Annotated in this window: 46 protein-coding genes (1 of these 46 running past the window's edge); 28 read left to right on the forward strand and 18 right to left on the reverse strand. The window is 60.1% G+C overall.

From position 1 onward, the window contains the following. The 4 genes from KYK83_RS15090 to KYK83_RS15105 form a co-directional block, all read right to left on the reverse strand. A partial coding sequence (locus KYK83_RS15090; protein WP_222828881.1) for a hypothetical protein occupies window positions 1-228 on the reverse strand: 228 nt, incomplete at its 3' end. Window positions 229-349: 121 nt separating this feature from the next. After that, window positions 350-2209 (reverse strand): CHC2 zinc finger domain-containing protein, encoded by a 1860-nt coding sequence (locus tag KYK83_RS15095; RefSeq protein ID WP_222828882.1) that lies wholly within the window; start codon window positions 2207-2209, stop codon window positions 350-352. Next, window positions 2199-2561, reverse strand: a complete 363-nt coding sequence (locus KYK83_RS15100) for a hypothetical protein (RefSeq protein ID WP_222828883.1) — start codon at window positions 2559-2561, stop codon at window positions 2199-2201. Before KYK83_RS15100 ends, KYK83_RS15095 begins: the two co-directional genes overlap by 11 nt. A gap of 432 nt (window positions 2562-2993) precedes the next feature. Next, window positions 2994-3608 (reverse strand): S24 family peptidase, encoded by a 615-nt coding sequence (locus KYK83_RS15105; RefSeq protein ID WP_222828884.1) that lies wholly within the window; start codon window positions 3606-3608, stop codon window positions 2994-2996. 141 nt (window positions 3609-3749) lie between these two features. Between KYK83_RS15105 and KYK83_RS15110 the strand changes: the two genes are divergently transcribed. Further along, window positions 3750-4850 carry an IS110 family RNA-guided transposase gene (locus KYK83_RS15110; protein ID WP_346729476.1) on the forward strand — a complete coding sequence of 367 codons (1101 nt, stop codon included), beginning with the start codon at window positions 3750-3752 and terminating at the stop codon, window positions 4848-4850. Window positions 4851-5274: 424 nt separating this feature from the next. On the opposite strand, the gene KYK83_RS15115 is transcribed toward KYK83_RS15110, so the two are convergent. Continuing rightward, window positions 5275-6072 (reverse strand): TIGR02391 family protein, encoded by a 798-nt coding sequence (locus KYK83_RS15115; protein ID WP_222828886.1) that lies wholly within the window; start codon window positions 6070-6072, stop codon window positions 5275-5277. A gap of 167 nt (window positions 6073-6239) precedes the next feature. Between KYK83_RS15115 and KYK83_RS15120 the strand changes: the two genes are divergently transcribed. Genes KYK83_RS15120 through qatD form a run of 4 tightly spaced genes read left to right on the forward strand, consistent with a single transcriptional unit; the run spans window position 6240 to window position 10978 of the window. Beyond that, window positions 6240-8111, forward strand: a complete 1872-nt coding sequence (locus KYK83_RS15120) for a KAP family P-loop NTPase fold protein (protein WP_222828887.1) — start codon at window positions 6240-6242, stop codon at window positions 8109-8111. A gap of 22 nt (window positions 8112-8133) precedes the next feature. Continuing rightward, window positions 8134-8949 carry a Qat anti-phage system associated protein QatB gene (gene qatB, locus KYK83_RS15125; protein WP_222828888.1) on the forward strand — a complete coding sequence of 272 codons (816 nt, stop codon included), beginning with the start codon at window positions 8134-8136 and terminating at the stop codon, window positions 8947-8949. Next, window positions 8946-10235, forward strand: a complete 1290-nt coding sequence (gene qatC, locus KYK83_RS15130) for a Qat anti-phage system QueC-like protein QatC (protein ID WP_222828889.1) — start codon at window positions 8946-8948, stop codon at window positions 10233-10235. The genes qatB and qatC overlap by 4 nt, the downstream gene beginning before the upstream one ends. After that, complete coding sequence (gene qatD / locus KYK83_RS15135) at window positions 10232-10978, forward strand: Qat anti-phage system TatD family nuclease QatD (RefSeq protein WP_222828890.1); 747 nt, start codon at window positions 10232-10234, stop codon at window positions 10976-10978. The genes qatC and qatD overlap by 4 nt, the downstream gene beginning before the upstream one ends. 12 nt (window positions 10979-10990) lie before the next feature. On the opposite strand, the gene KYK83_RS15140 is transcribed toward qatD, so the two are convergent. Together KYK83_RS15140 and KYK83_RS15145 are read right to left on the reverse strand one after the other, a co-directional pair. Continuing rightward, a complete protein-coding gene (locus KYK83_RS15140) occupies window positions 10991-11533 on the reverse strand; it encodes a hypothetical protein (protein ID WP_222828891.1) in 543 nt (180 codons plus the stop codon). Window positions 11534-11572: 39 nt separating this feature from the next. Beyond that, window positions 11573-13024 carry a T6SS phospholipase effector Tle1-like catalytic domain-containing protein gene (locus tag KYK83_RS15145; RefSeq protein WP_222828892.1) on the reverse strand — a complete coding sequence of 484 codons (1452 nt, stop codon included), beginning with the start codon at window positions 13022-13024 and terminating at the stop codon, window positions 11573-11575. A gap of 432 nt (window positions 13025-13456) precedes the next feature. On the opposite strand from KYK83_RS15145, the gene KYK83_RS15150 reads away from it, so the two are divergent. Continuing rightward, complete coding sequence (locus KYK83_RS15150; RefSeq protein WP_222828893.1) at window positions 13457-14800, forward strand: hypothetical protein; 1344 nt, start codon at window positions 13457-13459, stop codon at window positions 14798-14800. A 249-nt stretch (window positions 14801-15049) separates the two neighbouring features. Here KYK83_RS15150 and KYK83_RS15155 read toward each other — a convergent pair whose 3' ends face one another. Both KYK83_RS15155 and KYK83_RS15160 read right to left on the reverse strand, forming a co-directional pair. After that, window positions 15050-15301, reverse strand: coding sequence for an AlpA family transcriptional regulator (locus tag KYK83_RS15155; protein WP_222828894.1), 252 nt, complete (start codon window positions 15299-15301; stop codon window positions 15050-15052). Window positions 15302-15350: 49 nt separating this feature from the next. Continuing rightward, entirely contained in the window at window positions 15351-15812 is a 462-nt protein-coding gene (locus KYK83_RS15160) for a transcriptional regulator (RefSeq protein WP_222828895.1), read from the reverse strand. A 348-nt stretch (window positions 15813-16160) separates the two neighbouring features. Here KYK83_RS15160 and KYK83_RS15165 point away from each other — a divergent pair, with 348 nt between their 5' ends. From KYK83_RS15165 to KYK83_RS15250, 18 genes are read left to right on the forward strand one after another with little or no spacing between them, the layout of a single operon-like run. Beyond that, entirely contained in the window at window positions 16161-16505 is a 345-nt protein-coding gene (locus KYK83_RS15165; protein ID WP_222828896.1) for a TrbC/VirB2 family protein, read from the forward strand. A gap of 26 nt (window positions 16506-16531) precedes the next feature. Then, window positions 16532-16819 carry a type IV conjugative transfer system protein TraL gene (traL, locus tag KYK83_RS15170; RefSeq protein ID WP_007013892.1) on the forward strand — a complete coding sequence of 96 codons (288 nt, stop codon included), beginning with the start codon at window positions 16532-16534 and terminating at the stop codon, window positions 16817-16819. A 12-nt stretch (window positions 16820-16831) separates the two neighbouring features. Then, on the forward strand, window positions 16832-17404 hold the full coding sequence (locus tag KYK83_RS15175) for a type IV conjugative transfer system protein TraE (RefSeq protein WP_007011019.1): 573 nt from the start codon (window positions 16832-16834) through the stop codon (window positions 17402-17404). Next, window positions 17404-18162: a type-F conjugative transfer system secretin TraK gene (locus tag KYK83_RS15180; RefSeq protein ID WP_222828897.1), complete on the forward strand. Its 759-nt coding sequence runs from the start codon at window positions 17404-17406 to the stop codon at window positions 18160-18162. Before KYK83_RS15175 ends, KYK83_RS15180 begins: the two co-directional genes overlap by 1 nt. Further along, entirely contained in the window at window positions 18155-19489 is a 1335-nt protein-coding gene (locus tag KYK83_RS15185) for a TraB/TrbI/VirB10 family type IV secretion system protein (RefSeq protein WP_222828898.1), read from the forward strand. Before KYK83_RS15180 ends, KYK83_RS15185 begins: the two co-directional genes overlap by 8 nt. Further along, window positions 19486-20376 carry a DsbC family protein gene (locus KYK83_RS15190; protein ID WP_222828899.1) on the forward strand — a complete coding sequence of 297 codons (891 nt, stop codon included), beginning with the start codon at window positions 19486-19488 and terminating at the stop codon, window positions 20374-20376. Before KYK83_RS15185 ends, KYK83_RS15190 begins: the two co-directional genes overlap by 4 nt. Before the next feature lie 5 nt (window positions 20377-20381). Then, the gene (locus KYK83_RS15195; protein WP_222828900.1) at window positions 20382-21125 is read left to right on the forward strand and encodes a conjugal transfer protein TraV; all 744 of its coding nucleotides are present in this window, start codon (window positions 20382-20384) and stop codon (window positions 21123-21125) included. Beyond that, window positions 21125-23671, forward strand: coding sequence for a type IV secretion system protein TraC (traC, locus tag KYK83_RS15200; protein ID WP_222828901.1), 2547 nt, complete (start codon window positions 21125-21127; stop codon window positions 23669-23671). Before KYK83_RS15195 ends, traC begins: the two co-directional genes overlap by 1 nt. 32 nt (window positions 23672-23703) lie before the next feature. Next, the gene (locus KYK83_RS15205; protein WP_222828902.1) at window positions 23704-24099 is read left to right on the forward strand and encodes a hypothetical protein; all 396 of its coding nucleotides are present in this window, start codon (window positions 23704-23706) and stop codon (window positions 24097-24099) included. Then, complete coding sequence (locus KYK83_RS15210) at window positions 24096-24503, forward strand: TrbI F-type domain-containing protein (RefSeq protein ID WP_222828903.1); 408 nt, start codon at window positions 24096-24098, stop codon at window positions 24501-24503. Before KYK83_RS15205 ends, KYK83_RS15210 begins: the two co-directional genes overlap by 4 nt. Then, window positions 24490-25014 (forward strand): S26 family signal peptidase, encoded by a 525-nt coding sequence (locus KYK83_RS15215; RefSeq protein WP_222828904.1) that lies wholly within the window; start codon window positions 24490-24492, stop codon window positions 25012-25014. Before KYK83_RS15210 ends, KYK83_RS15215 begins: the two co-directional genes overlap by 14 nt. Next, window positions 25011-25655, forward strand: coding sequence for a type-F conjugative transfer system protein TraW (gene traW / locus KYK83_RS15220; protein WP_222828905.1), 645 nt, complete (start codon window positions 25011-25013; stop codon window positions 25653-25655). Before KYK83_RS15215 ends, traW begins: the two co-directional genes overlap by 4 nt. Beyond that, entirely contained in the window at window positions 25652-26680 is a 1029-nt protein-coding gene (gene traU, locus KYK83_RS15225) for a conjugal transfer pilus assembly protein TraU (protein ID WP_062902908.1), read from the forward strand. The genes traW and traU overlap by 4 nt, the downstream gene beginning before the upstream one ends. Continuing rightward, window positions 26677-27441: a type-F conjugative transfer system pilin assembly protein TrbC gene (trbC, locus tag KYK83_RS15230; RefSeq protein WP_222828906.1), complete on the forward strand. Its 765-nt coding sequence runs from the start codon at window positions 26677-26679 to the stop codon at window positions 27439-27441. The genes traU and trbC overlap by 4 nt, the downstream gene beginning before the upstream one ends. Further along, the gene (locus KYK83_RS15235) at window positions 27438-29159 is read left to right on the forward strand and encodes a conjugal transfer protein TraN (RefSeq protein ID WP_222828907.1); all 1722 of its coding nucleotides are present in this window, start codon (window positions 27438-27440) and stop codon (window positions 29157-29159) included. Before trbC ends, KYK83_RS15235 begins: the two co-directional genes overlap by 4 nt. Further along, the gene (locus KYK83_RS15240; RefSeq protein WP_222828908.1) at window positions 29140-29976 is read left to right on the forward strand and encodes a conjugal transfer protein TraF; all 837 of its coding nucleotides are present in this window, start codon (window positions 29140-29142) and stop codon (window positions 29974-29976) included. The genes KYK83_RS15235 and KYK83_RS15240 overlap by 20 nt, the downstream gene beginning before the upstream one ends. Window position 29977: 1 nt before the next feature. Beyond that, a complete protein-coding gene (locus KYK83_RS15245) occupies window positions 29978-31402 on the forward strand; it encodes a conjugal transfer protein TraH (protein WP_222828936.1) in 1425 nt (474 codons plus the stop codon). 39 nt (window positions 31403-31441) lie between these two features. Then, the gene (locus KYK83_RS15250; RefSeq protein ID WP_222828909.1) at window positions 31442-34144 is read left to right on the forward strand and encodes a conjugal transfer protein TraG N-terminal domain-containing protein; all 2703 of its coding nucleotides are present in this window, start codon (window positions 31442-31444) and stop codon (window positions 34142-34144) included. 9 nt (window positions 34145-34153) lie between these two features. On the opposite strand, the gene KYK83_RS15255 is transcribed toward KYK83_RS15250, so the two are convergent. The 7 genes from KYK83_RS15255 to KYK83_RS17310 form a co-directional block, all read right to left on the reverse strand. Continuing rightward, window positions 34154-34381, reverse strand: a complete 228-nt coding sequence (locus KYK83_RS15255) for a hypothetical protein (RefSeq protein WP_222828910.1) — start codon at window positions 34379-34381, stop codon at window positions 34154-34156. A gap of 99 nt (window positions 34382-34480) precedes the next feature. Continuing rightward, window positions 34481-37168, reverse strand: a complete 2688-nt coding sequence (locus tag KYK83_RS15260) for a DEAD/DEAH box helicase (protein WP_222828911.1) — start codon at window positions 37166-37168, stop codon at window positions 34481-34483. Continuing rightward, a complete protein-coding gene (locus tag KYK83_RS15265; RefSeq protein WP_222828912.1) occupies window positions 37155-44324 on the reverse strand; it encodes a sacsin N-terminal ATP-binding-like domain-containing protein in 7170 nt (2389 codons plus the stop codon). Before KYK83_RS15265 ends, KYK83_RS15260 begins: the two co-directional genes overlap by 14 nt. A 112-nt stretch (window positions 44325-44436) precedes the next feature. Continuing rightward, window positions 44437-47691, reverse strand: a complete 3255-nt coding sequence (locus KYK83_RS15270; protein WP_222828913.1) for a DEAD/DEAH box helicase family protein — start codon at window positions 47689-47691, stop codon at window positions 44437-44439. 3 nt (window positions 47692-47694) lie between these two features. Further along, on the reverse strand, window positions 47695-51159 hold the full coding sequence (locus tag KYK83_RS15275; RefSeq protein ID WP_222828914.1) for a site-specific DNA-methyltransferase: 3465 nt from the start codon (window positions 51157-51159) through the stop codon (window positions 47695-47697). A 16-nt stretch (window positions 51160-51175) separates the two neighbouring features. Beyond that, window positions 51176-54061, reverse strand: coding sequence for an SNF2-related protein (locus KYK83_RS15280; RefSeq protein WP_222828915.1), 2886 nt, complete (start codon window positions 54059-54061; stop codon window positions 51176-51178). Then, window positions 54033-54398 (reverse strand): helix-turn-helix domain-containing protein, encoded by a 366-nt coding sequence (locus KYK83_RS17310; RefSeq protein WP_248284516.1) that lies wholly within the window; start codon window positions 54396-54398, stop codon window positions 54033-54035. The genes KYK83_RS15280 and KYK83_RS17310 overlap by 29 nt, the downstream gene beginning before the upstream one ends. 370 nt (window positions 54399-54768) lie before the next feature. On the opposite strand from KYK83_RS17310, the gene KYK83_RS15290 reads away from it, so the two are divergent. From KYK83_RS15290 to KYK83_RS15305, 4 genes are read left to right on the forward strand one after another with little or no spacing between them, the layout of a single operon-like run. Next, window positions 54769-55413 (forward strand): S24 family peptidase, encoded by a 645-nt coding sequence (locus tag KYK83_RS15290; protein ID WP_222828916.1) that lies wholly within the window; start codon window positions 54769-54771, stop codon window positions 55411-55413. Window positions 55414-55424: 11 nt separating this feature from the next. Further along, on the forward strand, window positions 55425-55850 hold the full coding sequence (locus tag KYK83_RS15295; RefSeq protein ID WP_222828917.1) for a thermonuclease family protein: 426 nt from the start codon (window positions 55425-55427) through the stop codon (window positions 55848-55850). Next, entirely contained in the window at window positions 55841-56149 is a 309-nt protein-coding gene (locus tag KYK83_RS15300) for a DUF5818 domain-containing protein (RefSeq protein ID WP_222828918.1), read from the forward strand. Before KYK83_RS15295 ends, KYK83_RS15300 begins: the two co-directional genes overlap by 10 nt. Next, complete coding sequence (locus KYK83_RS15305; RefSeq protein ID WP_222828919.1) at window positions 56149-56346, forward strand: DUF6961 family protein; 198 nt, start codon at window positions 56149-56151, stop codon at window positions 56344-56346. The genes KYK83_RS15300 and KYK83_RS15305 overlap by 1 nt, the downstream gene beginning before the upstream one ends. Before the next feature lie 33 nt (window positions 56347-56379). Here the strand turns inward: KYK83_RS15305 and KYK83_RS15310 are convergent, their stop codons facing one another. Beyond that, on the reverse strand, window positions 56380-56619 hold the full coding sequence (locus KYK83_RS15310; RefSeq protein WP_222828920.1) for a hypothetical protein: 240 nt from the start codon (window positions 56617-56619) through the stop codon (window positions 56380-56382). Window positions 56620-56691: 72 nt separating this feature from the next. Next, window positions 56692-57671 carry the end of a MobF family relaxase gene (gene mobF, locus KYK83_RS15315; RefSeq protein ID WP_222828921.1) on the reverse strand. The gene runs 1957 nt beyond the window's last position, so 980 of the gene's 2937 nt are visible here — the last part of the coding sequence; its start codon lies off the right edge, out of view; the stop codon is at window positions 56692-56694.

Consider the following 57671-nt stretch of genomic DNA (forward strand, 5'->3'; position numbering starts at 1 on the left):
ACCGATCGCCGCGCGCCGCTCGCTCCGGCGGCGCACCCGCAGCGCCGCGCGCGCCGGAAAAGCAGTCGGATCGTCGACCACGACGAATATCGGCTTTTGAGGGGTCTCGATCGCCACGATCGGCGATCGCAGTTCGGTCTGTTGGGGAGGTGAAGCGGGTGCAGGCGAGGGTGCGTCGGTCGTGATGCTAAATGTGCGGAACTGGTCGTGCTCGCCGATGATTTTCACTGATTACCGCCTCATACTCGCGACTTTACCGCAACCACCGTTCACGCGTAAGCCCCGCTGCGCCGTAATCGACATACCCGGCGACGCGACGCGCAGGGGCCTGCGTTCATGCTTCAGATCCTCAATCACGGATAATCCCCCGCGCGATGCCCTGCCGATTCGCCTTCGCAATGGCGCCCTGTGTCGCCAGGGCGACCGTCCTGGCAGTGCGACGCGGATCGGCGCGCGAAGGGACGTTCACGGTCACGTTGAGCACCGGGGCGAAACTGCCTTCATCGCTCATCCGACGCGTGCGCGCGGATCCCATCACCTCGAGCCGCCCGCCCTCGTGCAACCGCATCCGCTCGCGGCCGTTCTCGCCGACGTCGAACCAGCGCCCGGTCGGGATCCGGTCGGTGCCGCTCGCGAACAGGCCGGGGTTCGCGTCGAGCGTCGCGCCGACGTCCTTCACCAGGCTGGCGCTCGGCCCGCCTCCGCCGAATGCGCCGACCGCGATGCCCAGGATCGATCCGAGGATGCTGCCGCCGGTCGAGCCTCCCCCGCCCTGCGAGTTGGCCAGCGCGATTGCCGAGGCGTTGATTGCCGCCGCCGTCGTCTGCCAGGCCGTCGCCGCCGTGATGAGCGTCGCGCCGGCGGTGGAAAGCACCACACCCGATTCTCCGAGAGATTTGGCCGAGCCCTCCATGCCCTCGCCCGACAACGCACCCGCTTCCGCGCCGAACACCAGTTTGGCGAGCGGCTCGGCCACGTATTTTTCGACGGCGATTTCGAGCAGCCCGCGCTGGATCACTTGCAGCGTCGACACCGCGACGTCGCCCAGGCTGCGGAAGTTCACGATCGCGTCGACAAGCCCGGCGCTCAAATTCTCGATCGCGTCGACCTTTATCTGATCGATCCGCTCAGAAAGCTCCGCCGGCGACTGGTTCAATTCGCGCAGGAGATTTTCGCCGGGCCCGGCCGTCCCACGCAGGGTGGAGTCGCGGCGAAGGGCATAGTTTCTGTCGAGCAGTGCGAGCCGCTCGCGCGCCGCGTCGGCTTCGGCCTTGCTCGCCTTGCCTAGCTCCTCGAGGGCGAGGATTTGTTCCAGCTTCGCCCGCTTCTCGCGCGCATCAAGATCAAGCAGGCGCAGCTGTACGTCGCGCCGCTCGCCGCTGGTCCGCGCGAAGTCGCCGAGGAGCACCACCGCCGCACTGCCGGCCGGGCCGAGCATTCGACGTTTCGGCAACCAGGGATCGGGATCGTCGGCCTTCGCCCAGGGCTTGCGCCGCTTCATGGTGCCGTCGCCTCCCGGCGACAGATAGGTGACATGCAAACCTTGCGGCACGAAACTTACCTCGCCCGCATCCGAACGCTCCGCGCGCACCATCAGCGCCATGATTGCCGGCGCATGGATGACCTTGCGCGGATCCTCGCCCTCGCGCCAACCGGTGCAGGGACATTCCACCAGGTACCGGAAAGCCGCGAGCCGATCGGGTGTCAGCACCGCACCGGGCACCCCGCGCCCCGCGAAATAGCGCGCCACCGCGGTATCGTCGCGCACGGCGTGCCGCCAGATCCAGCGGCCCTGCTCGATCGGCTCGACATATTCGGAGAGTTTGTGTTGCGCCGGATTGCGCGCCCGCTGCACCGGGCCCAGCCCCTGCGCCACGGCCGCGCGGCCCAGCCCCGCGAGCCCCTCGAGCTCGGCCAGAGCATCCATGAAGCCGACGCCGCGGATATCCGCGACGAAATCGAAGATATCACCATGCCACGCACAACCGAAGCAATGCGCCCCGCCGTCGCCGGAATGCGCGTCGAACAGCGCGAAGCTGGGCGAATTCGAACCGTGGAACGGGCACTTTCCGCGCCGATTCCTCGACCCTGCCGAACCCGAGAGCTTGACGTGCCCCCCCACCACCGCCCCGATCGAGAGCCGCGCGCGCACCGCCGCCTTGCGCTGGGCAACACCGCCCTGTGATCGCGCCTCGCCCCTATCCGCCATTGAGCGCCACCTGCGGTCGTGGGACATGGGGAAGGTAGATCGCATTGGAATCTTTGCACCCCGACGAGATCAGCAACGCGCAGGCGGGGCAGCATCGATCAATGGGCGCGGCATTGACTTGTGCGTTCGCCCTCGCCCTTCTCCGGTCGGCGTCGTCAAGACCCCACTCCTCGCTGATCCGATCCATGATCGCAGAATCGTACTGGCCAAGCGTCACGCCATGCGCGCGCAGGAATCGGTCGAGCTCGGCGTCGGCCGTCTCGGCCTCGCCAGTCGTACCCGATCGCCGGGCCTCGGAAAGCCGGTCGATCTCCGCAATCTGATCGCTCGTCGCGAAATGCTTTTGCAACATCGCACTGCCTCCAGACAGGCGGCGAGCCGGAAACCGGCCAGCGCCTCGGGTTGAGCGACGGGCATGCCTCAATTCGGCAATCGAAGTCCGCTGCCAATTGGTGACAAATCTTGGATGGCGCGATTGTCCCTCGAATAAGAATTGTGGACTGACGCGGGATCGCGGCGGTTTACACCTTTGTGTAAACCGCTCTTCGAAACGAACGCTAAGCGCTCGATTCTTGGTAGCGGTGGAGGGATCCACCAACGTCACTTAACCAGCTGTTATACCGTTATTTCTCTATCAGCTTCGCCAAAAATACACCCTGTAATACCCCCATCTTGGGACCTTTGCGATGAGCAGAAATTAGATCGCGGCAGACCGTTCCACCTGACGGAGCAGTGGGCGCTCACCTCGCAAATTAGCGTATATGGCGGGCAACGTAGCTCCCACTCACGACACCTGTGAACCAATCCAGATCACCTTGCCGACGACATTGATCGCCTTTCGTTGCACGCCGCTCCAGCTTGGGTAGGCTGGATGATCGGTCAGGACAGAAATGCGATTTTTAGTCGGGTCCAGTGCGATCCGCCTCACAAACGTCTCTGACAATCCCCGGACAGCGTAGAGCCCGTCGTGCAGGACATCATGAGAGCGCAACCTTTGAATTATGACCTCGTCACCATTCTGCAGGGTCGGCTGCATAGCCTCCCCAACAATGGGTAAGATCGCCACGCCTGCAGGCCTGTTGCATAGGCGTCTTAGCCAGGCTTCATCGACGATACGGGATCGTTCCTGTGGAGTTTCTAGGCCCTTGGCCTCGATGACCGGCACAGTGATGACCGAACGTCGCGAAGTTGAAGAACTCTCTTTTCCGCCGAGCAGTTTGGCAGGAACATCGAAATGCAAAGCCAGCTGAGCGATGTCGCTTTGATCGAGACGCGCGGGCGTGCCGCGCTTGATGTATTGCTGGATATAGGCGGAGTTTCGGCCAAGCAGACGCGAAACCGCAGCGTAGGTCTCGTCCCGCTCGCGGATCAAATCATCAAGCGCTTGCCTTGGGGTCATCCTATCCACTCCTAGCATATCCTATTCCACTATCACGCCAGAGCGGACAATTCCTACTCGGCGAGTTGCGCGGCCCAACCTAGGTTGGGCTTTCTGGACAGGTTTCGAAGGAGGCGCTGGTTGGCTTATCAGCACTACTGGGTGGGGCTCGATGCGGGGCATCTCGAAACAGCCGTTTGCCTCATCGACGCAGAGGGCGGGATCCTCTTCGAAGCGATATGCGAAACGAAATCCGGACCCATCAGAGATATTCTGCGGAGGTTTGGCGTAGAGGCAGCGCAGTGCCTCACGATCGAAGCCGGCAATGGCACCCAGATGGTTCGAGAACTGCGCTCATACGGATTCCCTGTTCAGGTGGTCGATGTGCGCAAATCGAGCAAGTTCCTGGCAATCAGGCGACAGAAAACAGATGTCCACGATGCTCGAGGGCTCGCAGAGCTCGGGCGGCTCGCTCGATCGATGGGGTCGCAGGTTTTCGTGAAGCCAATGGAACATCAGAATATCCGAACCCTGATCAATGTCCGGAGAACGATGCTGAAGAACCGCGCCAGGACAGATGCGCTCATCCAATCGATTTTCAGGTTATACGGCGGGAACGTGAAACTCCTGAACGGAAGGGGTGCGCTAGCCGCTGAGGTGAGCGACCAGGTAAGGAAAATGCGACAGCACGGGCTTGAAATCGGGGTCAATCTGCAACCGCTCGTCGAAATTTCCGAGGCTCTCAGAGAGCAGATCTCCGCTCTTGACCGGCAGATGCGCGACATCGCATCGAACAATCCTACATGTCGCAATTTCCAGACGATCCCCGGCGTCGGAGCTGTGATCGCTCTTTCGTTCTACAGTGCCATCGGCGATCCACATCGATTTGAGCGGAGCCGTGACGTTGGAGCATACTTGGGCCTGACCCCAACCCTATATCAATCAGGCGCCACTTCACGCCGGGGGCGTATCAGTCGGCACGGGAACAAGCTGACACGGATGCACCTGATTACCGCAGCCACCGTGCTACTTTGCAGGATTGAGATCGAAAGCCGACTTCGCACTTGGGGTCTCGAGCTGGCTCAGCGGGTTGGGTTCCTGAAGGCGCGCGTTGCCGTGGCCAGGAAGCTTGCGGTGATCATGCTCGGAATGTGGAAATCAGGTTCGCCGTTTCGCGCAGACGACGAACCTTCGCTGTTCCTCCAGCAGGAGGAGGCAGGCTTGGACCCCGTTCTGATTTCTGGGACGCAGATCTCGTTGTAGGTAATTGGGCCAAGCCTGCCGTCAATCGCAGAGTTCACTTCAGACAACGGCTCATAATGTCGCAAACTCGCAGCATTATCCCATGAAACAGCGTTACGGTGTCAAAATTGACACATTACGGGCGGACGGAGTGGCGCGAGACCGTAAGGTCACGCCCGGGATCACGGATCTGAATCTCAACTAACCGGCAATTTCCATGCGGCTAATCGAAAGATAGACGCATCAAATCTAAGATCGATTGGCGGGTTCACCACGTCTGCTGCGTTGGACACTGCGGAATAGCGGCCTCTGGTGGCGCGGCAAACCATCCTGCCGTTCATTCAGCTCGGCGAAGCGCGGCAGCTTCGCTCCCTCGTTTACTCATTCATCGTGCTCGAGTCACTCCCGAAGCTAGCGCGCCATCGCTTCACCATAATGGCCTGTTCTAGGGCCGGGCGGAGACATGAACCGCATCGAGACGACGATGAATTAGCGACACGATCGTCAACAGATCCTCGGCATCCTCCTTTGTCATCGCCCAATGAATTCGCGCCTCGTGCGCAGTCGGATTGCGAAACATGCCGAACGCGCCCTTGACGAGGTTGGCGAAGCCGTTCTGCTCGCTCTTTTCGCTAAGGGTCGCACGCCCGTTGATCGCGAGGATGGGTGCTTCCCCGCCAAGCGCGCTATCCGCGAGCGCCCCGCCATCGTCGCTTACCCCCGATTTCTTCCGCATCTTGTCGGCAACGCTCTTCACCGCCTCCTGCACTGCGTGGAAATAGTTGTCGGCAAGCAACTCCGCTCGGCAAAATGAGAGCACGTCGGGATGTACGCCTCGCCCTTCCAGGTCCGCGCGGAGCTCGCGCGCCCGGCGTTGTGCTTGCGGCAAGGTCATCGCCGGCTCGCTGCTGGATAAGCGGCCGGCTTCGTCGACGACCAGGCCGGCGAAGGCAAGCGCCTGGTTTAGCAGTGCCCGCATCGGTTCGAAACGATAGGGCTCGCGGCTGTACCGTGCGGGGCTCATGGCCAAGCGGATGAACTCCAGGATGTTGGTCCTATTTCGCTTGCTGTTCTGGCTTTCTGCAAAGGCATTGTAGATGCGAACACGCTTGGTCATCTTGCCGGGATCGACCATCTTCGCCGATGCCAGCAGCAATGCGATCTCCGGGTTGGTGAGCCCGCTCTTTGTATCGCCCAGTGCACCTGCAATCGCCTCGAGCTGGTCTAGCGTAAACAGCTTCATGTGCCTCTTCCCCTCTTTGCAGACAGCTGGCGGTCCCGTCATATGGCGGCGTCCGGCAGATTAGTCTGTCGATTCTCATGCAACGCAAGCAATCGTGGACGCGCCACCGTTCGATTCTTGTTCCAGCGGTGCTGAGACTATAGTTTGATGTTCCATAGGGGGTGACTGTGTGGGCCGACAATGAAACGACGCGCGATTTTCTGAACTTTTCGGGCGTTGCCGACACGGTTGCAGAAATCATCGTGCAGGCACGAGGGCGACCGATTTCTATTGGCGTCTCCGGCGCGTGGGGCGTCGGGAAGTCCTCGATGATCAAGCTTACGCAGACTTCGCTGGCGAACCGTGAAGGCAGGGAGAACGAAAAGGACTTCGTTTTCGTAGAATTCAATGCCTGGCTTTATCAGGGTTATGACGATGCGCGAGCGGCGTTGATGGACGTGATCGCCGACAAGCTCGAAGACGAAGCTGAACGTCGCGAAACCGCGATCGATAAAGCAAGGGACCTATTGAAACGAGTAAGGTGGCTGCGCGCGGCGAAATTATTCACGGGCTCTGCCGCTGCTCTCGCTTTCGGCTTGCCGCCTACTGGCCTGATAGGAGAGGCATGGTCGCTTGGAGAGAAAGCGCTGAGTGGCGGCGCCGACAAGAAACTCATCGAAGACGGACAGAAAATGGCCGGAGATGCCGCCCAGCAGGCCCGAGGTCTGCTGGCCGACAAACCCGATTCATCGCCACCTAAGGAGATCCAGGCGCTACGCGATGCGTTCGAACAGACGCTTGAGGAACTCGGTGTAACCTTGGTGGTGCTAATCGACGACCTCGACCGCTGCCTTCCTGAAACGACTATTTCGACCCTCGAGGCAATCCGACTGTTCCTCTTTTTGAAGAACACGGCCTTCGTCATCGCTGCTGACACCGAGATGATCAAATATGCGGTTCGCAAGCATTTCGAAGGCGTCAACGATGATCTCTTAGCAACGAACTATTTCGACAAGCTGATCCAGGTGCCGATTCGCGTTCCTGCTCTCGGCACCCAAGAGGTGCGCGCCTATATGATGCTGCTGTTCGTGGAGAACAGCGATCTCGACGAACACGTTCGGGAGGCGATCCGCGCCGGCGTATGCAACCAGCTCCGGCAGACGTGGCAGGGCAAGCGCGTTGACCGCGCTTTCGTCCAGTCGCTCCACGAAAAGTTTCCCGACGAACTTGTCGGCAAGCTCGATACGGCCGATCGGCTCGCACCGCTCATGACTGGTGCGACAGGTATTTCGGGCAATCCAAGACTCATCAAGCGCTTCTTGAACGCCCTTGCCATCCGCATGACTATCTCGAAGGCGCAGGGTGTAGGTGTGGACGAAGCCGTCTTGGCGAAATTGTTGTTGTTCGAGCGGCTGGGCAATCCGCAAGCGTACGCTGAACTAATCGCCGCTGTCAGCGCAAGCGAGTCCGGCAAGCTCGCCTTTCTTGGCGATTGGGAAGCCAAGGCGGTCTCCGGCGCGGAACTCGGACTCAAGCCGCCTTGGGACGATCCCTTCGTGCAGGAATGGCTCGCACTGCCACCCGCGCTCGCCGACCTCGACCTGCGCGGGGCGCTCTATGTCAGCCGCGAACATGCTCCGCTTATCACGCCGGAGGATAGGCTTTCATCCGAGGCGGCGGAACTCCTGACCGCGCTGCTCGAACAACCCGAGATGGCAGCCTCGCTAATGAAGCGCCTCGCTACTGTATCGCGTGCCGAGACCACAGTCATGATGGACCGGCTTCTCGACCGCGCGCGGCAGGAGCAGAACTGGGGCGTGCCTCCTATCCTGGAAGCCTGCCTGGCTTTGGCCGAAGCGGATCCAGTGCAGGGCGCAAGACTTGCAGCGTTCCTTCGCGAGCGGCCCGCAGCCCAGATTCAGCCCAATATCGTACCAAAGATTGCTGACCAACCTTGGGCCACGGGCGTATTTGAAACGTGGGAAAGCGGCGACATCAGTGGTCCGGTGAAAGCGGCGATCAAGAAGCGGAGGGGAAATGGGAACGTCGCAGTCCAGTAAGGGTCCAGGCTCGGGCGTCCCAATGGTGCCCAGCTGGGTCGACGACCCACCCGCCGAAGCTCCCAATGGGGACGACCATTCTCCCGATGACGCCGACAACGGCGATGACGGTGGGGATGAAGAAGAGGGGCAGCCCCCTTCGCGTCCCCCGTCGCCAATCGCGCCCGAGCGGCGTTGGCTCGGCGTCAGGCGCAGCCTCGGAGATTACGGCAAAACTGGCGATCGAAGCGCGATGCAACGAGGCTTCGGTCGCTATGTCCGCGATGGATATGGCGGTACGCGGACCGCGTCGCGGCGGATGGCAGGCACTGCATCCACAGCCGGCGCACTCGGGAGCGCGCTCGATGTTCTTTCCGGTGCCCGACCGCCTGAGCCCGGAAGTGCAATCGATCCTACGCTACTCGGTGGCCGTTCGGTCGACGAAATCATGGATGCCGTGGTCGAAGCGGTCCGGCCCGTCGATGGTACTCAAGATGCGGAAGCCTCGCGCGCAGCGATCAAGGATGCTTTGGCCGAAATGCTGACCCGTTTTCCCGACGCTGATTTGATGGGGCTCACGGCCGAGCAACGCGAATTCGCCATCGAGCGTTTCACCGCGCATGACGTGTTTCGCCGCTTCGATCTCGATGTCGGGCAAAGCATTCGGGACAACGCTCCGAATGCGACAACCGGTCTCGCGCGGCTTCGACAGGCCCGGGACTATGTTAAGGAGACTGTTTCGGCCGCCTTCCGCGCCTTGCGAGATGCCGGCAAGACATTGACATCCGGGCGCATCAGCGCCGTCGTACGAGAAGCCTTGCAGGAGACCTTCGATGTGTTCGAAGGGTATGCCGCATGAAGCTCGTATGCGCCCCTGAAGATTTCGCCTTCGCCGAAGACGGTGCGCTCAATGTCGTGCTCTACGGCCAAGGCAGCCCGCAACTCGGCAAGCGATCCGCACGCGGCAGCGCTGGCCAAGCAGCGATGTCTCAGATTTTGCGCGCGCGCCTCAATGTCGCGCCGCGTGCATGGGACTTTCTGTCGATCGCCTTAGCGGTCGTGACGGCAGATGTTGCCGAATGGCGCTCGGAAAGTCCCGATGGCTGGACCCGCGAACTCGATCTTACCATTGCCGTCGCAGACCCCGACTTTTGGAATAGCCAGGCTCGAGCCATTGAAGCCGCGCTACAATTCCTTTCGACCGATCGCTGGCGCCTGCGCTTCGTACCCCGCGGTCTCCAGCCGGCGCCGCCGCGCAATCCCAAATATCCGCAGGAAAGCTGCGTGGCGTTGCTCTCGGGCGGACTCGACAGTCTTATTGGCGCAATTGATTTAGCAGCAGCTGGCAAGAAGCCGTTCGCCGTGAGCAATGTTGTTCGCGGTGATGGCGATAACCAAATTTCATTTGCCGAAGCGATAGGCGGCGGGCTGCGTCACCTCCCTCTCAATCACAACGCAAAACCTCCTTGGGGCAAGGAGGATTCACAACGGGCGAGGTCGCTGATATTCATAGCCTTCGGCGTCCTCGCTGCGACGACGCTCAAGGCCTATCATGATGGGGTCCACGTTCCGTTCTATGTGTGTGAAAACGGCTTCATCGCGATCAACCCGCCGCTGACCGGGACTCGTCTTGGGAGCCTCAGCACGCGCACGGCGCATCCGGAATTCCTCAACCGCATCCGAGATATTCTCGCGGCCGCCGATCTTCGCATTGAGCTTATCAATCCCTACGAACACGCAACCAAGGGCGAAATGCTCGTGGGCTGCAAGGATCAATCTCTGTTGCGATCGCTCGCTGCCCAGTCCGTCAGTTGCGGGCGCTTCCGCGTCTACAACTATAACCATTGTGGGCGATGCATTCCCTGTCAGGTCCGCCGTGCCGCTTTTCTCGCTTGGGATGCATCGCGCGATACCACCTATTATCGATACGACACTCTCGGCAAACGCGACAGCGAACACGCTCATTTCGACGATGTTCGCTCGCTCGCAATGGCGCTGCGTGAAGTTAAGACCGGCGGGCTCGATCCCTGGCTCGGCGCGGCGCTCTCCTATCCACGAATGGGGGACCCCGTCCCGATCCGCGACCTGGTCAAGCGGGGGCTCGCAGAACTTGCTGCGCTCCATGATCACCTTGGCGTGAAATGATCGACTTCCATTGCCATCTCGATCTTTATCCGGATCCGCACAGTGTGGCCCGTGCGTGCCGCGAGCGCGGCCTCTACGTGCTTTCTGTGACTACGACCCCATCGGCGTGGCGCGGCACGTCGGCATTGGCGCAAGACGCGCCCCGCATTCGCACAGCACTCGGGCTACATCCCCAGATCGCGCATGAACGCGCGCACGAGCTCGCGCTGCTCGAACAGTTGGTTGTCGACACCCCGTATGTCGGTGAAATCGGTCTCGACGGCGGTCCGGAGTACCGCAATCACTGGCGCAAACAGCTGCGCGTGTTCGAGCGGGCTCTAACCATCTGCCGCGATGCCGGCGGGCGTGTGATGTCGCTGCATAGCCGGCGGGCGAGCGGAGAGGTGCTCGACGCGCTTGAGGCCTGCCCGGGCGCCGGCACGCCGATCTTGCACTGGTTTTCGGGGCCATTGCGGGATCTCGATCGCGCCGTCGAACTCGGCTGCTGGTTCAGCGTCGGCCCTGCCATGCTACGCGGCGCGAAGGGCAGGCAACTGGCCACGCGCATGCCGATCGACCGCGTGCTAATCGAATCCGACGGCCCGTTCGCGCACGTGGATGGACGACCCGCCTGGCCATGGGAGGCCGTCAGCGCGGTTCCCGATCTAGCGAAACTGTGGCAAATGGACAAAGGCGCCTGTGAAAGGCAGCTGATGGCCAATTTAGCCGCGATCGGTCGGATCGCTGTGGGCCCGCAGTTTTGATAACTCGAAATTCTATCGGCGATCGCTACGCAGTTCCCTTATTCGTTTTCGTTCGATCACGGGCGAGGTGATCCGCGGGCGGTTGATGTCGCGCAGTAGCCCATGGACTTTGGCTACGCCCGAATCTTCGAGGATCATCCGTCGGGTCTCTAGCCAACTTGCCCGGAACTCATCGATGCGCACCTCTCGGCCCTCTTTCGGCAGGTTCCACAATCCTTCGAGGCCCATGAATAGAGCGGTGCAATGTGCGCCCAATTTCTCGTCGATGTAAAGAACGTTTCTATCCACATGTTGTGCAATCGGTGCGATGGCTGCGGAGATCAGCGCATGCCGCTCGTCTGATGACAATGCGGGATCATCGATGACGGTGTTGGCGATGCCAAGGCCATCATGAAAGATGTTTATCAACTCGTCATAGGCTTCGACGCGCTTGGCAAAGATCGCCGCCGCGAACTGCTCGGCTCTTTGCCGCCGCCGGAGGAACTCGCCGAGCGCTATTCCGAGCGGCACTCCGACCAGACCAATCAGCGCGGCGGCGATTTGCGTCCATACCATCGTGCTTCTCCCCAACCTGAAGGGCGATCAGCCTCGGACTCAGTCTGCGGCCGCCGGGCCAACAGGTTTCATGGATGACGCGGAAGGTGTAAAATACTCTTTCGCTAAAGCGTGGTCACGCAATGGTGAGGGCCGGTAATTCCGACGCTTGTCGTGATCAGTGACAAGACCACCGCCTAACCGCTCAATCACGCTCGGGTGAAGGTCCGCATGGGGATGGACCTTTCGCAGACTCTCTGGCCAGGTCACTCTCCATGCCGCAGGCAACCAACGTTGCCAGTCAGCCTCCCTGAACGCCTTCCTCTCGTCGTGCTGCATGCCGAGCGGATCGGGCCAGAGAGCGAGGCGATCTCGGTCGAGCAAGATCGGATGTTCGAGTTCGTCGAGTTGTTCGACCATCCAGCCCAGCGCGATGTCGGACAGGCGAGACTCGTCCTCCGGATGGCTACCCCCAATGTCCGAGTGATTGCCGGCAAACCAGACTTGGCGAAGCCAAGGCGGATCAAGACCCTCCATCCGCTGCACGTCACGCGAATAGGCCCAGCCTGCGACCGGAAAATGCTTCCGGTTCTCATCGATGGCGCGGGCATGGCGGGCGTGTTTCACATTGGTATCGAGAAAGCGGTCGTAGTTCTTCATCCGCCAGACTGCATAATGGACCCTCTTGTCCCCGGCATTCGGCCAATCGCGAATGACCTTACGCTGGCGTAAGCGTGTCATCACCAGCTTGTAACCGATCCAGAGCACAGGGATGCCGAACGCGGCGGTCAGTACCGCCGACTTCCAGACGAAAGCAGCGAGGGCCGTCAGCGATAGGAAAATGAAAACGCTTGCGATGATGATGCTCAAAGCGCGGCCGGCCCCTAGCGACGCCACTGTATCGAAGACGCCGACGAAGTAGGGCGCCACATTGCCTTGTTCCTCACCGTCCTGTCCCGAGCCGCAGCAGTCGTATTTTGCCCGGAAGCGCCTAGCCTTCTCCTCCCGCTCACTCTCGTATTTCTCGCGAGGGTGTCCCGAACCGTGCTCATAAACCTCGAACACAGCCTCTTCGGCCAAGTCCCTAAGCGCCCGTCCGCCCCGGGGAACCGGAGATCCGTCCGGCATGCGGGAGGGAACGCCGCACAGGTTCATTACATTGGCCACGCAGCGCGCGGTGTAGGCGCCCCGGCTGAACCCGAACAGGTAGACTCGGTCACCAGGCTCATAGACCTTGATGATCGCTTCGTAGCAATCGGCGATGTTATCGCTGATGCCCGTCCCGAAGGCCGCTCCAAAAATTCGCGAGATCTTCTGCAGCCAACTCGCACCTGCCTCGCCCGTCCCGAGACCGGCATCATAGAAAGCAACCTGCTCGGCCGGATCGATATGCGAATCCACACCCGAACGCGAAGCGCGATAGAGCTTGTAGATGTTGGACAGGCGCTGGTCCGGCTTGAGCCCGCCGAACTGCCCGGTTCCATCGGAGAAGATCAGTATGTTTTTGGCCATCTCCGCTTGATACGTTCAGATCAAATCAAGAACAAGGTCGGTGGCTGGTAAATGCACAGGGCCCCCCACCGGGCTGCAGTCCATTGCTTCGACGGAGGGACGCTTCACGGTCTCGCGGAAATTGCACTTTCCAGCGCCCAGTGCAGGTCGGCGGTCGAGCAGGATCGTATTATAGCGGTTGACCAATGTCCGCTTGAACGTTCTGATTGCCAGAACCAGACGGTCGGCTGCTGTCACCGGCGAGTGTCTGAATGTAGGGCAGCATTTAGCGAGTTAATCCGAAGCCGGGAATGACGGCTATGTCGGCGGACTTCGCTTCCACCTCGCGCCTGTCATAAGATGAGGGCCGTAAACCCATCGGCGACGCCACGCGGAGCACATCGCGCCTCGCCCGATACGATCGCTGGCGCCTCGTCAGGAAAGGGGAAATACGTGGCAAAGTTCAACGAAACTGATGTTCAGAAACACCTCGAGGCGGTCGGGCTCGAGACGGTGCTCGTCGATGCCGAGCCGCTGCTCGACGCCGTCCTTCCGGTCACGGGCAACGATCTCGACGAATACGACGAGCCGGAATTCGAGCTCTGGAAGCTCCTGAAGCGCAAGGCGATCGAGAAGCTGCGCTACAATCACCGGCTCGCGACCAGCGGTCAGTTCCTCGGCAGCGCGATCAACTTGCCGCTCGACAAGACGCGGCATATGTTCGTCGACCTGCTCGGCACCCATGGGGATGGATTGTTCGTCCTAGAGTTGAAGATCGACAAACCTGCCGAGCGCAACGCGTTCACCGAACTCCTAGGCTACAGCAATTACATTGCCGGCCTATTCCCCGGCATGGGCGGCAAGGACATCCTCAACATCCTCGTCACGCCAATGGACGCCAAGATCGCCCGGCAAGCCTATCTGTACGATCTCCTGATTTCCGACCGCAGTGTCATCTTGTACCAGCCGGATTTTCCGGCTGGTACCGCAGAGAGCCTTCGACTGGACCTCTACATTCCCGAGGACAAGGAATTCCAGCACTTCGCCAATCGGCTGCTGTCGCACGAGGCGATGTCATGCGTGGTCGCGTCATTCGACGATATTCCAGGATGGATTGAATATGACGATGCGAATCCCGATACGTTGCCGACCTACACCCGCGAAGCTCTGAAGAAGATCACCGCCTACACCGCTCAGATCATGGAGCACGAAGGCCTCCACGGGTTCTGCTACGTCCGCAAGCGCTGGCACTCGATCCAAGTGCGTGCCTTCGGCGAGGCGAAAACCGATCTGATCATCTGCGCGATCAATCCGTTCCGCCTGATTGACGAGGAGAGAGTCAACCTCGTCACCGATCAATTGCCCGAGGACGACCGCGCCGTGTTCACGGATGCGCCGCTCTACGGATTCATTAATCGCCTCCTTCGTCTTGCCAAGCGTTCGCTCGCGGAATGCATCGACGCCGAACACCCGACCTGGCTGGAAACACCCTACTGGGGGGCGATGGTGACCGCGATGATCGAAACTGTATTTGCCGACCACCTTGGGTTTCGGCCGACCGGTATGTTTCGCGAGGCCTACGTGGAACAGCTCGCGGCGACGCGGCGGTACAATGCCACTGTTCCGGCCATGGCCGTCGATGTCGAGCGCCTGCAGGTCGACGACATCGGTAACTGGCTTAGGGCATGGCAATTCATGGAAGCCTGCGGCTTCGTCGCCGGAGAAGCAGGCGACCAGGCCAAACCGGTCCATCGTCGTCGCCGCTCCGACCTTGAGGGTGCCCCAGGGACTGCCTGAAGTCCGCCTACGCTGCCAGCTCAATCAGCATGAACGGATGACCATTAACGGGAAGCGGATTTGACCATACCAAAGTCCTGTTTGTCGGCGCTCTCTGTCAGCGACGGATTGTTCAGAAGTCTGGCCGTCCTAAGTCCGGCACGCTAACGTGGCGGCCCCACAAAGCAGTCTGTCGACACCTCATTCTTGCGATGCTTCGCAGCCATCCGAGCGGCCAGGCCCGAACTTCGCACGGCAATCCAATAATGATCAACTTCCGCCTTTCGCAATTTCACTAATCCATTGATCGATTTCCGCTTCGACCCAAACCGCGCATTTGGGTCCGAGCGAGCGCGACTTGGGAAAACGGCCTTCGCTCATTCGCTGGTAGATGGCCGAGCGGCGCAAACCGACCCGGTCGATAACTTCGGGCAATCTCAACAACCGCGCCGGTGGCGGGGATGGCGGTAGCGCATTGCTTTCTCTTGAGCGATCGTCGTTGTGCTGGGGTTGTGGTTTCATGATCGCTCCTGTCGGGTCAATTTCTCGGTCCCCTCCGAGGTGAACTGGATCAGTGCGGCAGCGCCATCGAAATGTCGCGGTTGGCAATATCATCGATGTGCTTGGCAAGCATGCGGGCGACGAGCTGTGAAGTGCCGTTCGCCCACCGGGGTCGCAAATCTTCCACGCGTCGCCCAAGCGTGCGTTCGAGCTGACCTGGCAAGGCCGTGAAGAAGTCCTCGAGAAACTCCCCCATTTCGCTGCGCATCCATTCGCAGGCGAGATCCTCCTGACCAGCCAAGGCCAGGATCATGCTCGCGCGGGGAAAGGCGCCGCACACGTCGAGAACGCGCGCGGCCTCATCAAGTCCGATCGGCCGATCGCCGCGCATGACACGAAGCAGGGTCTCGCGGTGGATCCCGACTTCTCGTGCGATCTGGTGCTTGGGCTTGTCAGACGACTCGATTGCATGGGCAAGAATGTGCGCGAGGCTGGTGTTGGCTTCGCCTCGGAATGGCGCGGGCTGGTGCATCGACAAAAACTCCAACGAAGAGGAACTGAGTCGTAGCCATATCGCGCGTGATCCATGTAGGAAAATGAAAAGAACATTTACGGAACATCTCGTTTCTAGGCGAATCATACCCTAGGCCCGAGTCGCCGACAATCACCGCCACGCTTGTCGGGATTCGTCGACGTTGATTAACAGATAAGCCGCTGTTTCTGGGTGTTATCGCCGACGCCGGCCAATTAATGCGTCCATATTCGTCCGCCACTTCAGCCCTAGCGGCAATCCGACTTTCCTACATCGATTTCCTAGATGCATGTGGAACACACAGCGAACGAAAGAACGCTGGGTTCACCCCTCCAGATGGAGCTCCATATGCAGTCTCTCACCCTCTCCCGGCGTTCCGGCGCCATCAATCAGAAGCCCTCGAAGTTCGGGCGGGCCATGACCTTTGCGGTACCGCTTGCGGTCGCAGCACTGGCCGCAAGCGCCGCCTACGCTGGCGCCGACACGACCTTCACCCCTGCCCTCACGAAATTCACCGATTTCCTCGAAGGCTCGGGCGGCAAGATCATCACCGTCCTCAGTCTTGCAGGCGGCCTCATCGGTCTCGCCTCGGGCCGGTTCTCGCTCGGACAGGTCGCTGTTCCTGTCGGTGTCGGCATCGGCGTCGGCACTGGTGTTCCGATCGTCACCTCGGTCGTCACCGCGGTCATCTGACGCATCGGACGGGAAGGCGCGTCGCCATGGCAGACCCATATATCATCCCACGTCGGCTCGACGATCCGGAGCTCATCGGCTTCTGGACCATCGACGAGTTCGCCGGGATGCTCATCCCCTTCACCTGGGGGATCCTCAGCCAGCATATCTTTATCGGCATTATCGTTGCCTTCGGCGCCTGGTTCGCGCTGCGAAAGGCAAAAGCAGGACGCGCCAGCTCCTGGGTAGCCCATGCCGCCTATTGGTATCTGCCGGCCGGATTGCTGGGCCTGAAATCGACGCCGCCTTCCCACTGCCGCCTGCTTGCCGGTTGAGGGGAGATATCCATGTTTGCCGACATTTCACACGAGCGTCAGCAGTCGCTGCTGCGCCAGCGCAACCTCTTTGCGCTCACCAGCGCCGGGCTTGGCATTGCGCTCGTCGTAGCGGTCAGCCTTGCCGCCACCCGCGACCGCGAAGTCGTGCTCCTGCCAACGCTCCCCAAGCAGCTCACCGTCAGCAGCGCGGGGGTCGAGGCCGACTATCTCGAACTCGTGACCCGCGATGCCGCGCTCGTCTTGCTCAATCGCAGCCCCGAGGGCCTCGACTACTGGATGGACGAGATCCTGAAGCTCGCCGATCCGGCAAGCTACGGGCGCCTCAAGGCCGATCTCGTCCGGATTGTCGAAGAGCAACGGGGTTCGGATGTCACCCAGGCCTTCGTCATCCGCTCGATGACCGTCGACCCCAAGGGGCTGACTTCCGATGTGACGGGCACGCTCAAGACCTTTGTCGGCGCCCAGGTCATCGCGAGCGACGAACGCCGTTTCCGCTTCAACTGGACCTACCGGGGCCTGCGTCTCGCGCTGTCAGGCTTCAGCCAGTTGCCCCCCAAAGACCCAACGAAGGAGGCCCAGTAATGGCTTACCGACGCAAGACGCGCGCGTGGAGCCTGGCTCTTTGTGCCAGTACCATCCTCGCATTTTCAGGGAGCGGCGCGCAGGCCGCCGACCAGTTCAAACAGGCTGCAGACGGAGCGAGCATCGAATGCGCTGTGTCGGCCCGCGAGCTGACGCGCTTCGCGCTCGTCGACGACCAGTTTGCCAGCGTGTCGAAGATCTCGACCGGCACGCCCTACAACGATTTTGCGGTCACCAACGAACCGCTGCGCGGCGACATTTATGTGTCGGTGCCCGAAACCTATGCGGCCCGCTCGATCAGCTTCTTCGCCACGACCAAGAAGGGCTTCGTCTACAAGGTTTCCTGCCAGATCGAGCCTGTCCCGGCAGTGCAGGTCTTCATCACCAACCCGGCGATCGCGACAAACAAGGCATCTGGCTGGGAAAGCGAAACGCCGCTGGAGACGAGCGCGGTGCGCCTGATCCAGGCCATGGCCAATGACCGGACGGTTGATGGCTTTGAAGTCAGGCAATCCTCTGCCCTTCCGGCACGGGTCGGCGATCTCGAGATCCAGCTCGTCGCCGATTACCGCGGCAGCGCGCTCGCCGGAAAGGTCATCCGCCTGGCGAACCGTGGCCGCAAGCCGCTGACGCTTGCCGAAGCGGATCTCGCGTCCTCCCAGACACTCGCAATCTCGATCGCCCAGCCCACTCTCAAATCGGGAGAAAGCACGGTCGCCTTCATCGTCGGTTCGAACGGAGGGTTGGGCCATGACTGATGCTCCCTCGATCTCAACCCCGGCCCAGGCCGATCCGGCATCGCCGTCGCCAGTAACCAGCCTCAACGCGAAGACCGCCCGGCGGCAGAAGCTTCTGCTTGGCTCCTTGGGCGCACTCGCGCTTGTCGGCGGCAGCTGGTTCATCCTGGGCGGCGACGACGGCGCGAAGAGCGATGACCCCACCGCCGCCCAGACCATCGATACGGCAGGGCTCATCAATCGCGACCTTTCGCAGCGCGAGTTCGTCGCGACTTACGGCAACCGTCTCGATGCCGTCACCCGCGAGCAGAAGGCCATGAAGGACGCGAGCCTCCCGCGCGAGGAAATCGAATCCCAGCTGGCTGCGCTCAAGGCTGAGAACCAAGCCATGCGGGTCGACGGCCAGGCCGCGATCGATGCGATCTCCGCTGAGAACGCGGATCTCAAGTCGCGCCTTGCCAGCCAGTCCGCCCCGGCAGCCGCAAGCCTGCCGCCACCGGCCTATGGCCCGCAGGCGGGTGGCTACGATGCGCGCGGTCGACCGCTTCAGCCTGCTCCCGCGGGTGCCGCGTTGGGCGCGAGCGAAACCGGCCTGCCTGGTCCCGGCGAAGTCAAACTCATGAGCTTCACTTCTGACAAGGCTGGAGCCAGCGGCCTCAGGGCGGCTCGCCCCGAAGCGCCGCCGGTGGTGGTCGAGGATTCGCCGGACTATCTCCCGCCCAATTCCTATGCTCCTGCCAAGGTCATCGTCGGCGTCGATGCGTCGGCGGGCGTCGCGAGCCAGACCGATCCGCTTCCCGTGGTGCTGCGCATTACCGGTCCGGCGCGATCGGTCATGCAGAACGGCAAGGTTCTGACCACCCGGCTTCAGGGCTGCATCGTCAACGGCGCAGCGCGCGGCGATCTCTCGTCCGAAAAGGTCTATGTGAAGCTGGCGCGGATGACCTGCGACCAGCCTGGCGGGCGCGTCGCGGTGAGCGAGGTCAAAGGCTTCATCAGCTTCGCCGGAAAATCGGGCGTGCGTGGCCGTGTCGTCAGCCGCGAGGGCAGCCTTGTCAGCCAGGCCCTGCTTGCCGGGATTGTCGGCGGGTTCGGGCGCGGCTTTTCGGCGAACGCCAACAGCGTCTTCTCCGGCGTCACGACCAATGCCGATGGCACCCGCTCGAAGCTCTCTGCCGGCGACATCCTCGGCGGTGGGCTCGGCCAGGGCGCTGCGGATGCCGCCGATACGGTCAGCAAATATCTGATCGAGCGCGCCGAACAATACCAACCCGTCGTCGAGATGCCGACCGGCATCGATGTCGAGATCGTCTTCCTCGACGGCGTCTACGTGAGGAACTCCCAATGACCCCCGCCACAAATGATCCAACCCCCATCAAGCCGCGGCGCTGGCTGCGACCAGTGGCGACCGCTGCTGCCGTCGTCGCCCTGTCAGCCGCTACGGGTTGGGGCGTGGCCAGCCTCGCCTCCCCGGCTCAGGCTCCCAACACAGCAAAGGTGCGCGCCGCGCTCAAGCTACGCCTGCCGAAGACGCCGATCGACGCCATTACCTGCGATGGCCTTGGCGGCCTGTGCGAAGTCGCCTCGAAATCGACGCTGTTCTATGTCGATCGCGCGGCCAAATATCTGGTCATCGGGCGCATCTACGACATGGAGGCGCGGCAAGACCTGACGGCAGCCCGTCTCCTCGCACTCAACCCAGACTTGCTGGCTGCTGGCGGGGCACGGCGGAGCAATGCCAACGAAGAAAGCCAGCCAGCCCCGCGCGCCACCCCGCAGAAGGTATCGCTCGCCGGCCTGCCCGCGAACGGCGCGATCACCTGGGGACCAGCCAACGGCCCCAAGGTCGTCGTCTTCTCCGATTTCCACTGCGGCTACTGCAAGAAACTCGAAGCCGAACTGAAGGCGATCGGCGCGCGCGTCGAGGAGCGGCCCATTTCGATCTTCGGGGCCGACAGCCGCCGCGATGCCGAACGGGTGCTGTGCTCGCCTCGCCCCGAGGTGTCCCTCCATATGGCCTATTCGGGTCTGGCTCTCGCCAATCCGAAGCCGTGCGACACGAGCGGGCTCGATGCCAACGAGGCCTTTGCCAAGGCCCATGGCTTCAACGGCACGCCGGTGATCGTGCGCCCGTCCGACGGCGCGATCCTCGAAGGGTATCGCCCGGCTTCCGTTCTCCGCGAATTCCTCAAGCCCGCAAAAGCGGTCGCCCTCGCTCCGGCCAAGAAAGGATAATCGTCATGGGATTTTCCTACCGTATTCTCGCCTCTGCCTGCCTTGCCGTGCTGACCAGCGGCTGCGCCACCTTCGGCACCAATATCGAAGGCGATTTCACCTGTCGTGCCCCCAAGGGCGACTGCGCACCCAGCCAGGTGATCGATGCGCGCGCTACCAAGGATTTGTCCGCGACCGGACAGGTCCAGGACGGCCTGCGTCCTCCGGTCCCCGTCGCTTCGGGCGATCAGGGCCGCACCTCCGAGCGTACGCTCAGGATCGTCTTTCCGGCGCACATCGATGAAACCGGAACGCTGCACGACGATGCTGTCGCCTGGGCGGTGGTCGAAAATCCGCGCTGGGCCGCAGAACTGCGCCGCAAGGCAGGCGAGGATACCACCCCGCCGCTGATGCGGCAGCTCAGGCGCCAGTTGAAGGCCGCACAGGCCAAGAGCGATCTCCTGGAGGAAACCACCGGCCTTCCCCTGGCCGAACAGCCTGAAGCCGAGACGTTCGATCTCGGTCAGCCCTTTCAGCCTTCGTCCTCGCTCGAGGACATCCCCTCTGCCTCGCCGCTGGTCCTCCCCTCCACGGCGCGTGAGGCGGTTGCCGGTGCGAGCGCACCGGCGGTCGAGGGGTTCGACATGGCGCAGCCCCCGCATGATCGAACCCCTCGGCCCTCTGCCGACAAGGCCCCGCTGGTCTACCCGACAATCGAGGCGATCGAGGCCGCCAAGAACGCCGCCAAGGCACAGAAGGAGCCCAAGTGATGGCCGAGAAGCTCAAGACGATCGTCGACAGGCTCCTTACCGGGCTTCTGGGCGATGCCGAGCACGCCGAACATGACCGGCCTGCCCTGATGCTCGATCTGCTGTCGGACTGGCTCCCGTACCGGGTCTATGATCCGGCGAGCCGGCTCTATTTCAACGCGCGCTCGAAAGGCTTCGTGCTCTCGGTCACTCCTCTGATCGGGGCGGACGAACGCACCGGCGAAATCCTCGGGTCGTTCTTCTCCGAAGGGCTTCCGGCAGGCGGCTGTCTCCAGGTCCTGCATCTTGCATCCCCGCGCATCAGCCGGATCGTCGCACCCTGGTTTGCGCCGCGCTATGTCCAGGGCGGGGTCTACGAGGCGATTGCCCGTCACCGCGCACGTCGGCTCTACGGCCTTGTCTGGGAATCGGGCTCGCAGGACGCGCCCTTCCACGCCCGGCACCATCAGGTCATCGTTTCGGTCGGTGTGCCTGCGGCCAAGGCGGTCAGCAACGAGGAGCTCAAGCAGACCCGCGACGGCCTTATTGCGATGTTGAAGTCGCTCAACCTGGGCGTCGCCGAAGTCGAGCCGCAGCAACTGATCGCAATCATCGACGACCTGACCTCGCCGACCACCGCACCGCAGGACGATGCCGTGCCCTACAATCCCAACGACGCGATCGCGGCCCAGGCGATCCGGCACGATATCGAGCTCGTCATCCACGAAGACCGGATGCGGCTCGTCACCGAGCGGTTTCGTGCGACGGGCAAGATCGAGGATGGCGTTCCCGAGATCGGCACGGTCTACCCCGACGCCTTCGACATGCGGCATTTTTCCTCGCGCAACATGCCCCAGCGCTGGGCGCCGTGGGAATGCGCGCGGCTCATCGGCGACATGTTCACCGACAAGCTGCGCTTCCCCTGCCCGGCGGCGACGATGCTGTGCCTCGTCTATCCCGACCAGGAAGCCGCTTCGGCCAAGGCCGGCTTCAAATTCATGCGCACGACGAGCCTTGCCGGCACGCGCAGCGCGCGTTTCCTGCCCCGCATCGGCGAGCAGGCAGCCGAGTGGCAGCACGTGCAATCCGAGCTGCAGGAAGGCCGCCGTTTGGTGCGGGTCTTCTATGGTCTGACGACCTACTCCCCGCTCGGCCGCGGAGACCGCGACGAACGCGCGATCAAGTCGATCTACAAGGCGGCGGGCTGGGATCTTGCCGATGAGCGATACCTGCAGATCCAGGGGCTGCTAGCGGCCATGCCGATGACGCTGGCCGATGGGCTTGGCGCGGACATGGAGCGCCTCAAGCGCTTCAAGACCGTGCTGTCGACGACAGCGGCCAATATCGCTCCCATGCAGGGCGAGTATCTCGGCAGCGTCCATCCGCACCTGCTGTTCGTGGGCCGGCGCGGCCAGCCCTTCTTCTGGTCGCCGTTCGAGAACGATGCTGGCAACCACAATGTCGCGATCTGCGGCAAATCCGGCTCGGGGAAGTCAGTGCTGCTGCAGGAAATGTGCGCCGCGCTTCGCGGGGCTGGCGCGCAGGTCGTGGTCATCGACGACGGACGCAGCTTCGAGCATTCGGTGAAGCTGCAAGGCGGCCGGTTCGTCGAGTTCACGATGAAGGCGGGCTTCTGCCTCAATCCCTTCTCGATGATCGATGGCGAGCGCGCGGCCGAAGACGAGGACTACCGGCTCGACTGCTTCGGCATGGTCAAGGCGATCGTCGGCCAGATGGCGCGGCACAGCGCAAAGCTTAACGACACCGAGCGCGGCCTGATTGACCGGGCGGTCAACATGGTCTGGAGCGAACGGGGCGTCGATGCCTCGATCACCGGCGTCGGCGAAGCACTGGCGGGGCTCGGCAATGAAGCCGCGAGCGATCTCGCCACAGCGCTCGCGCCATACATGGCCGGCGGCACCTATGGCGCCTTCTTCGAAGGCCAGGCGAGCCTCGATCTCGACAGCGATTTCACCGTCTTCGAGATGTCGGACCTTGCCACCCGCGAGGAACTGCGCAGCGTCGTTCTCTCGGCGATCATGTTCATGACCAGCCAGGCCATGACCCGCAGCTCGCGCTCGGTGAGGAAGCTGCTGCTGATCGATGAGGCGTGGTCGATGCTCAAGGGCGGCTCGATGGGCGAGTTCGTCGAAACCTATGCCCGCACCTGCCGCAAATATGGCGGGGCGCTGGCAACCGCGACGCAGTCACTCAACGACTATTACAAGTCCGATGGGGCGACCGCTGCGCTCGAAAACAGCGACTGGATGCTGATCCTCCAGCAGAAGCCCGAGACGATCGCCGATTTCAAGGCGTCGAAGCGCCTCGACATGGACGACCGCACCGAGACCCTGATCCGCAGCCTGAAGCGTTCGGGCAGCGACTATTCGGAAGTCTTCATCAAGGGTCCGGAGACCGAAGCGATCGGGCGGCTCGTCCTCGACGACTATTCGGCGACGCTGTTTTCAAGCTCGCCCCAGACCTTTGCCGCGATCGATGCCGAAATTGCGCGCGGCCATCAGCTTGCCGACGCGATCGAACGGATCGCCTTTGCCAATCGAATCTGACTTCTCCCTCCATCCAAGGACACCCAAAACCGATGCCACTCCATCTCGTCACGCCGATCGACCGGGCCCAGAAAGCCCGTGCCGACAGCGACAACCTCGACCTGCCGGCCAGGGGCTGGCGCTCCCATGCCGCCGACCTTTGCTACATCGTGCTTCGCGGCAGCACCTTCCTCGCCTCGAGCTACCTCATGGCGCTCGGGCTCCCGCTGCTCTTCTTCCTTCTGATTTCCGGCGGAGATGCCGGGGTCTTCTTCGCCCATCTCGCCAATATTTCGGACCGTTTCTTGGGCGCCGAGCAAGGCCGCCAGATCGGCTTCCTCGACGAGTTCAAGTTCGTCCTCATCGGTGTCGCCACGCTCGTCGTGGTCTGGCGCCTGCCGCGCTTCATCAACGATCTCGAGCGCGAGCTTTCGGGAGAAAAACTGTGAAGAACATATTGGCAACACCGTCTCTGCGCGGCCGCATGGGTGCGGTGAACTGGACCGCCGTCGCGCTCGGTTTGAGCATGGTCGGCTCGGCGCTCTGGGGTGTCTGGGCCACCGACAAGCTGCTCGCGCTCGACAAGCGCGAAGTGGTGACCGTGCAGCTGAGCCGCATCATGGGCGACTTCATCGAAGCCGAGGCGCGCGCAGGCCGACCGCCCGAAGAAACCAAGATGCGCGTCCAGGCCTATCTCCAGGCGGTCGAAGCCTCGGTCGAACATCTGGGCCGCGAGGGCCGCACGGTCCTTGTCGCCGAAGCGGTGGTGGCCGGCAGCACGCCTGATCTCACCGAAGCCGTGCGCGCCGATGTCGCGCGCCGCGTGGGAGCCATTCCCGATGCGCGCCGCTGATTTTGTCCTCCACTCGCCAACCGGCCGGCGCCTCGCGCTGTGGGCAGGGCTCGGCGCGGCTGCGCTCGCGCTCACCTCCCTCGCCGCCTTCTCGAAGGACCATGCGCTGATGATCAACGCCAGTCCGAGCCTGCCTTACTGGGCGATCTGGCTCGATCGCGGCGCGCTGCCACAGCGCGGAGAGATCATTCTGTTCGATCCGCCCGCCTCGCCGCTGCTCGAAAGGCACTTCGGCAAGAAGCCCAGGCCGTTCGGCAAGAAGGTGAGCGGAATGCCCGGCGACATCGTGACCGAGAAGGAGCGCAGCTTCTTCGTCAATGGTCGCAAGGTTGCAGTAGCCAAGCAAGCAAGCCGTTTCGGCGAGCCACTGGCGCTCGGTCCGACAGGCGTGGTGCCTCAAGGCTGCTATTTCGTCACCACCGCGCACAAGGACGGTTTCGACAGCCGCTATGCGGCGATCGGGTGGATCTGCGCCAGGCGCATTCTCGGGGTCGGGAGGCCGATCCTGTGACACCGCTGCGCGCCGCCCCATTCCTCGTAGTTGCTCTTCTGATGGCCGCGCCGGCAAGCGCCCGCGACTACGGCCAGCAAGGCACGGTCTGGTCCGTGATCGAGCCTGACCTGCTCGAGCAAATCCATGCGCGTCTCACCCATCTCGAGAAGACCGGCGAGACGGCCAAGCTCAACGAGGAGCTGAAGCGGCGCACGATCGCGCGCGTCAACCGCCCTGAGCCAGTCGCGGGGATCAATGCCGCGGCGGCGGCGCGTAGCTGGCGGTTTGATCCGACGATCAGCGTGGAGCGCGACATTGCCGACGACAAGGGCCGGGTGATCGTCGCCGCCGGAACACGAGTTAATCCGCTCGACACCGTACCGCTGCGTGTGCCGCTGGTCTTCCTCGACGGGGATGACCCCGAGCAGCTTGCCTGGGCAACCCGGCGCTATGCCAGCACCAAGGCCAAACTCATCCTCGTACGCGGCGCGCCGCTTGAACTGATGAAGGCCCGCCAGCGCCGTTTCTATTTCGACCAGGGCGGCAGCCTCGTGAAGCATTTCGGCATCCGCGCCGTGCCCGCAACCGTCGAGCAGCAGGGCCGCGTCCTTATAATTACCGAGCAGCCGGTTCGACCCAAGGAGCGCGCATCGTCATGAGCAGAAAAAATCGTCTTCTCACATGGATATGCTGCGCGCTCCTTGCCTGTAGTCTGAGCCTTGCTGCCGCTTCGCCAGCGCAGGCATCTGCCGGTCCGGGCCGCTGCACAGGCAAGTTCGTCAATCCGATCACGGACATCTGCTGGTCGTGCCTGTTTCCGATCTCGGTCGGCGGCCTGAAGATCTGGCCGTCGAGCCGTCCCGACACGAGCAACCCGGCGCTCCCCGTTTGCCTCTGCGGTTTGCGGCCGGGCATCGCCATGGGCTTCTGGGAACCGGTGCGGCTTGCCGACGTCAGCATGAAGCCCTGGTGTTTCGTCAATCTCGGCGGGATGAAACTCGATCCCGGTTTCGACATCGGGTTCAAGTCGATGGCGGGTCCTTCGGCCGTGGGCGGCGCGACGCAATACAATTCGCAGTGGCATGTCCACTGGTATGCCTATCCGCTGATCTACTGGATGGAGATCGTTGCCGATTTCCTGTGCCTCGAACAGGGCTCGGTCGACATTCTCTACATCACCGAGATCGATCCGCTCTGGCAGGACAGCGAGCTCACCGCGATCATCAATCCCGAAGCGGTTCTCTTCGCCAATCCGCTCGCGCTTGCGGCCTGTGCGGCTGACTGCGTTGCTGCGACGGCCAAGCTCCCGACCGACGAACTCTTCTGGTGCGCGGGATGCCAGGGCAGCATGTATCCCTTGAACGGGAATGTCTCGGCGACGATCGGGCACGTCCAGGCATCGCGGCTCGCCCTCGCCCGCTTCTCCTACAAGCTCCACCGCGAACTCGTCGCCTGGGGCACGATGGGCAGCAAGGGGCTCTGCGGCAAGTATCTGATGCCGGTGATGAGGAAGCAGCAATACCGCTTCCAGGCCACCAATCCCAATCCGCAGACCAAGGGCCGCTACGCCTGCGCGCCCATTGGCGCCTCCACCACCTTCATGTCGGCAGGCCAGGTCTATCCCGCCATCGGCGAGGACATGGGCTATCTGGTCTGGCGCAAACGGAACTGCTGCGCGCTATGAAAATACTCCCTCATCTCCTTGTAATCGCGTCGATCACTGGCACCGCCGCTATGGCGGGAGCCGCAGCGCAGACGAGCGAGCCGGAGCTCGATCTCGAAGCGATACGCGCCCGCGCCAAGGTCGAGGCGAGCGAAGCCGAGGCGCTTGCCGCCAGCGCCCGCGCGCGCGCCGAGGCGGTCCTGAGCCAAGCCAATGACAGCGCCGCCGACGCCCAGGCGCACGGCAAGCGCTACACCGAGCAGGCGGCAAGAACCGCGCGGCCAGAAAGTGAGGACGTCTTCGACTTCGACAAGATGGTGGCCGACGCGGGCACCATGGCCAGCGAGGGCTTGGGTGAAGCACCCCGCTTCATCGCCTTCGCTTCGCTCTCGATGCCGCCGGCAGCCTTGCGCGCCATGGCGGACGACGTCGCCCGCGCAGGCGGTGTGGTCGTGCTTCGCGGGCTGCCAGGAGGCAGCGCCAAGACCCTGACTGCGGCGCTCGCGAAAGTCGCAGCGGACGGCGGCAAGCTCGACGCGGTCGGCATCGATCCGCGCCTGTTTCGCGCCTTCGGGATCGAGGCGGTCCCCACCTATGTGGTGACCAGCAGCGATTTCGATCTCTGCGATGGCTTCGATTGCCGGACCCAGGTTCCGCCCCACGACCGGATGAGCGGTAATGTCAGCGCGTCCTATGCGCTCGAAACCTTCGCCCAAGGCGGCGGTCCCGGCGCGCTCCTCGCATCCCAGCATCTTGCCCGCCTGCAACGGAGTGACCCATGAAGCGGCTTCTCCTCCCCCTTCTCTGCCTCGCCTGCGCCTGTCTGCCGACAAGCATCTCGGCTCAAACCACGACCGATGCCGCCAAGGAGGATGGCAAGGCGTTCGGGCGCGACAAGGCGGCTGCAGCGCAGAGCGCAGCGACAACCGCTCCGGATGCAAACCGCGTTCCCAATTTCGGGGGTGTGCCGAACCAGTCGGGCTATTTCGACGATCCAGACCGGATGGCGCGTGAAGCCGCGAGCCAGGCAACGGCGAACACCGGCTACCGGACCATGCGCGATTCCATGGATCGCCGTGCGCAGTTCGCGCCCCAGGACCTCGATGCGGTTGTCGCGCGCAGCGATGTCATCAACGACGATCCGCTCTCCTACACGAGCGGCATGAGCATCAGCGGGAGCCAGGGCCGCTGCATCCCCCTGCCTCCTGGAACCGCGACGGCAGCGCGCTACATGGCGACCTGCAATGTCGGCTATACCGCGACCCAGGAGAGCAGAAGCTGTCCGGTGACGCTGAATGCCACGATCGAGCAGCGGCAGGTCTATGGCTACTACTGCGTCGGCGGGAGCGGCGTAGATCCGGCGTCGATCTACAATTGCAATCGCTACCCGGCGCCGCAGTGCACGGTCACGCAGTCCTATCCGATCAATCTGTGCGACCCCAACCTCGGTATCTACTGGGGCTGCAACTCTGGCGACCTGCGCGTCGATCTCGTAAGCTGCACTGCACCGGTCGATGGCGCGACGCCCTACACCGTATCCGGCGAGAACGTCGTCACGACGAGCCGAGATGAAAGCCAATGCGCGGGTCTTGCTGCGGACAATTCATGTCAGCAGGACACCGAGACCTGCACCGACAGCGATCCTGTCACCAGGATCGTCGACGGGATCGCAGTCACCCAGCCCTGCTGGGCATGGTCGCGCAGCTATACCTGCGCCCAATTTACGCAAGCTCAGGACTGCCAGACGCTGGAAAGCACGCCCGGCTGCTCGCTGGTGCGCGAAGACTGCCTTTCGGGGGAGCCCTGTCGAACCTGGGAGCGGGTCTACGACTGCCCTGTCCCGGACCAGCCTGCCGATACCAGCCAGTTCATCTGCGACGGCGACGTCTATTGCATCGATGGCTCGTGTGAGACGATCGAGCGCGAGGCCAATGACGAGTTCAAGGACGCAGTCGTCGCGCTCAACGCGATGGACCAGGCACGGCGCGAGTTCGATCCCGACACGCTCACCCTGTTCAAGGGCACGCGCAATACCTGCTCATCCAAAGTCTTCGGCGTGCTCAATTGCTGCAAGGGCAAAGGCTTCCCGCTCATTCCGGGTATCCAGCTGCTCGTCGCGCTCGGCTGCAGCCGCGAGGAAATGCTGCTTCACCAGCGCGATGCGCAGGGCCTGTGCGCCTATGTCGGGACCTATTGCTCGGACAGCTTCCTGGGCGTCTGCCTCACCAAGAAGAAGGTCTATTGCTGCTTTGAATCCAAGCTTTCGCGGATCCTGCAGGAACAGGGCCGCCAGCAGCTGAACAAGCCATGGGGCAAGCCCAAGACCGAGCAGTGCCTTGGCTTTACCATCGACGAGTTTTCGCGGCTCGATCTCTCGAAGATGGATTTCAGCGAGGTCTACGCCGAATTCACCGACGCCGCGCGCCTGCCCGATGAGCTCCAGGTCGCCACCGAAATCCAGCAGAAAATCGAGGACTATTATGCCCGCGCCAGCCAATAAGGCCGCCCGGCGGCTGCTTGCCGCCTGCCTCTTGCTCACCGCTGTTGCGCCCGCGCTCAGTGCTCCGGCACACGGCCAGGAACCGCCGCTGGTCACGACCAGCGACAGCCAGGACAGCTTCTACTGCGAGGAGCGACGCCTTGGTTACTGGTTCTATTGCACCAGGCCCAAGCCGCCCGAAGGGCAGGAGGAGACATCCGAGCCTGCTCCGAGTGCGACGAGCCAGCTCGATGCCATCACGGCAAATCTGCGCGAACTGAAAGCCAAGGCGATCCTCGAGCCGACGCAGGCCAATGTGACGGCCTATATCCGCTTCCAGCGCGCCCAGCTCGACCGGGCATCGCTGTTCAGCGATGTCTGGCAGCGGGCGATCTGGCAGGATCCTGATCTCGACTACACGCTCCAACGGCCAGTCTCGACGCTCGGCAAGCGCCAGTGGCAGGACTCGCGCAATGCCGAGCGCAATGCGGTCATGGCGCAGCTGTCCGAACGCTACGGGCTGTTCTACTTCTTCGCCCAGAGCTGCGGCGCCTGCGAAGTCATGTCGCCGATCGTCCAGAGCGTCGCTTCGACCTGGCACATCACGGTGCGCGCGATTTCGACCGACGGCGGCCCCTCACGCCATTTCCCGAATTACACGGTCGAGACCAATCAGCGCAGCCGCATGGGGCTCGAGCCCAAGGTCACGCCGGCGGTGGTGCTCTGGGATGCCGCCAAGGGCCAGCCCATCCCGATCGGCTACGGCGTGATGAGTGCCGACGAGCTTCAGGACCGCATTTACCTCCTCACATCGAAGGAAGCCGGACGTGACTACTAGGATGAAACGTGCCGTCGCCGCGATCCTCGCGGCCAGCCTCCCCCTTACCAGCGCCTCGGCCGATGTCGGCAGTTCGATGGACTCGTTCCTCAATGATGTTGGCGGCGCCGCCAACGTCAACGGGCCGACCGCGTTCGAGGGTCAGTCGGCAGGCTATTACAGTCTCGGCAACGTCTGGACGCGCTTCCCGCAGAAGACGACCAACATTGCCAATCTGCAGCTGCCGCGCGCCCGCGCGGGCTGCGGCGGCATCGACATCTTCGCCGGATCCTTCAGCTTCATCAACGCGAGCGAGATCGTCGCGATGCTGAAGGCTGTCGCCAACAATGCGGTCGGCTTTGCTTTCAGCCTGGCGATCGACACGGTCTGCCCGGAATGCTCGAAGATCATGCAGGAGTTCAGCCAGAAGGCTCAGCTCATGAACAACCTCAACATCAATTCCTGCGAAATGGCGCAGGGGCTGGTGGGCGGCATCTGGCCCAAGGGCGATCTGGCCGACAAGGCGATCTGCGAGGCGATCGGAAATTCGGAAGGTATCTTCACCGACTATGCAGCCGCCAAGCACGGGTGCGGCACTAAAGGCCAGCGGTCGAGCACGACGGCGCAGGGCTCGGGCAAATATGACGACGTCAATCCCGCCGTGGCGAGAAACTACACCTGGACGATCCTCAAGAAGTCCGCATTCTTTTCGCCGAATGGCACTTTCGACGAGGAACTCGCCGAATATGCAATGACGCTGTTGGGGACGATCATCTACGTCCCGCCCAAGGACGACGAGCCGGGCAAGTTCGTGCCGATTGTCGGGGAAGCGTCCTCGACGCTGGTCACCTCACTGCTCGATGGGACGAGTAACGGAAACGTCCTGATCTTCGACTGCGACGAGCCGGACAAGTGCCTCGATCCAGGCTTCAAGTCGCTGAGCCTTCCCGCATCGAAGGCGCTGCGCCCGCGGGTTGCAGCCCTGATTGCCGGCATGATCCAGGCGATCCATGACGACACCGCGATCACCGACGCGCAGAAGGAACTGCTCCAGGTTGCTTCGATCCCGCTCTACAAGATCCTGACTGTCCAGGCGGCCTATGGCCGCGGAATGCCGACCGACGATCGCGAGACGCTGGCGGAGATCGCCAGTGTCGATCTTCTGTTCGCCGTCCTCGACCGGATCGTCAGCGAAGCGGGCCGCTCGATGTCGAGCTTCATCGGCGCGGACGAGGCCAAGATCGCGATGTGGCAGGGCCAGGTGAATGTCGTTCGGCAGGCACTCGCCGACAGGCAGGCGAACACGCATCTGAAGGTCAACGCCATCATGCAGATCATCGAAAAGACCGCGTTCATCGAGAACGTGCTCGCCGCATCGATGTCGCCCGGCATGGCCGCCTCGCTCGACTGGTCGCGCGGCGTGCAATCGCGCGCCCTTACCCACTGATCCCTTTCAGCGCGCCGAAAGCGGCGGGAGCCAAGCATCATGGTCGAGATTTTCACAGTTGGCGGCGGCGACTACCTGGTCAATGTTTTCCAGGCGGTCGCCGCCTGGACAGGCAATGGGGGCTACAAGAGCCTCCTGCAGGTTGTCATGGTCATGGGGCTTGGCCTGTCCGCCATCACGCTGGCGTTCAATCAGGACTGGCGGGCCTGGATCAACTGGTTCCTCGGCGCGAGCCTGATCTATTCGTGCCTGATGGTGCCGCGGCTCGACGTCCATGTGACCGACCGGCTCAACCCCAGCCTCGCGCCCGCCAATGTCAGCAATGTGCCGCTGGGGCTTGCGCTGATGGCGAGCTTCACGAGCCAGGTCGGCGACTATCTGACTGGCTCTGCCGAGGTGGTGTTCGGGCTGCCGGGCGATCTCAACTACTCTAAGAATGGCATGATCTACGGTGCGCGGCTCTACGATGCCACGCGCTCCTTGCGCATTTCCGACCCGGAATTTGCCGCCAATCTCGACGAGCATTTCCGGCAATGCGTGTTTTACGACGTGCTGCTTGGCCGATATTCGATGAAGGAACTCGCCGAGACCAGCGACATCTGGACGACCATTGCGCCCGGCAGTCAGGCGCGGGCCCAGCGCTTCCTGACCCGCGACACCGGGACCGGTCATGTGACTTCGAATATCATCACCTGCCGCGAAGCCTATGATGCGCTGAACGCGCAGTGGGCCGGACTGATCGACGGCATGGGGACGGTCTTCGGACGCCAGCTCTATCCCAACCAGACCGCCGCCCTCGCCAAGGCCAAGCTTTTTGCTGACCTGCCGGTGGCTTACCAGTACCTCACCGGGGTCTCGGCCAATGCGACCGAGATCTTCAAGCAGATGCTGACGATCAACGCGATGAGCCAGGCCATGCATTCAATGGCGGCAACGAGCGGCGCGGGCAACGTCGACGTCTACGCCCAGACGCGTGCGGATATCCAGACCGAGCGGACCTATGGCTCGATTGCCAGCAACGCGATGAAGTGGGTGCCGCTCCTCAATGTCGTGCTGACCGTGCTCTTCTACGCCCTGTTTCCGGTCCTCTTCCCCCTGTTCCTGCTGCCCAAGACCGGGCCGCTGGCACTCAAAGGCTATGTGACAGGTTTCTTCTACCTGGCGGCATGGGGACCGCTGTTCGTGATCCTGCACATGATGCTGATGTACAAGGGCGCCGCGGACATGAGCGCGGTTGCTGGAAGCAGCGGGCTCAGTCTTGCAAGCTTCACCGGTATGGCCGATGTGAACAGCGATATCGGCCTGCTCGCAGGCTATCTCATCGCCTCGGTGCCGTTTCTGGCCGGCGGCGTCGCCAAGGGCGCAATGGCGATTTCGCACCATGCGACAAGCTATCTCAATCCGAGCCAGAACGCGGCCGAGGAAGCGGCGCGCGAGGCGAGCACGGGCAACGTCTCGCTGGGCAATACGAGCTTTGAGAATTCGAGCGTTCTGACGCGCCAGTTCGCACAAGGAACGATCGCGCCAAGCTTCGCCTATGGCGCGGCGCAGACCCGGACATTCAGCGATACGGGCTCGATGACGACGAGTTTTCCCGAAGCCAGCTACGATCAGCTTCCGAACTCTAGCTATCCCTTCACGCCCAGCCTCGGCCAGGAGTTCACTTCACGCCTGTCGACAATGGCATCGCAGGCCCGCTCGAACAGCGAGAGCTATGCGAACATTGCGACGGAAACGACCACCAGCGCCGTCACGAAGTTCCGCGAGCTGCGCAGCCAATTCAGCCGCGGATCGGCTTTCGAGAGCGCAACCGGCACATCCAACTCCGACAGCATCCAGACCGCCTTCAACGAGGTCGACCAGGCATCGACAAACCTCCAGCGTCAGTTCGGCCTCTCACGAAGGGCCGCTGACGACATTTCGACCGCTTGGTTCCTTGGGGGCGAAGCGGGCGCTAAAGCTGGGGTTACTAACGGTGTGCTTTCCGCAAACGTGGGGGCAAAGGCTGGCGGAACTCGCACTTGGACAGACAGCGACATCGGCATCGCATCCGAGGACCGCTCGCGCATCTTCGGCAGCCTCGCGCAAATGTCGGACAGTAGGAACTGGTCGAGCACGCGCGACGGGTTTGTTCGCAGTGTCAGTACCTCGTCGAGTTCCTCGATCTCGTCGACCGCGAGCGGCATGAACGCTTCTCTAACCGAGGCCCAGAGTTACAGCCGCGAAGCACGGCGGGCTGAGGAACTGGCAAATCGCCTCGAAAGCCAGGCATCGTTCTTCGAAGGCAACAGCGCCGCAGGCAGCCTCAATCTGTCACAGGCGTATCGCGAATGGGGCTTGGTCGAAATCGAACGCAATCGCGACTTCTACGGCAATGTCCGCTTCGACGACCTGACCTTCCAGCTCAGTCCGGAAGGTCAGGCGCTGCAGGGCAAATTCATCGAAAGTTACGCTGAACAGCTGCGCGACGGGATCGAGGACAGGCTCGTACTGACGCCAGGACAGCCAATCTCGCGCCCTTCGGTCACAGGACCGGGATCTGTCAGAGGTCGTGCCCAAATCGGTGGAGGGGTCTCTGGAAACGTGCCGCAGGTAGACCCTGGCACCGTTCACGACGAAGTGCTGCGCGCTCAGGATGCCGGGCGCCAACGGATCCGCGGATCCAGAAGCCGCCTTGATACGGTTACCCGTGGCGCTCAGGGCGCAAGTGCAGAGTCGGCCGATGAAGTGAAAGAATGGTGATGAATGGATTCACCAGAGTCCGAACGACGCACCGGCAAGGAACAAAAACACGCCTAAAATGACAGCCAAGCCCGCGACAGTCAGCGTCCGTCCCCACGGGTCGGCCCAGGACTTCTTCATCCGATACTCCATCACGCGATTGTCACGGATCGCCTGATCGATTTCGGACAGCCCCTCCCACTTCGGAGTACGATGCTCAGCGTTGTCGATGTCAAACTTGGTCATGATCGCATTCATCTCGCTTCTCCTTAGAACATAGCAGAAACAAGGGCCCACGCCATAGAAACATGCCCCACGAGAGATGCGCAGCCTTTCCTCAGAACCTAGGCAGGACGGTCACGTACCGGCGTTTTCATCCGGCAGAAGCATGATCTCACTGCGGATTCCGGGCCGGGTCATCATTTCGGCGATAGTTGGCAAGCTTGCCTTCATGGACGAAAGAAGACACGCCTCGAGCGCCTTCAGTTGCTCGCCGTTCACAGAAGGTGGTTTGAGATTGTCTGCTCGGCCCGAGGTGTTGAGCATCTGCAGAACCTCCCAATCCCGCAGGACATGGGTCTGCCCTTCATGATCGCGCCATGCCCCCAAGACAATCCTGGTAACCGAATGGTCTTGGCCGGTGACTTGGTCCTCGACCGAAGCAATGAGCAAGGGAGCTGGCAATCGCAGGCAAATTGCCAGTGTGCTTTGCAGGCCCTCTCCTTCCTTCAAAGCGCGATCGAAAAGCGTATGCCCCACACCCACGAGACGCGTTGGGCCTTCCCGATCGCCAAGGCGGACGTTGCGATCGAACAGCAAGCCTTTGTACCGATCCTGCATCGCGTAATCGTCATCCACCCATTTCTCAGGCGACAGTACATCCAGCCCATCGTCCCTCCGAAACACGCGGCGGCCTTGCGACTCCATCATCATCGCGAAGAAACGTTCGAGATCGGGAAGATCGACCTGCGGGAGGTTTCGTCCAACCTGCGCAAAATCGAAGCGGGTTACGTTCCCCATCATCGTCTTGACCTTGTCGACCAGATCTTCTCCGCCAATGGTGGCGGATTCTCGGTCGAACCACTGATCAAGGCTTTCGCGCGACTGCGTCTGTCCAGCCGCAAAAATCTTCTCGAATGTGCTCGGGCCGGTCATGCCGATGACGAGCTGACTGATGTCTTCTCGCTCGTCCATGGCTTCGTCGAGAGCGCGCTGAATTCGCTCGAGCTTGGCGTTCAATAGGTCCCAAATTCGCGCCTCTACGGTGTCCGGGTTTCGCAGGATAAAGACCTGGACCGGCCGTGTCTGACCATATCTGGAAAGTCGCCCGACACGCTGATGCAAACGCATAGGATTCCATGGCATGTCTACATGTATCAGCGTAGCGCAACGCTCTTGGAGATCGATCCCCTCGCCTGCTGCCTCGGTTGAAACCAGAAACCGGATCGAACCCTGATTGAAAGCCTCTGCCGCCGCATCGCGCGACCAACTTTTCGGCCCGCGAGACCCGTCTGCATTGTTGATCTCCTCCAAGCGTTCATCGCCGTTGATGAAGGCACAGCAGCCGTGCCCAAATCGAGCGTGCAGGGCATCAACGACCAAGGCTTGTGTCGCCTTATATTCGGTGAAGAGAAGTACGGGCTCACCTGAAGGCAGCTCGCGTTCAATGAGATCGACCAGACGTTCGATCTTGCGCTCCTGCTGAATAGGCTCTGCCAATTCGAGCAACTCATCAAGCCGAGCAATCTCACCCTCCATGAGTTCGGCTAGCATCTTGCTCCATGCTTCCTCATCGGCTCGGGCTCGATCATCCAAAGTCTCGTCTTCATCTCCCTCCGTTATCGTCGGAATAGGGGCGCGAGCCTGTTCGGCGACATCTGCCAGTTTGGCCCGGCGCTTGGTCAAAGCGCTTCGAATTGCGGCGATCGAACTGGCTGCCAATTTTTGAAGCGCAATGAGCAAGAGCATCCGGGCTGACTGCGCCCGGCCATCGAGTGTCGATGCATAAGCTCGCCCATCAATGATGAAGCTGCTCAGCGTTTCGTAAAAGGCGCTTTCCTCAGGGCTGAAGGCGTATTCTCGCGTCTCCACCGTGACCGGCGTGAAGAGGCGGTTGCCTTTGAGGTCAGTGACAGTCGCCTTGTTATTGCGGATCATCACATCCGGAAGCTTGGTCAACTGCTCGTCGATATCATGTTCGGGTCCGAACTGGTCCGGATCGAGCAGGCTGAGTAGGGAAAGAAAGCCGAAGTCCTTTCCACGGTGCGGTGTACCGGTGAAAAGCAAAAGCGAGCGGATCTTGTGTCTTTCTTCCAGCGCGCGCAGGAGCTGAAAGGATAGAGTTTCCCCTGTCCGCTCATCGGCGTGAAGATGGTGCGCCTCGTCGACCACCACAGCGTCCCAAGGGTCGGCAGAAAGGAAGCGACTACCATCCGATCGACCATCGGCAACTTCACGGCGCAGAGTGTGAACCGATGCCACGACCATGTTCGCTGTGTCCCAAAAGTCCACGGTCGGCGTATCAACAGAACGATCATAGACCTGCAGACGGATATCGAACATCTGACGAAGCCGCTTCTGCCATTGGGGCACCAATTTGGCAGGCGCCAATACCAGTAGGCGGCGGATTTGTGCTCGTGCCACTAAAGGCATGAGCACAAGGCCAGCCTCAATGGTCTTTCCCAGCCCCACATCGTCAGCCACCAGCCAGCGAAAGGGGAATGTCCGGTTGACCTTGTGACAAACCCAAAGCTGATGCGGGAGCAGTTGCACCCGCGATCTTGAAAATACCCCCCACTGATCGTTCACCGAGCGAATAGCCATGGCGCTGGCGCGCATTAAAGTTTCTGCGCTTTCATCAAATGTGCCGGTGGAAAGAGCCTGCTCGAGCGACCGAGCAAGGGTAAGTTCGGTGCGCAAGACCTGCTGAATCATTGCGCCGAAACGAACAACGACAAATTCACCTGCATCCGCAATCACTTGGCCAGCGCCGTGGCGCGGGTGATTGACCCTTGTATCGGCGGCCAGCGCTTCAGGCATCGTCATCTTCGGCATCGTCCCAACTGTTATCTGGCCATTCTGCGACGTCGGCATCATAGAGGATCGACACGAGGTCATCGCGGTGCTTGGCGAGTGTGATGACGTGCAATGGCAAATCACCGTCACCATCGAAATGGGCGGCATCTCCAATGCAACGCTCGACTGCCCCATACAGGGCGCGTCCTTCGTCAATGCCACGCTCGAACTGGCCCATGCCGAGGGAGTGGGCGAGGCGGCGGACGCGTTCCGCTGCGCTCCAGCCATAAGGCATAATCTGTTCGGATTGAGCCTGCGAATAGATACCCTTGCGGCTTAATTCGCGCACCAGCCAGTTTGCGCCAATACCAAGCGATCTTGCTAGGGGCGCTGCCTCTATGCCCATGCGAGCCGCAACGTGGGAGAAAGCCGGCCGCAAGTGCCCGCGAAGGGATACATCGCCCTCTTGGGCAACTACCGCCGGTAACTTCATAAATAGCCTTTGGTAGCTCTCGAGGTGCCGTGCGATCATGCATAGATCGGGAAGGCATCGGCGCCACATCAGGTAGCTCTCATCCGCATCCGGATCGCTCCAGGCTCGAAGCCGCTCGACAAAAGGCCTCAGCTCCTCGTCACAAGGGTCGATTGTCGCGAGTTCCTGCCACCAGCCATCCTGGATCGCCCTGGCAACAAATTGCCGGGACTGAGCCGGTTTGATCCTCCCGAGCGTCTGGAAGGTTGCGAGCGAGAGCATGGTAAACCAAGCAGGCTTATCCCCGTCAGCCAAAGCCCCGGAGGAAAAGTCTTCAGGATAGACCGCACGATCATAAGCTTCGCGCAGACCGACGTGATTGTCGTGCCACCATTGCGCGATGCCCGAAAGCGCCTGCTCTGCATCGGGTTGCCAAGAGCTGCTCGGATCGACCGGTATTGGAAGGAACCCGAAGGAATATCCAAGTTTGGCGAGCAATCGGTTTTTTTCGTCCTGCTGCAGTCCGGCGAGCAACGGAGAGTTCACCAATTCGTCCACAATGGGAAGCCACTTTGCCGCGCTCGCCAATTGAGCGACAGTCCGATCATCCGCGCCGACCAAATAGCGAATGAAGGCTGTCTGGCGCACTGGACTGTCACCAGCACTCTCAGCCCATTTCTCCCAGACATTTGGCGTATGTCCGGACTGTTCACGTGCGAAGGCGGCGAGGTCAAAGGCAGCCCCCGTGTAATTCGAAGCCAACCGCCCTGAAGGAGGCGCGAAGGCTGCCCGCTCTTGTTCATCGCTATTGCCCTGCGGAAATGCCAGCAGCCGGATGGGCTGCCAACTTCCATCTTCGGCTAGCCAGTTCCGCTCGCGCAGGACCTTGCGGAATTCCGCTTCTTCCTCGCCGGTCATGGCAAGCGACACGGCTTCTCCGCAAAGGCAGGCAAGACTTCCCGCTAGTGCGCAGTCTATGCCCTCGCCTCCGGAGAGCGCTTCGACCAAGGTAACGGTATCCAAACGTTGCCCCGAAGGGAGCCCAACAGATTTCAGCAGCCGGCCAGTTTCCTCCGTGACAACGGCATTTGCGAATTCTTCCAAAGCGAGCAATTCAGTGATCGCTATTTGAGCGTCATGGTCGGCGATGGCTCCTGACAAGCGCCATTTTACATCAGCAGCGCACGATGCACCGCCGAATGCCAAGGGAACTAAGGGGCGTTCCGCCCATAGTCGTGCGAGGCCTTGGCCTGATTTATGCAGTGAATGTTCAGGTCCGTAACTTGCCAAGTCATGCGCAAAAAGCTGCACGAGTTTTCGCCAGAAGTCCTCTCGCCCTTCGGGATCCAGGCCCGTCGCGTGAGCAAAGCCTGCCCAGTCGGCACTGCAAGCGTCGTAAAAGGCGATAAGCCGGGGGCCAAGGGAAAGGCCCAGCCGCGCAAATCGGTTTTCCTTCTCGTCTGCCGTACCGGACAATTGGGTGCGTCCAGGATCGACCGGGAAGCGGCCCTCCAATAGCCAGGCTCCCCGGCGGCGTTCGCCAACGAGCGGGACAAGATGCCAGAACTGAGGCACATCGCTCGGGAAGGCATGGGGTCCATTGCGACCGAAGGGCAGGAAGAGCCGGAAATCATTCCCCAAATCGAAGCGCAGTACGTGGCGAGTGCCATCGATTGCCAGCCAGCTTACGCCATCAACCAGCCTATGCTCCTCGTGTCGGAATACTTTCTCGCCTTCTGGGCCTGCCACTTCGATGGATGCGTCCTGACCGAGTGCAGCCAAGAACGGAGCGGCCTCCCGAAACGCTTTCCATGCCTCAAGCGCCTCTTCTGCTCGACCAGGTGCCACAGGAATTTCAATAAGTGTCGCTTTGCGCCCCCTGTCGTGAAAAGGGGCGATCGTCCTGCTTCCCCCTTCCCAGTCGACAGGGATCATGCCGCCCAGAATACGAATGGCTATGCCACCGCTAGCCAGCCGAACTTCGTCGGCGAGCATGTGCACCGTCTTAAATCCAAGGCCGAAGCGACCGGTTACTGCATCCCCATCCTTTGCAGAGTGATTGATCGCGAGCATGTTCGAAAGATCGCGACGGTGCCCTTCCTCTTCGGCCTTTAGAGGATCACTTCCGGGCTGATTGACCGGCCGCCCCCAATGGATCACCCGCACACACGTGATCATTTGATCGCCGTCGGAGATGGCTTCGACACGAAAGCGTCCGTTGCCGTGCCACTGCGCCTGTGCATCGACAGCATTCTGGTACAGTTCGAATAGCACGCGATGTGGGGCATATCCCATCTCATCGATCTTCTGGCGGGTGGCTTCGAGGAGTTCCTTCGCCCCCTCGTCCGACTGCGCGGTGGCCCATAGCGCGCTGCGCGCCTTGTCGCGGTCGCGAGGCGCATCGCGATGGTAGTCACTCACTGCAGAGCGCATCACAGGCCCGGTCTTGATACCGGCCAAGCGATCATGAAGGACTTCCTGCAATTCCGCGCAGGTGTCGGACAGTGTGCGTTGATCGCTAGCGAAATAGCTGCCCAACAGCTCGGACAATGCCGTCTTGTGACGCTCGAAGCCGAGCATCAGAGCAATGGCCAGTTTTCTGACAAACTGATCCAGAAGCTGCCGAGCCTCGGTTTCATCGGATGGTGAAACCGGTCCGATCACCAAATCGTAGACGTGTCGATATCCCGCTGCGTCGCGCTCAATTCCTCGCTGGATGCAATCGAGGAGCAATGCATCCTCTTTACCAGACAATGGTACCGTGCAGTCAGTCCCAGCCGCCGACGGCACACTAACCTGCCCGTGATCTGGCAGCGCTACGGCGAAACGGATTTCTGCAAGGCGGTCCAGATTAGCGTTTTCCACATCGCGCTGTTCGTCGGCCAGCTTATCGAGATCATCGCAAATTCGGTGAAACGAACGCTGCCCTTCCCATTTCGCGGCAAGCGACTGGATCCCGCGATCACGGCCGAGCATAGCCAAGGCCAAAAGAATGCCGTCATGCACATCATATTGGCTGAGCGGTGAGAAGGCGCGTTCGATGCCTACAAGCCAATCTGCATGGACCGACTGGGCCGTCAAAATTTCTTGGGTCGATTGATCTGCGGGTTGGTCGAGTTTGCCCGCATATTCACGTTCAAGGAGCGCTGATGGATCGATACCCGCTGCAGCGAGGGCAACGCTGTCCGCCCTTTCGAACCGACCGGCTTCGGTTGGAACAAGCAGATCTGGCGGAAGAAAGCGGGAACCATGCGTCAAAATCGGCAAGTTTCGGTCAAACGCGGCCCGATAAAGTCTTCGTGCCGCTTCAGCAGACGAACCAAGTCCAGTTTGCGAAGCCATGGCGTTCATTTGAGCAACTATGCCTACCGAGGATGGCACACATAGAACTTCGCTCATCCCGGCAATGGTCGCGTCCACCATGCCCTCTCGCAACGCCGCAGAAATCAGGGGCCACGCTTCAGCGTTCAGCTCGGCATTCGCGCCAGCCAGCTTCGCCAAGTCATCAAGGTGCTCTACGATATCTAGGCAAAGGCCGGTCGCACCGTGATCAGCGGCAAGTTGGGCCGCCAGAAGGAATGACTGGGATCGATCCGGTCGAAGCCTCTCCATATGCAGCTGCACTTTCGGGTCGCGAAGAGGACCGGGAAGCGCACTGGCAAAGAGATACCCGCCCTTCTCGATAATCAGCCCCTCGAGTGCATGTTCGGCGTCTACAGGTAAGTCTAGGGCTCTGGTCAGCGCCCATGCATCACCATCTGCACTGATCCAGGCCGTCTGACGAAGCGTATCGATCAAATCATCCGGCAACTGCTCCAATTCGCCCAATGCATTGGCTATTTCCGAGGTGAACCGTTGGGGGTTAGGCACGGACAACGCTGTCCGAATTGCCGCCTCAGGCCCCCAGCGCGCGATAAGCCTGTTCTGGACCCTCGCTGCCGAAGTATCCCCCCAAAGCTCGACAAGATGGGTGAATGGCATCAGCGCTGGCGGAACATCAGAGGCTCGCCCCCGGAAAATGTCTGTGGCTGGCAATAGATCATCAGCCCCATTGGATTGGTGCAAAGGCAGCATTTTCAGAATGTCGTCATCGATACCTGACTTGAGCAACGCGATGGCCTTGGATTCATCCATCGAAGGCAAAGTGCCCTCAAGTTGTGCATCACGGAGCCAATCTCCCAATTCCGCGACATCGATCCGACGCAAACCAATGCGGTCGCGAAGTGCCTTTTTCAATTCTGCCGTTGTTGCGGAGGCAACGAGGCGATCTTCCCTCTCCAGCAAGAGGACTTGGACCAACTCATCGAGAATGCCACCAAGTTCATCCAGCTCGATCAAGGCGACATTCGCAGGCAAAGCCGGATCGAGTGCAACAAGTTTGCGCAGGTCGTCGCGCGAAGCATCGGTACCAAGAAGTTCCGCAAGCTTACCGCAACTACCGGGATCCCCGAAGCGCTCAGCCAGTCTCAAAACGGCCAGAAGGCAGTCCGTCTTTTTGGCCGACGCCAGATTTTCAAGACCCCCGTCCTTCAAACCTAGCCGGTAAATACGTGGTGTCGCCACTGCAGCGGCAAGCATGCCCAGCTCCTGATTGGGTGCGGCATCGAAGAGCAAGCCTCGTCGAGTAAGATCTGCAATGGATCCCAATGAGAGGCGAACGTCGTTCGCATCCTGCATCAATCGCGCAGGGATGACCTCCAATTTGCTTCCCCGATCGTCCCCGGCCAGTGCGTTGAGTGAAGGACCATTGCGCAGAAGGTGCGAAATCAGGGCCGACGCTTCCTGTGAGACCGTGCCTCGGGCGGATAGGAAGGGTTGCGCCGCGGCCAATAGTTCGATCGTCTCGCTTAGGCCCAATTGCCGAGCCATCGCTCCCCCAGGCTCGGCCCACGATGATTTGATCGGAATGGTGCTGCTCGCCGCGGCAAGGGCGCTAACAAGTTCGCGACTTTCCACACTAGTCGGCAGGACGAGAATACGATCCTGCGGCAGATAGCGAACCAGCCCCCGCAGCTTTTCAGTCCTTGCAAAGCTCTGATCAACCTCAGCGATCGCTCGGAGACAGATTTCCGCCAAGGCTGCTCGCGCTTCCACGCCAGGCTCCGCCGCATCGAGAAGCGAGGCCACGGTTTCAGCCACTTGCGCTTTCTGAAAAGCAGCCGGGCCGGCAAGCGCCAGGAGGTCGGCCAACTGGGCATCAGGCCATCGCGGATCGACATCTGTCAGTATGGCGCCGAACGCGAGAAGAACGCCGTTTTCACCGCACCATTCCTCAATTCCGGGAAAGGCTGACTTGAGGCGGGCGAGCGTCGTCGCCTCCCCCCTCAAAACCGGACGCAGCGATGTGCCAGAACAGCTTTGCCAGCTCTCTGCCTTCTTGCCCGGCCAGCAATTGGCAAGTGCCATGCCCTGGCAAGCCTCTGCCCTGTGTTCATCCCACCATGACGAGCGACGCAAAGCACGGATCAACGCTTGTCGTTCCGCATCGCCAGGCAACCCGGGCAATGCATCGGCCAACGTGTCGAGCAGCAATGGCAGCGTTACCTCGCGGCGCAGCGCATGATTCCAGCGGGTTTCGATGTGGTCGTCGTCACGCAACTTGCGCCGGTCGCTCGACACGAAGGAATAGCCGTGCAGTAGAAGTTCGATATCCTCCGCACCGCGCTCAAGTGGTTCGGAGAATATTGGATCACCAAGCGGCAAATACACCGCGTGACGCAACCGCAGACGGCTTTGCCCCTCGGTGGCGGCCGAGCGGCAAAATATAACCGCACCGTGCGGGTTGGCCTTCGGCTGAATGTGCTTCCTCTGGATGTCGAAGGCTATGTCCCAGCCATCCTCTTTCAAAAGCTTTGCCGCCTGCCCATCGAGTTTCCATTGCTGAAAACCGCTGAATGTCAGACCAAGGTGAGCCCCATCAACTTTGCCCCCGATGGTTTGCGGACCGCTCTCGACCCCGGGCCCCGAGAGGCGTCGCGCGCCGGGTGCCATGGAGATTTTGCGGGCTCCCCCATCTATTGGAATGATCTCGATGCTTTCGAGATTTCTGAGGCAGCACAGGGTGGCGGCCAGCTCGCTCCCCTCAAGGATGTCGGTAATAGCTCTATCGGGTTCCCAGTTCCAATCTGACAGGCACAAGTCTTGGCCTGGACGCAATTTTTCTGTCCGGAGCGGTAAAAACAAGACCATGCCCTGCGTCAGGCCAAGTTCACTCGCCTTGCCAAGCAGAAGCTGGCCTTCTGCCTCAGTGAGTGTCGCCCATTCGCGATGCGCCGCATACGCTTCGGCTACCTGCCCCCAAGGGTTCATTATAAGCGTTTGAGGCAGATCGTCGCGATCCTCGACGTGGCCAAGCGCGATAAATGCGTCGCACAAGTGGTAGACCGATTTCTGCCCAAGACCAAAGCGGCCGACGGCCGAGCGTTCGTCTGCCTTGCTGCCGCCGCTGGCGCGGGTAATCGCGTCCATATGCCGTGCTAGTACTCGACCGTCATTCGCGATAATTAGCCCGGGCGTGCGAAGCAATGGGTTGACGGCATCAGCAAACCCTCGGTGTCCGACGACCACCATGCGACGTGCTCCGGCATCTTCAGCGTTCTGAAGGAGCTCCTTGAATATAGTGAAGCCTGAAGGATAGCTCTCGCGAAGGATCTGCTGGAGGCGCAGAATATCCGCCTCGGCTGAATGAACAAGGCCACTTGATCTTACATCCATCAAGACATTGTACGCCCTTGCTACGTCAGTTCTGGTCGCACTTCGCCCCATGCAGAGTGGTCATCGACGACATTTTGTGCAGAAATCATTCATAAATACGGAATAAGAAACGCTAATATAGCATGCGCTCAACAATCTTGGACACATAAGTATCAGCCTGATCGACCATGAAGAGTACATTCATATCTTCGAGCTCGTCGATCGTCTTACCCCAATTCAATTGGCCGTATCGTGTTGGCGTAACGACAAAGCTATTCAGGACGACATCTTCGTCACCCAGCCGGTCTTCAATGGCTTTGATCGTCCGATGAAACTCGATCTTCTTGTGACCTGGTCCCTCGTGTTGAAGGCCATGTGGCTCAACAAACGAGAGATATTGCACGCCGTCCTTGACCTGCCAGAGAAGAAAATCGGGATAGAAGTTGCCTGCTTGGAAAAAGCCGACACCGCGCCCGCGACTTTCGTTTCTGAGCAGAAAGATCTCAACGCCATCATCGGTGAGGCGCTTCTGCTCGTGTTCTATGTAGATACGCAGGTCATCGAGAAACTGGAACTCGCTCTCGTTGAGTGAGACTGGCGTGACCTGGATTTTGCTGCCCTTGACGGCATGCAAAACAGGTTCATAGAGGTGATTGCCAAAAAGGCATCCTTTCAGATCGCCTGCCTGAAGCACGCCAACATTGTGAGCGGCGATATCATGCGTCAGGCTTTCGATGTCCTTGATGAGCGCGAGCTCATTTGCATCGACAATGAGCTGATATTCGTCTGCCTCGGGGAAGTTTCCATCTCCCGCCTCGATTTCTCGCAATTCCAGACGCGGCTCAAGGAAGGCCGCCTTGCAGTGGTTGTAATATTCCTCAGCATATTTTTGCAGGAGCTCGCATGCCATTTCCTGCCAAAGGCGGACATTGGCGAATGTGTCGAAGCCCAGCTTGCCCGAGGGCGTGACCAAACGATACCAAGTCGTGTCAGCAAGAAGGGGGAGTATCGCGGACTTGTCGATATTGAGGTTGTGCCAAGTGCGCTCGCGCTTGAACTTTTCTAAGCGGAAAAAGAGATCGTCATAGTCCAGAAGCGCGAGGTGTGCAGATTTGAAGACAGCGCCTTGTTTTTCGCCCAGCCGCGCACCCCTTCGCGATTCAAGGGACTGAATACGCGGATACCAATCAATCTCGATAATCTTTTCCCTGAGTTTGTCAGGGACGACCCCGAACGACGGGACGGCACCGTCGCGTTTGAAAGAATATTCTTGGCCGTCGCTCTTTTTGCGTCGCGGGCGCAGCACCTTGAGGCGCTGACCAAAATCGTAGGTGACGGTGAGCGGAACGGTGTGAACGAGCTTCTGGTCGTTGGTCGGCAGTTCCTCTTCTTCCAGGAACTTACGGAAGCGTTCCATGAAGTCAGCTTCGATGCCGAAGACATTCAGCGTTTCGACATACTGGATGTATTCTGGCTGATGCGTCGGAGTGGCAAAGCCGCTGCGTTGCAGCGTCCATTCATAGCCTTTCAGGCGCACGCCGCGACCAAAGAGCTGGATGATTTGCGCGCCTTCGCTTTTGCCGACATGCATCAAGCCAAGGGTGCTGACGCGCCAACAGTCCCAGCCTTCGACAAAGCGTTTCGAACCGATCAGCAGATTCACGGGCGATGAGGAGGACGTGATCTGCCCAAACAGAGTTTCCGAAAACTCGGATTCGAGGACGGCCACGTTGTCGAATTTCCTGTCGGCGATGTGCGTGGCAAGCCCGCTCGCGTCACCGACATTGATGAGGCCGAAAGGCTCATCCGCTTGCCCGACGCGGAGCATGACCTCGTTCTCATCCCCCTTGATCCGCGCAATTGAGAGCTGCCCGCCAGACTTCGACTGGAAGAGCTTCAAGAGAATTTCCTGCAAGAGGTCGTCCGCCGACCACTTCTCTGCGGCCATCAAGTGCTGAAGGTAGACAAAGCTGCCCGCGAAAATGTCGCCACCATTCTCGTCCAGTAAACCCGTTTCCTTGGCATTGCCTTTGAGCAGACGCTCGATCTGGGCAGCGGATGCTCCCCTGTCCTTCAGAAATGTCGCCAGGAAGGCGATGATCTTGCCAACGTCGGAAACCGTCTCTTTCTCAGCTTTTGTGCCGGTGGCCTTGGTCACGCTCGAACCGACGAACACCCAAAGGGGCTTTTCGAGATTATAGGGGGCGTAGCTGCCCCCCTTGTCCTCATAGAGCTTGAGCTGCTGGTAGAAGGAAAGCAGGCAGGCGGTCAAATACGAGAATTGCAGCTCGTTATAGGTCTTCGGCAAATTGAAGATGCGGTAGTCCTTGCCGTAGCCGTCCTCGTAAAAATACCGATAGGAATAATCGAACAGAATGGCCTTGGAATAGCTCGCCTCGATATCAGCCCGCTTGGCGGCAGAGACGGCTTCCTTGAGCGTTGCCGAATATTCGAAGACGAAGCCCTTTTCAGAAAGACGCGCCCTGCTCGCAAACCAGCCGCGCTCATCCTCGCTTCCCATGCCGCGATGCGCTTCATCGACGAGCAGAAGATTCTGGTCACCGAGATTGCGGACAGCAATGGTGTTGGGGCCATCCTGATCTTTGAGCTTCGTCACCTCGGTGAAGTCCACCTGCCGCAGACCGTTCTTTCCCGTTGAAAGTAGGTCGCCGCTGTCCGTGAGGAGACGCTCTGCGAGGATGTCACTCGCCTTCATTTCCTTGCGGTGTTGCTCAGACAGGGATTCGTTAGGGGTTATGAGGATCGTGCGGGTGAGATCGTCCTTGAGCGGCGAGGCCTCCGCGTAATGCCGGAATTGCAGGAAATTAACGTGCATCAGCAGCGTCTTTCCTGAGCCGGTCGCGTTCTGAAGACACAGCTTGTTCAGGTCTTCGACCGCATAGGACGTGATCCCCGTCTCGTAGCCCGCCTGGGTCCAATAATCATTGAAGCTATCGACATAGGTGTTGAGCTGCTCATGCAACCCGTCTCGGTCAGCAAAGAAGCGATCGAGATAGATTTCCGCGAACAGCAACGACAGCCACTGGTAGTATTTCCAAATGATCGGGCGCTGGCGCTTCTCGTTTATCGCCAGCGTATGGCTGACAATGTTGTGCTCATAGCGCAGCAGGTCTTCCCGCGTGATCTGGCTGCCTTGCTGAAGGTGGATGTCGAGCTCGCGGTAGAAGTGATGCAGGTTCTCTGCATTCATGCCTTCAGGCGCATCTTTCACGGTGCTCGCAATGGGCGACATCGGACGCAAGGTGCGCTTGTCGTCTTTGTGGTCCTTCAGCGGATCGAAGCCGAACAGGCTGACGATCCACTGATTGAGGACCAGCTTATGCCCGAATGGAAGAGGCTTTGCCTTCTTCGCCTTTGCCTTCGCCATGCCCTAGCCCTCCACGTCCCACATGGCTTGGTGGAAGGCTTCCTCGATCAGGCGGACTTTCCAGGTCTCCTCTGCTTGGCGAAGGTTCGGAAGGTTGTTCGATCCGTTCACATAGACCACGTCGAACTCGGTATCCTGTGTCGAGAGACGGTACTTCTTGAACCACTCGTCGAGCATCAGATTGTCCTTTTCGAGATCGGCGCTGAGCTTGCGCCAGATCACGAGCGCGCGCTCCCGATCGGACTGATCGCCAGGCGTCCGCAGTGTGTAGCCTTCGATCTTGCGGAAGCGCCATTCGCCGTCATCGCTCTCGTTCAACCGCCCATCGAGGATCAGCCGCGTGTTGCTGTCCTCGGGAAGCTCTGGGTCTTCCTCGCGTTTGAACACCGCACCATAACCGCGCCAGCGATCAAGGTGCTCGACATGCAGGCCGATCAGCCAGTTGAAGGTCTCGATGAGATCGACGGCCTTTTCGACATATTCGTCCGTGCCAGGCTTCTTCACCTTCAGCTTGTAAGCTGTCGGATCGGCAAACTGCTCGATGTTCAGGAGCGAAGGGCTGCCCTTGGTCTCGAAGTCCAGCCAGTAGTGGAGCATGAAGTCCCGGTTGAATTCCGCATCGCCTTGCGGTGCGCCACCTGATCCCTTCAATGCGAGATTGTTCAGGGCATCCTCGTAAGATTCCAAGCGCTGATACCTGATTGCATGCGACAACGCGTCGCGCAAAACTGGTTTGCCCATGTCCCATTCAGCACTATACATTGACTTCAAAGTTCGTGGTTTCAGAACAGTGTCGAAGTAGCCTCCCACCTCGATCAACGAAAATTTTCGGCTCCCTTCGTCCTCCCTGTTCGCCGCAATGACTGCTGAGGCAGTTGTCCCCGAACCAGCAAAAAAATCCAAGATATAGGAAGTTTTATCTGTCGTTTGGCGAACGAGCTTTTCGACTAAGGCGGGCGGCTTAGGATTATCGATCAGGCCTTTTTCGCCAAACAGTGCTTCCAACTTCGGCTCACCGTCCGAATATTGGCGAATGACCGATGTCGATACGACGGAACTCACTTCGTGCAAGAAATATTTCAATTGCGGAATCGATGTCTCATCTGACTTAAATACTATTCGATGATCAGCATTATAGGCCTCAAAGGATGGGCGGTTTCCGTGTGATTTAAAAGGGAATGCCCAGCCCCTTTTCGGGGGCTTACAAGGTTTTTTTGTGATCGGGTGTTCTGGCTGGTAGAAGCGAAAATTGTCCGATTTTTCGTCCTTTATGTCGGCAGCCTGTTTGCCAGAAGGCATCGATGGCTCAACTTCGCGAAAAACCCATATGTCTGCTTGTCGCTCCCTTGCATCAGCTTCATCCACAAAGCTGCCATGCGTATTACGGTACTCAGCAAATTTGTAGGGATAGAGACCTTTCCAAGGGTCCGCCTTCTTCGCCTCTTCCTTTGTTAGCCCCTGGTCTAAGGCTTCAGCCATAAATTGATCGCGATGTTCAGCGTAGACGCGCTTAATTAGACCCTCGATATCCGCTATTTTGGGATAATCATGAGCAACGGATAGAAGCGCCTCGGTAACTTCCGCATAGCCTGGCCGCTCCTCACGGAACATTGATTTATCAGATTCGACAGCAGCCTTTGAGCGCGCGAAAACTTCTATATACTCATGATTGGTAGAGTAAGCTGGAGCATTATTACTCACGGTGTCTCGCGCCCATATCAGCTCTTCCACCCTATTTTCTGGATGAAAAACGCTTTGCATGCACCAATCGAGGTGAGCTCTCTGAATCTCATTTATGCTACAAAATATGACCCCTTTCTCAGCCATGACCGGATGAAAGGCCAGAAGACGCTCATGCATCATCGAGGTCCAAGAGGAGGCCTTGAATGAATCTTTGTAAACGAAGCCATCTGATCCAGTGTTATATGGCGGATCAATGTACGTGCATCGGATTTTTGAGAAATATTTATGATTTATAAGCCTGAGAGCTTGCGCATTATCAGAATGTAGAAGCGATCCTGATAGGGTGCTATCCAAGTCTTGGAGTTCCGCTACGGCACGATTGCGAAATTCTTCGGTAAATAGCGCAGTATCTATGGCGAGCTTATCGTTCTCTTTGAGAAATGTAGTGCTCAGCGGCACCGAATAATTGTCCAGCTCGTTGATCGCAAAGAGGCGGACCCATTCCTCACGTTGAGCATCATTTTCAGCAATTTCGGCATGCATTTCTGCTGGAAGATGATCGAGTGTAATGCAGTAGTTAGTCTCAACAACAAACTTCTTCTTGAGCCATAGTTTCTTTTGAAAAGTTTCAAGCTGGGAGAGAAAGTCGATCAGATGCTGCGCGATCTTCCTGAGCACCTTGACCTTAGCGAGATAGCTTTCGGCGCGGGGGACGTCTGCGGCCTCAAGGTCGTCAAGGCGCATCACCTCATTCTTGATATAGAAATCGAGCTCTCGTTTCAGGAAGCCGCCCAAATCCTTATGGATGAAATAGTCCATTGTGTTGCGGCTGGTATACTGGAGGAGGTATTTGTCGAGCAACGCGCGGTCTTTCTCCTTCTCTGTCGGAGCGGGAGACATGAGCGCTGTCATATAGTCAGCCCCACCTTCCAATCTGGGTAGAGCCGCCTTGATGAGAGCAGAAGCTTCATCAAGGCGCTTTTTGCGCCAAGTTGCGTCCTGGCCCGTCTTTTCGGGATCGGGGCGATATTCGAATTGGATGACGAGCCCGGGATCACCAGCATCGCTATCCTCTAGTTTCACGGGCTCCGCCCCGTGAATGATGAAGTATCGCTCTGTCTGCTCGTTGGCCTTGACGTTGTTGGGCTCGCCTTCGGTTGCTGAAACGATGCGACAATGAACCTTGAGGGGCTTGCCCTCGAAGAGCTGGCCGTGCTTCGCCTTGAATTCCGGTGCCTGCAGTGGGTCGAAGGTGAAGTTGCTCAGATATTCCGAGCTCTTGATGTAAAACTGGTCGCGGTTCGCCCAATGGAGGTAGACCTCTCTGCCATCGTAAGGAACGGCATAGGGCGCGGCCCTGCCTGCGGTTTCGCGGGCAAAATAGCGGCGGGACATGAAATCGCCGCCGTCATAATAGCGCTCGAAGAAGCGGTAGAGGTGGTCATAGACATCACCCTCGTTGCTGCCGCTGTCTTTGGCGGCCTCAAGGGCCGCCTTTGCCTTCTTCACAGGCTCGGTCGCTTCCGGATCGGGTGCGCCAAAATCCTTCGCTTGCTGGATAGCAGCATCATAGGCAATTTTGGCTTCGGCTACGCGCCCCTCATCGACTTCCCCGAAAGCCTTCTGGATGATCTTGAGCAGGTCGTTTTCAAGGAACTCGGACACCTGCCCGGCCTTCGCGTGCATGATGCGATAGAAGCCAAAGTCCAAGTCTGGCTGGTCAAGCTGGAAGAGCTCCTTGAGGAGCTGAATGAGACGGTTGCGTTGCTTGTCCGCGCTAGCCATGCGGCGCTGCCTTTCGTTAAACCACCGACCAGCGGATGGTGAAGATTTCCTTCGTGCTGGTCTCTTGCCCCAGCCGACTTTCGATGTCAGCGATCATGTCATCGCGCTTGTCGAGAATCTCGTCTTCGACCTCGAAAATCCGCTGCCGCAGTCGGCGCTTCGATTTTTCAAGGTCCTGAATTTGAGTTTGGATGCGGTGCTGTTCCCTTGGATCGATCGCGCCGCGCATCTCTCTTTTCAAGTCGCGCACCTGCGTCTTTACGTCCGCGAGCTCTTTCTCAGCCGCCGCGACCTTGTCTTCCGCCCACTTTTCCAGCTTCCGGCTTTCCTCCGCGAACCATTTGGCCTTCTGGCTTTCCAGTCGGGCAGCGATGTCCGCTTGTCGCTGGTTAGCGAGCTCATCGACCGCGCCTGGGACAACAATTGGGTCTTGCGGCACAAGCTGGCAGGGCAGCTCGAAAAGGCGCTGTGCAGCTTGCTCCTCAAGAGCGACGCCAGCATCAGATATTCCGCAGAAGATGAGGTGGTCTTGTTCATCCAGTCCGGAGACAGACACCTTGCGCACAGATAGGACACCTTGCTCACCGAGTAGCGGTTCAACGCTAGCCGCCTTTTGAGGCCAAGCGCTGTAATCGAATGTGATGGTCGCGCCATTGAGGTTGCGCCCACGAGCCTGATCCAGCGCAAATTTCGCAAGCGGGTGGCCAAGGCGGTAGCGGTGACCTTCAAGCGCGTTTTTTGTCAGGTGATAACCGCCTAGCGGCACGTTCAGGCCATCGACTGGCTTTTTGAGTACAAAGCACAGATAGGCGTCGTCAAAATCGGCGTGGCGCTTCAATTCGTGTTTGCTGAGCTGCCAGAGCATGCGCTCGTAGCGATTTACATATTCCTTCGCTTCGTCGAGATTGACCTTGAGCCGATCGTGCACCTCGGCGTCGAAATTTTCGAGGAGCTTGCGGCGCGTGTCCTGCATGGTCTCGTCGATTTGGGTGCTCATTTCCTCCTGTAGCCGCTCGAAAGCGCCTTCGATTTCCTCAGGCGTTCGGCAATTTTGGTAGATCGAAACAATGCGCTTCTCGAACTCTACGCCTGACTCAACCGCGCCAAGCACCTCGTCGCTCGCACCGAAAACGCCAGAAAAGAGCTGGAATTTTTCGGCGAGCAGCTCGTAGACGCGCTGATCTGCTGCATTGTTTTTGTTCAGGAAATTGATGACCACGACATCGTATTTCTGGCCATAGCGATGGCAGCGACCGATGCGCTGCTCGATCCTCTGAGGATTCCAGGGCAAATCGTAATTTACGACAATCGAGCAAAATTGCAGGTTGATGCCTTCGGCTGCGGCCTCGGTCGCGATCATGATCTGCGTCTTGTCGCTGCGGAAATGATCCACAAGGGCTGCGCGCATATCAGCGGTCCGCGAGCCTGTGATGCGGTCGGAGTCCCGATTATCCGCGAGCCACTGATTGTAGATCGCCTTCGACTGCGGATCGGCATTCGAGCCATTGAAGAGGACGAGCTTTCCCTCAAAGCCGTTCTCGGAAAGCAGCTTCAGCAGATAGTCTTGCGTGCGGCGAGACTCGGTGAAGATGATGGCCTTCTTCGGCGCATCATATTCCTCTGCTTTGGCAAAGCCTGCATCAAGCGCCTGAAGCAGCGCCTGACCCTTGGCGTTTTCTGCGATCGAAACCGCGAGGTCACGGAAACTGCGAAGATCGGCGATCTCATCCTCGATCGCGGCGATGTCTTCTTCTGAGAGCAGATCGGGCTCTTGGCCTTCTTCCTCCCATTCCTCTATCTCTTCGTCGATACCGTCGATGTCGCTTGAAATTTCGTCGGGGCTTTCCTCATCTTCTGGCGTATCTCGCAGCGCCTGATCATCCCGAAGTTGTCGATCGAGCTTGCGCGCCAAGCTGTCGAGCGCGCCAGCGATGGCGAAGGTGGATGATGCAAGCAGCTTCCTCATGATGAGCGTCATGAGAACGCGCTGACTGCTCGGGAGTGCATTCAGTGATGGCCGCCGCAGATAATCCGATACCATGTCATAGAGGACTTGCTCCTCCTCGGTCGGAACAAACTCCTGCGTGATCGGGATGCGGTTGGTGTAGCGAATATATTCGAGCACCTGGCGACGAAGCGTACGGTGACAGATTGGCCTAAGCCTGTCCTTAAGTTCGTCGAACTGTTGCCCTCCACTCAGTCGAGCGTACTGCGCCCTGAAGCTCTTCACATCGCCGAAAGTGAGATCGTCGATGATGCTGACGAGTCCGTAGAGTTCCATGAGGGAGTTCTGAAGCGGCGTCGCCGTCAGCAAGACCTTGGGCGTGGTTGCCAGCGCCTCTTTGAGGGCCTTCCCAATTCGATTGTCCGTTCGGTAGACATTGCGCAAACGATGCGCCTCATCGATCACGGCCAAATCCAAAGGCGTACTCATCACTTCCTCGGCATGGCGTGCCGCAAACTGAAACGAGCAGATTACGATAGCCCTCTGATCGAACGGATTGCGGACTCCCTCCTTGACCATCTTGTTGTAGTTTCTGGCCTCCAGGATCATGGTCGGCAGGTAGAACTTTTCCTCGATTTCCTGCGCCCATTGTTTCCTGAGGTTTGCTGGACCGATTACAACGATACGCCGCTTTCCCTCGATCCACTTCTGCGAAAGCAGCAATCCGGCCTCGATGGTTTTCCCGAGACCAACCTCATCAGCGAGGATCGCGCCTTTGGAAAATGGAGATTTGAACGCAAAGAGGGCCGCGTCGACTTGATGAGGATTCAAGTCGACCTGCGCATCAAGCAATGTGCTCGCGAGCTTCTCAGAATTCGCGGTAGAATGGCGACGGCTTAGCTCATGCGCGAAAAGGGCAGCATGATAATCAGTCGTCGCAAGCTGCCCTGCCACCATGCCCCTCATTCACTCTCTTCTCGATCCAGCTCTCGATATCAGCCCGCTTGAACCGCCACGACCCCCCAACCTTGAAACCTGGGAGCTTTCCCGCCGCTGTGAGTTTGTACGCCGTCTTCTCATTGATCTTGAGAAAATCAGCCACCTCCCGCATCGTGAGAATCTCGATTGGCATGACGTATCCCGCCGCAGATAATGGAGCCAGTAGTAGCGAAAATTGGAGAAAATCCGAGAACTTTTCCAACGTTTCCACATACTTTTTGCGGTCGATCTGCAGCGCGTCGATCTGGTCGTCTGGACCGACAAGCCTCAAGCTCAATTGAACAGTTTTGGTCAAGCGAACGAATTCGTCCTAGATCACCCGACCACCTGAGAATGTGTCTCTGAATCAGGACATTCCATTACCATTAACGTCGTCGAATGAAGCTCGGCACTCTTCTGCGAGGTAGCGGCTGACACGTTGCGTCGTCTTGCGCCTCGGCCGACGCCCTTCGCGAAGATCTTGAACAAACCGGGGATCCCCGACGGCCCGCCTACCAAACATACTGGCTTTCGTACCGCTTCGCGCCAGATAGCCCTCGATCTGGTCCAGGAGATCCATCGCCTTCGACTCGCTTTCCGCTTGTGTTCTTGTTCTGTTCTTATTAGGAAGGCTTCCTAGAGTCTAGGATCGAATTTCCTAGACGGATGGGATAGGACCCGCAGCGATGGAAGATGAACGCAAAGCCTTGGATGATCTGATCCAGCAACGAGGATGCAACTACTCCTCGATTTCCCGCCTTCTCGGACGCAACGCGGCATACATCCAGCAATACATCCGCCGCGGGAGTCCCCGGCAACTGGACGAGCAGGACCGCTCCGTGCTCGCCCGCTTCTTCGGAGTAGACGAGAAGATCCTTGGCGCGCCCGAGCGGCGATCCGGCCCGGTTGTCGAACTGGTCCATGTCCCGGTTCTCGATGTCGAAGCCTCGGCAGGGCACGGCGCTTTGGCAGAGATGGAATCCAAATGCGCCCAGTTCGGGTTCGATGAGAAGTGGCTACGCCGTCTGACCGCAAGCAAGGCGACGAGCCTTTCGATCATCGCCGTGCACGGGGATTCGATGGAGCCAACGCTGCATGACGGCGATGAAGTCATGGTCGATCTCAATGATGGACAGTCACGACTGCGCGACGGGATCTATGTGCTGCGCATGGACGACATGCTCAGTGTCAAGCGGGTCGCTATCGAACCGCAAGGCAAACGGGTCTCGGTGCTCAGCGACAATCCGGCCTATCCCAGTTGGCGCGGCCTGGAGAAGCGGACGATCAATATTGTCGGCCGCGTGCTTTGGTTCGGCCGCGCGCTTCGCTAAGTAACTCGCCAATGCTTGCCCTCCTCGCTGCCTCGATCGTCGCTGCCGGCCAGACCTTTACCTGCACACCCACGAATGTCTGGGATGGCGACGGGCCCATATGGTGCGCCGAAGGCCCCCATGTCCGCATCGCCGGGATCGCCGCGCGCGAAATGGACGGAACATGCCGGACCAACCAGCCCTGCCCCGACGCGTCGGCTATCGAAGCGCGCGACGCGCTCGTCGATCTTCTTGGCGGCCATCGAGGGACCATCTCGACAGGGCATGCCGTGGTTCGTGGACCGAGATTGACATGCCGGTCGGAAGGTTCGGCAGGCGGTAACCGGACGGCTGCCTGGTGCCGATTGCCGAACGGAGCCGATCTCTCCTGCTCGATGATCCAGACACGCACAGTGCTGCGCTGGGATCGCTACTGGAAAGGGCCTGCATGCCGCTAGGCCCGGAACTCTATCTGACAGGCCGTCTTGCCGAAGGCCCCTTCGGACTTGAACTCCATTCGGGAGGCGGCGTGTGGGAACTCGACGCCGGGCGTAGAGCACGCCGGTTGCTCGGATGCGAAGTGGAAGTCTGCGGACGCCGCGCCGGGTTCAACGAGCTCATCTGCGATCAGATCTGGCCAGCAGGACAACCCCGCCCTCCTCGCTCAAAATTCAATATTGAACTTCTCTTGGCGTGCAGCGTCGTGGGCTACGGTTTGATCGCGTTCTTCCTCGGCCTTGTTGGACGTCTCGGCTGATGTTGAGCGATTGGGAACTCTGGGCTTGTGCCAACCAGGTCCTGAAAACCCATGGTGAGAATGCACCGCTTCATGTCGCCGAGCAGATCGGCACGCTCGCGCTGGCACAGGACGAGGCGGGCATCGCCACTTGGAAAGCCATCGCCCAACGCGTTGCAGAGCTGATGGGGAAGGATCGCCCGACGCGCCTACAATAAGCCCGTATTACCTCAGTCACATCTCAATGCTGGTCAGCCCATCGGCGAGAGATCGCCTGGAAAGAGAGTGGGCTGAGAGCTCCTGCTGGCATTCCCCTCGCTTTCGATCTCCAAACCCTGCATCCGCTCGACCAGATGGCGCGCGAGATCGACACGAGCATTGCGCTGGGTTCGCGGGTCGTCAGCGCCGAGCCCGACAAGCGTTGCTTCGGACGCGATGGCAATCGCGACTTCGATATGCGTGAACAGGATTTCATCGGCGATTCGGGACATGGTCGCCATGAGAACAAAAACAGAACTAACAGTCAACTGGTGCCATATGAACCCATGCGGATAGACGTTGCGTCAGATCCCGATTTCGAAGGGCTTGGTGATCGAGCGATCGAGCTCGGGCGGGTCGCGAGCCGGTTCTTGCGAACGATCAGACGCCTTGCCCTTAGCCTGGCCCGATGCTGCCGCATCGCGCAGCTGATTGACCGTTTCGAGTGCCGAGCGCTTCATTCCCGGATTGCGCTCAACAGCTGCTTCGAGCTTGCCCGCATTGTCGACAAACAGGATCAGACCATCGCGCAGGCGGGTTATCGTCACGAGAAATGTCTGCTGATTGGCAAGATTGCGTTCGCGGCTATCCATGACGGCGATCCCGCGGTCGGAGGTCAGACCCTGCGCCATGTGCGCATTGAGCGCGTAGGCGAGATCAAGACGCTCGAGCATGGGGTCGCCCAGCCCCAGCAGGTGTTCGGCGCCAAGCGACGTTTTCACTGTGACACCCTTCGGATCAACCGCCACTATGCGCGCCTGATCGGCGTTGAGCAGGCCGCGCTTGTGATCGGTCGCCGTCCAGCGAATGCGGTCACTATCGTGGATTTCTAGTGGGCGAACCTCAAACAGACGCAGCGGATCCTGCTCACCCTGCGGTCGCATCTGGCCCGGCCGGAATTCAAAGCGCTTGCCCCGCTCGTTCTGCAGCATCACGCGTTCGCGGGAGGGATCGGTCGCGATCACCTCATAGCGCCCTCTCTGAAGGCCCTGCCCCCTTTGCCGGCGGTCGACTTCGAGCACCATGCCGGCCGCATAGCTGCGCGCATAGCGCATTTCCTCACGCGTCAGGTTGACGCGCGACAGCACTGTGAGACCCAAAGAACCCGGTCCCAATTCGCCATTGGCCTTGAGCCCAGTCTGGACGGCTTCATTCACCTGTCCGCGCAAATTGCGACCCGACGCATAGATCGCGGTCACCTCACGCTCAGCAGGTGAAAGCGATAGCCAGGCCGCCGCGGCGTCGACGGAAGCTGTATTTCCCGACGCGACGACATGCGGGCCAA

Origin of the sequence: Qipengyuania pacifica, from assembly GCF_019857205.1 — a bacterium.
Classification (GTDB): Bacteria; Pseudomonadota; Alphaproteobacteria; order Sphingomonadales; family Sphingomonadaceae; genus Qipengyuania; species Qipengyuania pacifica.

Coding starts and splice junctions, on each gene's coding strand:
- KYK83_RS15245 (WP_222828936.1), top strand. CDS start 29,978: ATGAAACGTGCCGTCGCCGCGATCCTCGCGGCCAGCCTCCCCCTTACC.
- KYK83_RS15260 (WP_222828911.1), bottom strand. CDS start 37,168: ATGACGATGCCTGAAGCGCTGGCCGCCGATACAAGGGTCAATCACCCG.
- KYK83_RS15190 (WP_222828899.1), top strand. CDS start 19,486: ATGACCCCCGCCACAAATGATCCAACCCCCATCAAGCCGCGGCGCTGG.
- KYK83_RS15255 (WP_222828910.1), bottom strand. CDS start 34,381: ATGAATGCGATCATGACCAAGTTTGACATCGACAACGCTGAGCATCGT.
- KYK83_RS15195 (WP_222828900.1), top strand. CDS start 20,382: ATGGGATTTTCCTACCGTATTCTCGCCTCTGCCTGCCTTGCCGTGCTG.
- KYK83_RS15100 (WP_222828883.1), bottom strand. CDS start 2,561: ATGTTGCAAAAGCATTTCGCGACGAGCGATCAGATTGCGGAGATCGAC.
- KYK83_RS15275 (WP_222828914.1), bottom strand. CDS start 51,159: ATGGCTAGCGCGGACAAGCAACGCAACCGTCTCATTCAGCTCCTCAAG.
- qatB (WP_222828888.1), top strand. CDS start 8,134: ATGGTGCCCAGCTGGGTCGACGACCCACCCGCCGAAGCTCCCAATGGG.
- KYK83_RS15250 (WP_222828909.1), top strand. CDS start 31,442: ATGGTCGAGATTTTCACAGTTGGCGGCGGCGACTACCTGGTCAATGTT.
- KYK83_RS15095 (WP_222828882.1), bottom strand. CDS start 2,209: ATGGCGGATAGGGGCGAGGCGCGATCACAGGGCGGTGTTGCCCAGCGC.
- KYK83_RS15235 (WP_222828907.1), top strand. CDS start 27,438: ATGAAGCGGCTTCTCCTCCCCCTTCTCTGCCTCGCCTGCGCCTGTCTG.
- traU (WP_062902908.1), top strand. CDS start 25,652: ATGAGCAGAAAAAATCGTCTTCTCACATGGATATGCTGCGCGCTCCTT.
- KYK83_RS15160 (WP_222828895.1), bottom strand. CDS start 15,812: ATGCACCAGCCCGCGCCATTCCGAGGCGAAGCCAACACCAGCCTCGCG.
- KYK83_RS15205 (WP_222828902.1), top strand. CDS start 23,704: ATGCCACTCCATCTCGTCACGCCGATCGACCGGGCCCAGAAAGCCCGT.
- traC (WP_222828901.1), top strand. CDS start 21,125: ATGGCCGAGAAGCTCAAGACGATCGTCGACAGGCTCCTTACCGGGCTT.
- KYK83_RS15280 (WP_222828915.1), bottom strand. CDS start 54,061: ATGGTGGCAGGGCAGCTTGCGACGACTGATTATCATGCTGCCCTTTTC.
- KYK83_RS15240 (WP_222828908.1), top strand. CDS start 29,140: ATGCCCGCGCCAGCCAATAAGGCCGCCCGGCGGCTGCTTGCCGCCTGC.
- KYK83_RS15165 (WP_222828896.1), top strand. CDS start 16,161: ATGCAGTCTCTCACCCTCTCCCGGCGTTCCGGCGCCATCAATCAGAAG.
- qatC (WP_222828889.1), top strand. CDS start 8,946: ATGAAGCTCGTATGCGCCCCTGAAGATTTCGCCTTCGCCGAAGACGGT.
- KYK83_RS15105 (WP_222828884.1), bottom strand. CDS start 3,608: ATGACCCCAAGGCAAGCGCTTGATGATTTGATCCGCGAGCGGGACGAG.
- KYK83_RS15155 (WP_222828894.1), bottom strand. CDS start 15,301: ATGAAACCACAACCCCAGCACAACGACGATCGCTCAAGAGAAAGCAAT.
- KYK83_RS15305 (WP_222828919.1), top strand. CDS start 56,149: ATGTTGAGCGATTGGGAACTCTGGGCTTGTGCCAACCAGGTCCTGAAA.
- KYK83_RS15140 (WP_222828891.1), bottom strand. CDS start 11,533: ATGGTATGGACGCAAATCGCCGCCGCGCTGATTGGTCTGGTCGGAGTG.
- KYK83_RS15175 (WP_007011019.1), top strand. CDS start 16,832: ATGTTTGCCGACATTTCACACGAGCGTCAGCAGTCGCTGCTGCGCCAG.
- KYK83_RS15185 (WP_222828898.1), top strand. CDS start 18,155: ATGACTGATGCTCCCTCGATCTCAACCCCGGCCCAGGCCGATCCGGCA.
- KYK83_RS15300 (WP_222828918.1), top strand. CDS start 55,841: ATGCCGCTAGGCCCGGAACTCTATCTGACAGGCCGTCTTGCCGAAGGC.
- KYK83_RS15115 (WP_222828886.1), bottom strand. CDS start 6,072: ATGAAGCTGTTTACGCTAGACCAGCTCGAGGCGATTGCAGGTGCACTG.
- KYK83_RS15310 (WP_222828920.1), bottom strand. CDS start 56,619: ATGTCCCGAATCGCCGATGAAATCCTGTTCACGCATATCGAAGTCGCG.
- KYK83_RS15180 (WP_222828897.1), top strand. CDS start 17,404: ATGGCTTACCGACGCAAGACGCGCGCGTGGAGCCTGGCTCTTTGTGCC.
- trbC (WP_222828906.1), top strand. CDS start 26,677: ATGAAAATACTCCCTCATCTCCTTGTAATCGCGTCGATCACTGGCACC.
- KYK83_RS15215 (WP_222828904.1), top strand. CDS start 24,490: ATGCGCGCCGCTGATTTTGTCCTCCACTCGCCAACCGGCCGGCGCCTC.
- traL (WP_007013892.1), top strand. CDS start 16,532: ATGGCAGACCCATATATCATCCCACGTCGGCTCGACGATCCGGAGCTC.
- KYK83_RS15295 (WP_222828917.1), top strand. CDS start 55,425: ATGCTTGCCCTCCTCGCTGCCTCGATCGTCGCTGCCGGCCAGACCTTT.
- qatD (WP_222828890.1), top strand. CDS start 10,232: ATGATCGACTTCCATTGCCATCTCGATCTTTATCCGGATCCGCACAGT.
- KYK83_RS15145 (WP_222828892.1), bottom strand. CDS start 13,024: ATGGCCAAAAACATACTGATCTTCTCCGATGGAACCGGGCAGTTCGGC.
- KYK83_RS15290 (WP_222828916.1), top strand. CDS start 54,769: ATGGAAGATGAACGCAAAGCCTTGGATGATCTGATCCAGCAACGAGGA.
- KYK83_RS15265 (WP_222828912.1), bottom strand. CDS start 44,324: ATGGATGTAAGATCAAGTGGCCTTGTTCATTCAGCCGAGGCGGATATT.
- KYK83_RS15270 (WP_222828913.1), bottom strand. CDS start 47,691: ATGGCGAAGGCAAAGGCGAAGAAGGCAAAGCCTCTTCCATTCGGGCAT.